At 41.0% G+C, this 57,671-nt stretch carries 59 protein-coding genes (2 of these 59 only partly in view); 13 read left to right on the top strand and 46 right to left on the bottom strand.

Annotated features, from left to right (window positions below; genetic code table 11):
- A protein-coding gene (locus CVT07_RS02325) for a dehypoxanthine futalosine cyclase (protein ID WP_107936921.1) crosses the window boundary here: on the bottom strand, positions 1-188 show its 5' end (the start). It extends 859 nt beyond the left edge of the window; only the first 188 of its 1,047 coding nucleotides appear in the window; it begins with the start codon at positions 186-188; the stop codon falls past the left edge of the window.
- Positions 189-320: 132 nt separating this feature from the next.
- Here CVT07_RS02325 and CVT07_RS02320 point away from each other — a divergent pair, with 132 nt between their 5' ends.
- Positions 321-533 carry a hypothetical protein gene (locus CVT07_RS02320; RefSeq protein WP_103617023.1) on the top strand — a complete coding sequence of 71 codons (213 nt, stop codon included), beginning with the start codon at positions 321-323 and terminating at the stop codon, positions 531-533.
- Positions 534-553: 20 nt separating this feature from the next.
- Here the strand turns inward: CVT07_RS02320 and CVT07_RS02315 are convergent, their stop codons facing one another.
- On the bottom strand, positions 554-946 hold the full coding sequence (locus CVT07_RS02315; protein WP_107936919.1) for an NfeD family protein: 393 nt from the start codon (positions 944-946) through the stop codon (positions 554-556).
- Positions 943-1,857, bottom strand: a complete 915-nt coding sequence (locus CVT07_RS02310; protein WP_021089647.1) for an SPFH domain-containing protein — start codon at positions 1,855-1,857, stop codon at positions 943-945. Before CVT07_RS02310 ends, CVT07_RS02315 begins: the two co-directional genes overlap by 4 nt.
- An 80-nt stretch (positions 1,858-1,937) precedes the next feature.
- Between CVT07_RS02310 and CVT07_RS02305 the strand changes: the two genes are divergently transcribed.
- Genes CVT07_RS02305 through CVT07_RS02295 form a run of 3 tightly spaced genes read left to right on the top strand, consistent with a single transcriptional unit; the run spans position 1,938 to position 4,818 of the window.
- Positions 1,938-2,366: a copper resistance protein NlpE gene (locus tag CVT07_RS02305; protein WP_087582655.1), complete on the top strand. Its 429-nt coding sequence runs from the start codon at positions 1,938-1,940 to the stop codon at positions 2,364-2,366.
- Positions 2,367-2,414: 48 nt separating this feature from the next.
- Positions 2,415-3,620: a copper resistance protein NlpE gene (locus tag CVT07_RS02300; RefSeq protein WP_107936916.1), complete on the top strand. Its 1,206-nt coding sequence runs from the start codon at positions 2,415-2,417 to the stop codon at positions 3,618-3,620.
- A 1-nt stretch (position 3,621) separates the two neighbouring features.
- Entirely contained in the window at positions 3,622-4,818 is a 1,197-nt protein-coding gene (locus CVT07_RS02295) for an MFS transporter (protein WP_107936915.1), read from the top strand.
- A gap of 7 nt (positions 4,819-4,825) precedes the next feature.
- Here CVT07_RS02295 and CVT07_RS02290 read toward each other — a convergent pair whose 3' ends face one another.
- The 24 genes from CVT07_RS02290 to CVT07_RS02175 form a co-directional block, all read right to left on the bottom strand.
- Entirely contained in the window at positions 4,826-6,094 is a 1,269-nt protein-coding gene (locus tag CVT07_RS02290) for a WG repeat-containing protein (protein ID WP_107936914.1), read from the bottom strand.
- Positions 6,095-6,197: 103 nt separating this feature from the next.
- Positions 6,198-7,049, bottom strand: a complete 852-nt coding sequence (locus tag CVT07_RS02285) for a universal stress protein (RefSeq protein ID WP_012140217.1) — start codon at positions 7,047-7,049, stop codon at positions 6,198-6,200.
- An 18-nt stretch (positions 7,050-7,067) separates the two neighbouring features.
- Positions 7,068-9,266, bottom strand: a complete 2,199-nt coding sequence (locus tag CVT07_RS02280) for a polyribonucleotide nucleotidyltransferase (protein ID WP_107936909.1) — start codon at positions 9,264-9,266, stop codon at positions 7,068-7,070.
- The gene (locus CVT07_RS02275) at positions 9,256-9,954 is read right to left on the bottom strand and encodes a sodium:proton antiporter (protein ID WP_002941705.1); all 699 of its coding nucleotides are present in this window, start codon (positions 9,952-9,954) and stop codon (positions 9,256-9,258) included. The genes CVT07_RS02280 and CVT07_RS02275 overlap by 11 nt, the downstream gene beginning before the upstream one ends.
- 12 nt (positions 9,955-9,966) lie before the next feature.
- On the bottom strand, positions 9,967-12,129 hold the full coding sequence (locus CVT07_RS02270) for an LPS-assembly protein LptD (RefSeq protein ID WP_107936907.1): 2,163 nt from the start codon (positions 12,127-12,129) through the stop codon (positions 9,967-9,969).
- On the bottom strand, positions 12,122-12,571 hold the full coding sequence (locus tag CVT07_RS02265) for an RDD family protein (protein WP_002941696.1): 450 nt from the start codon (positions 12,569-12,571) through the stop codon (positions 12,122-12,124). The genes CVT07_RS02270 and CVT07_RS02265 overlap by 8 nt, the downstream gene beginning before the upstream one ends.
- Entirely contained in the window at positions 12,568-13,812 is a 1,245-nt protein-coding gene (purD, locus tag CVT07_RS02260) for a phosphoribosylamine--glycine ligase (protein ID WP_107936905.1), read from the bottom strand. The genes CVT07_RS02265 and purD overlap by 4 nt, the downstream gene beginning before the upstream one ends.
- A 232-nt stretch (positions 13,813-14,044) precedes the next feature.
- A complete protein-coding gene (locus tag CVT07_RS02255) occupies positions 14,045-14,683 on the bottom strand; it encodes a uroporphyrinogen-III synthase (protein WP_107936903.1) in 639 nt (212 codons plus the stop codon).
- Positions 14,676-15,836 carry a multidrug effflux MFS transporter gene (locus CVT07_RS02250; protein ID WP_107936901.1) on the bottom strand — a complete coding sequence of 387 codons (1,161 nt, stop codon included), beginning with the start codon at positions 15,834-15,836 and terminating at the stop codon, positions 14,676-14,678. Before CVT07_RS02250 ends, CVT07_RS02255 begins: the two co-directional genes overlap by 8 nt.
- A gap of 111 nt (positions 15,837-15,947) precedes the next feature.
- Positions 15,948-16,592 (bottom strand): cupin domain-containing protein, encoded by a 645-nt coding sequence (locus CVT07_RS02245; RefSeq protein ID WP_107936899.1) that lies wholly within the window; start codon positions 16,590-16,592, stop codon positions 15,948-15,950.
- 73 nt (positions 16,593-16,665) lie between these two features.
- On the bottom strand, positions 16,666-18,531 hold the full coding sequence (gene mnmC, locus CVT07_RS02240; RefSeq protein WP_107936897.1) for a bifunctional tRNA (5-methylaminomethyl-2-thiouridine)(34)-methyltransferase MnmD/FAD-dependent 5-carboxymethylaminomethyl-2-thiouridine(34) oxidoreductase MnmC: 1,866 nt from the start codon (positions 18,529-18,531) through the stop codon (positions 16,666-16,668).
- Complete coding sequence (locus tag CVT07_RS02235) at positions 18,528-19,973, bottom strand: N-acetylmuramoyl-L-alanine amidase family protein (protein WP_107936895.1); 1,446 nt, start codon at positions 19,971-19,973, stop codon at positions 18,528-18,530. Before CVT07_RS02235 ends, mnmC begins: the two co-directional genes overlap by 4 nt.
- Positions 19,970-21,061 carry a nitronate monooxygenase gene (locus CVT07_RS02230; RefSeq protein WP_004317256.1) on the bottom strand — a complete coding sequence of 364 codons (1,092 nt, stop codon included), beginning with the start codon at positions 21,059-21,061 and terminating at the stop codon, positions 19,970-19,972. The genes CVT07_RS02235 and CVT07_RS02230 overlap by 4 nt, the downstream gene beginning before the upstream one ends.
- Entirely contained in the window at positions 21,062-22,270 is a 1,209-nt protein-coding gene (gene tyrS, locus CVT07_RS02225) for a tyrosine--tRNA ligase (RefSeq protein ID WP_012140228.1), read from the bottom strand.
- A gap of 9 nt (positions 22,271-22,279) precedes the next feature.
- Positions 22,280-24,469 carry a RelA/SpoT family protein gene (locus tag CVT07_RS02220; protein ID WP_107936893.1) on the bottom strand — a complete coding sequence of 730 codons (2,190 nt, stop codon included), beginning with the start codon at positions 24,467-24,469 and terminating at the stop codon, positions 22,280-22,282.
- Positions 24,456-24,671, bottom strand: coding sequence for a DNA-directed RNA polymerase subunit omega (locus CVT07_RS02215; protein ID WP_004317259.1), 216 nt, complete (start codon positions 24,669-24,671; stop codon positions 24,456-24,458). Before CVT07_RS02215 ends, CVT07_RS02220 begins: the two co-directional genes overlap by 14 nt.
- Before the next feature lie 18 nt (positions 24,672-24,689).
- Complete coding sequence (gene pyrH / locus CVT07_RS02210) at positions 24,690-25,406, bottom strand: UMP kinase (protein WP_009294284.1); 717 nt, start codon at positions 25,404-25,406, stop codon at positions 24,690-24,692.
- A gap of 73 nt (positions 25,407-25,479) precedes the next feature.
- A complete protein-coding gene (locus CVT07_RS02205) occupies positions 25,480-26,697 on the bottom strand; it encodes a murein hydrolase activator EnvC family protein (protein ID WP_103571596.1) in 1,218 nt (405 codons plus the stop codon).
- Entirely contained in the window at positions 26,694-27,509 is an 816-nt protein-coding gene (locus CVT07_RS02200; RefSeq protein ID WP_004317184.1) for a cell division protein FtsX, read from the bottom strand. Before CVT07_RS02200 ends, CVT07_RS02205 begins: the two co-directional genes overlap by 4 nt.
- Entirely contained in the window at positions 27,496-28,167 is a 672-nt protein-coding gene (locus CVT07_RS02195) for a cell division ATP-binding protein FtsE (RefSeq protein ID WP_004317228.1), read from the bottom strand. Before CVT07_RS02195 ends, CVT07_RS02200 begins: the two co-directional genes overlap by 14 nt.
- Positions 28,151-29,338, bottom strand: coding sequence for a tRNA (guanosine(46)-N7)-methyltransferase TrmB (trmB, locus tag CVT07_RS02190; RefSeq protein WP_107936891.1), 1,188 nt, complete (start codon positions 29,336-29,338; stop codon positions 28,151-28,153). The genes CVT07_RS02195 and trmB overlap by 17 nt, the downstream gene beginning before the upstream one ends.
- Positions 29,338-29,751, bottom strand: a complete 414-nt coding sequence (locus CVT07_RS02185; protein ID WP_004317176.1) for a hypothetical protein — start codon at positions 29,749-29,751, stop codon at positions 29,338-29,340. Before CVT07_RS02185 ends, trmB begins: the two co-directional genes overlap by 1 nt.
- Positions 29,752-29,869: 118 nt before the next feature.
- The gene (locus CVT07_RS02180) at positions 29,870-30,544 is read right to left on the bottom strand and encodes a fibronectin type III domain-containing protein (RefSeq protein WP_180997159.1); all 675 of its coding nucleotides are present in this window, start codon (positions 30,542-30,544) and stop codon (positions 29,870-29,872) included.
- Positions 30,477-31,448 (bottom strand): RluA family pseudouridine synthase, encoded by a 972-nt coding sequence (locus tag CVT07_RS02175; RefSeq protein ID WP_107936970.1) that lies wholly within the window; start codon positions 31,446-31,448, stop codon positions 30,477-30,479. The genes CVT07_RS02180 and CVT07_RS02175 overlap by 68 nt, the downstream gene beginning before the upstream one ends.
- 52 nt (positions 31,449-31,500) lie before the next feature.
- On the opposite strand from CVT07_RS02175, the gene CVT07_RS02170 reads away from it, so the two are divergent.
- Complete coding sequence (locus CVT07_RS02170; RefSeq protein ID WP_107936888.1) at positions 31,501-32,607, top strand: FtsW/RodA/SpoVE family cell cycle protein; 1,107 nt, start codon at positions 31,501-31,503, stop codon at positions 32,605-32,607.
- Between the two features lie 501 nt (positions 32,608-33,108).
- Here the strand turns inward: CVT07_RS02170 and thiE are convergent.
- The 3 genes from thiE to CVT07_RS02155 are packed head-to-tail and all read right to left on the bottom strand — an operon-like array spanning position 33,109 to position 35,789.
- Positions 33,109-33,723: a thiamine phosphate synthase gene (thiE, locus tag CVT07_RS02165; RefSeq protein ID WP_107936886.1), complete on the bottom strand. Its 615-nt coding sequence runs from the start codon at positions 33,721-33,723 to the stop codon at positions 33,109-33,111.
- The gene (gene thiD / locus CVT07_RS02160; protein ID WP_107936884.1) at positions 33,716-34,468 is read right to left on the bottom strand and encodes a bifunctional hydroxymethylpyrimidine kinase/phosphomethylpyrimidine kinase; all 753 of its coding nucleotides are present in this window, start codon (positions 34,466-34,468) and stop codon (positions 33,716-33,718) included. The genes thiE and thiD overlap by 8 nt, the downstream gene beginning before the upstream one ends.
- Entirely contained in the window at positions 34,461-35,789 is a 1,329-nt protein-coding gene (locus CVT07_RS02155) for an aminotransferase class V-fold PLP-dependent enzyme (RefSeq protein WP_107936968.1), read from the bottom strand. The genes thiD and CVT07_RS02155 overlap by 8 nt, the downstream gene beginning before the upstream one ends.
- 110 nt (positions 35,790-35,899) lie before the next feature.
- On the opposite strand from CVT07_RS02155, the gene CVT07_RS02150 reads away from it, so the two are divergent.
- The 6 genes from CVT07_RS02150 to CVT07_RS02125 all read left to right on the top strand — a co-directional run bounded on the left by CVT07_RS02150 (position 35,900) and on the right by CVT07_RS02125 (position 40,159).
- Positions 35,900-36,733 carry a DUF234 domain-containing protein gene (locus tag CVT07_RS02150; RefSeq protein ID WP_107936882.1) on the top strand — a complete coding sequence of 278 codons (834 nt, stop codon included), beginning with the start codon at positions 35,900-35,902 and terminating at the stop codon, positions 36,731-36,733.
- Positions 36,730-37,716: a sensor histidine kinase gene (locus CVT07_RS02145; protein WP_107936880.1), complete on the top strand. Its 987-nt coding sequence runs from the start codon at positions 36,730-36,732 to the stop codon at positions 37,714-37,716. The genes CVT07_RS02150 and CVT07_RS02145 overlap by 4 nt, the downstream gene beginning before the upstream one ends.
- A complete protein-coding gene (locus tag CVT07_RS02140) occupies positions 37,716-38,372 on the top strand; it encodes a cysteine hydrolase family protein (protein ID WP_107936878.1) in 657 nt (218 codons plus the stop codon). The genes CVT07_RS02145 and CVT07_RS02140 overlap by 1 nt, the downstream gene beginning before the upstream one ends.
- A 219-nt stretch (positions 38,373-38,591) precedes the next feature.
- Positions 38,592-39,020 carry a TonB-system energizer ExbB gene (gene exbB, locus CVT07_RS02135; RefSeq protein WP_035142272.1) on the top strand — a complete coding sequence of 143 codons (429 nt, stop codon included), beginning with the start codon at positions 38,592-38,594 and terminating at the stop codon, positions 39,018-39,020.
- Positions 39,007-39,390, top strand: coding sequence for a TonB system transport protein ExbD (exbD, locus tag CVT07_RS02130; protein WP_002939576.1), 384 nt, complete (start codon positions 39,007-39,009; stop codon positions 39,388-39,390). The genes exbB and exbD overlap by 14 nt, the downstream gene beginning before the upstream one ends.
- Before the next feature lie 61 nt (positions 39,391-39,451).
- A complete protein-coding gene (locus CVT07_RS02125; protein WP_230855729.1) occupies positions 39,452-40,159 on the top strand; it encodes an energy transducer TonB in 708 nt (235 codons plus the stop codon).
- Between the two features lie 34 nt (positions 40,160-40,193).
- Here the strand turns inward: CVT07_RS02125 and CVT07_RS02120 are convergent, their stop codons facing one another.
- From CVT07_RS02120 to gap, 8 genes are all read right to left on the bottom strand, one after another.
- The gene (locus CVT07_RS02120; RefSeq protein ID WP_430748110.1) at positions 40,194-40,907 is read right to left on the bottom strand and encodes a DUF4272 domain-containing protein; all 714 of its coding nucleotides are present in this window, start codon (positions 40,905-40,907) and stop codon (positions 40,194-40,196) included.
- Positions 40,908-40,910: 3 nt separating this feature from the next.
- A complete protein-coding gene (locus CVT07_RS02115; protein ID WP_107936874.1) occupies positions 40,911-42,257 on the bottom strand; it encodes an FAD-dependent oxidoreductase in 1,347 nt (448 codons plus the stop codon).
- Positions 42,258-42,387: 130 nt separating this feature from the next.
- Positions 42,388-43,410 carry an NADH:flavin oxidoreductase/NADH oxidase gene (locus CVT07_RS02110; RefSeq protein ID WP_107936872.1) on the bottom strand — a complete coding sequence of 341 codons (1,023 nt, stop codon included), beginning with the start codon at positions 43,408-43,410 and terminating at the stop codon, positions 42,388-42,390.
- Positions 43,411-44,191: 781 nt separating this feature from the next.
- Positions 44,192-44,860: a DUF2625 family protein gene (locus CVT07_RS02105; RefSeq protein WP_107936870.1), complete on the bottom strand. Its 669-nt coding sequence runs from the start codon at positions 44,858-44,860 to the stop codon at positions 44,192-44,194.
- A 78-nt stretch (positions 44,861-44,938) separates the two neighbouring features.
- The gene (gene fabI, locus CVT07_RS02100) at positions 44,939-45,757 is read right to left on the bottom strand and encodes an enoyl-ACP reductase FabI (RefSeq protein ID WP_012140237.1); all 819 of its coding nucleotides are present in this window, start codon (positions 45,755-45,757) and stop codon (positions 44,939-44,941) included.
- A gap of 168 nt (positions 45,758-45,925) precedes the next feature.
- Positions 45,926-46,606, bottom strand: coding sequence for a triose-phosphate isomerase (locus CVT07_RS02095; protein WP_107936868.1), 681 nt, complete (start codon positions 46,604-46,606; stop codon positions 45,926-45,928).
- A 3-nt stretch (positions 46,607-46,609) separates the two neighbouring features.
- Positions 46,610-47,809, bottom strand: a complete 1,200-nt coding sequence (locus CVT07_RS02090; protein WP_002941208.1) for a phosphoglycerate kinase — start codon at positions 47,807-47,809, stop codon at positions 46,610-46,612.
- A 16-nt stretch (positions 47,810-47,825) separates the two neighbouring features.
- Positions 47,826-48,824: a type I glyceraldehyde-3-phosphate dehydrogenase gene (gap, locus tag CVT07_RS02085; RefSeq protein ID WP_103595849.1), complete on the bottom strand. Its 999-nt coding sequence runs from the start codon at positions 48,822-48,824 to the stop codon at positions 47,826-47,828.
- 79 nt (positions 48,825-48,903) lie between these two features.
- On the opposite strand from gap, the gene nadD reads away from it, so the two are divergent.
- A complete protein-coding gene (gene nadD, locus CVT07_RS02080; RefSeq protein ID WP_107936866.1) occupies positions 48,904-49,785 on the top strand; it encodes a nicotinate (nicotinamide) nucleotide adenylyltransferase in 882 nt (293 codons plus the stop codon).
- On the opposite strand, the gene CVT07_RS02075 is transcribed toward nadD, so the two are convergent.
- Positions 49,769-50,752 (bottom strand): YeiH family protein, encoded by a 984-nt coding sequence (locus tag CVT07_RS02075; RefSeq protein WP_107936864.1) that lies wholly within the window; start codon positions 50,750-50,752, stop codon positions 49,769-49,771. The genes nadD and CVT07_RS02075 overlap by 17 nt on opposite strands.
- A gap of 103 nt (positions 50,753-50,855) precedes the next feature.
- On the opposite strand from CVT07_RS02075, the gene CVT07_RS02070 reads away from it, so the two are divergent.
- Entirely contained in the window at positions 50,856-51,785 is a 930-nt protein-coding gene (locus CVT07_RS02070; RefSeq protein WP_107936862.1) for a sugar transferase, read from the top strand.
- A gap of 46 nt (positions 51,786-51,831) precedes the next feature.
- Here CVT07_RS02070 and argS read toward each other — a convergent pair whose 3' ends face one another.
- The 7 genes from argS to tsf all read right to left on the bottom strand — a co-directional run.
- Entirely contained in the window at positions 51,832-53,415 is a 1,584-nt protein-coding gene (argS, locus tag CVT07_RS02065; protein ID WP_107936860.1) for an arginine--tRNA ligase, read from the bottom strand.
- Between the two features lie 9 nt (positions 53,416-53,424).
- Positions 53,425-53,646: a twin-arginine translocase TatA/TatE family subunit gene (gene tatA / locus CVT07_RS02060; RefSeq protein ID WP_107936858.1), complete on the bottom strand. Its 222-nt coding sequence runs from the start codon at positions 53,644-53,646 to the stop codon at positions 53,425-53,427.
- Positions 53,647-53,697: 51 nt separating this feature from the next.
- Positions 53,698-54,309 (bottom strand): guanylate kinase, encoded by a 612-nt coding sequence (gene gmk, locus CVT07_RS02055; protein ID WP_107936856.1) that lies wholly within the window; start codon positions 54,307-54,309, stop codon positions 53,698-53,700.
- Positions 54,310-55,857 (bottom strand): Highly acidic protein, encoded by a 1,548-nt coding sequence (locus tag CVT07_RS02050; protein ID WP_107936854.1) that lies wholly within the window; start codon positions 55,855-55,857, stop codon positions 54,310-54,312.
- A 56-nt stretch (positions 55,858-55,913) separates the two neighbouring features.
- Positions 55,914-56,675, bottom strand: coding sequence for a flagellar biosynthetic protein FliR (gene fliR, locus CVT07_RS02045; RefSeq protein ID WP_103601838.1), 762 nt, complete (start codon positions 56,673-56,675; stop codon positions 55,914-55,916).
- A gap of 90 nt (positions 56,676-56,765) precedes the next feature.
- Positions 56,766-57,410, bottom strand: coding sequence for an ABC transporter ATP-binding protein (locus tag CVT07_RS02040; protein WP_002941236.1), 645 nt, complete (start codon positions 57,408-57,410; stop codon positions 56,766-56,768).
- Positions 57,410-57,671: the 3' end of a translation elongation factor Ts gene (tsf, locus tag CVT07_RS02035; protein WP_002941206.1), read on the bottom strand. The gene runs 803 nt beyond the window's last position; 262 of the gene's 1,065 nt are visible here — the last part of the coding sequence; its start codon lies off the right edge, out of view; its stop codon occupies positions 57,410-57,412. The genes CVT07_RS02040 and tsf overlap by 1 nt, the downstream gene beginning before the upstream one ends.

Raw genomic sequence — 57,671 nt, 5'->3', positions numbered from 1 at the left:
CGGTAAAATGCGCAAAATTTACAATCCACCCAGCAGACGTTTGTATAGTTGATGTTGCGATCTACAATGAAGGTCGTGATGCCCTCTGGATGAAGCTCTTTTTTTCTAGCTAGCGCCATCTTGCCAAGCTCGTGAAGCGGTGCATTTTCTATAAGATCGGTGGCCTCTTTTACACTAAGTCTTTTCAAATTTAACCTTTTATTTTGCTTATTTTTGGGCGAAAGTTTAGCCAAAAATGCTTTTAAATATGATAAATCAGGCGTTATGAAAAATTAATTTTTAAAGGCTAAAATGTGAGAAATTCTTTAAAGGAGAGAGTTATGAAAAAGGTGATATTTGCCGTTATCTGCGGATTATTTTTGGTTGGTTGTGCTAAAAACGAGCCAAAGCCAGCTGAGCCACAAGGTGCAAGTTGCGGATGTGCTCATCATCAAAAAATGATGCAAGAAAATATGCCAAGCTGCCCTCATCACGGCATGCAAGGGGCGATGCATGGGCAAATGCCAGCAGGCTGCCCAGCCCACGCAAAATAGGTAAAGTGCCAAATGGCACTTTATTTTAATATAACTTTGTCGCCTTTAGTGCCTAAAACTTGCACTTTTTCGCCATTTTTTAGCGCTCCGTCATACTTCCAAAGAGTGCCTTTAAAATAGACCATATTTTCTCTGATCTCGCCAACGCCGGCTTCATCTAAAAATTCCTCATTAAAGCTCTCTTTTCTAGCCATAAATTTGCTCTTTAGCGGCGCTTTTAAAAGTGCCAGCAAGACAATCGCAAGTGCTGCAACGCCTAAAATTTGATATGGCCACTCAAAGGCAATGCCAAAATTTACCGCTCCGACGATGATAAAAGCTAAGCCAAAAAATAGCAGATAAAACGAAAATAGCGTAAATTCAAGGGCGAATAAAACTGCGCCAATGGCTAACATTATATAAGGGCTGATCACGCCTTATCCTTAGCTAAGAAATTCTTTAAGACACTAAGCGAGCCGATGAGCTCAGCCGCCTCATAAGGGACTAAAATTTTATCTTTTGAGCTATTTTTAGCTAGCTCGCTAAATGCCCCGACCCTGTCGCGCGCAAGCAGAAATTCAGCCGCATTTGCATTTTTGCTCATGCTATCATTTATCATATCCATAGCCTCTTTTTGAGCAGTTGCGATGGCGATTTGCTCGTATTTTTTCGCATCAGCCATACGCTCGATCGCCTCTGCTTGAAGCACTTTTTCTTGTTTTAGCGCCTCTGCATTGCGGATTAAAGCCTCTTTTTCAGCCAAAGCTTTTAGCTCGATCGCGCGCTTTTCACGCTCAGCCTTCATCTGCATATTCATCGCCTCTTCGATGCCAAGTGGGACAGAAATTTCAGAAATTTCAACTCTCATGATCTTTACGCCCCAGTTGCCAGCTGCATCGCCAAGAGCCACTTGAAGTGCGGCATTTAGGCGGTCACGTGAGCTTAGTGTATCATCAAGGTTCATCGCTCCTATCTCGCCACGAAGCGTTGTCATTGCTAAATTTGCAATGGCGCGTTTGTAGTTATCTACGTTATAAACCGCCATTTTTGCGTCAAATACCTTTAAAAAGACGATGCCATCGACGCTTATATTAACATTATCTTTTGTGATGACTTGCTGTTTTGTGATATCAACAAGCTGCTCTTTTATAGTTATGATCGCCCTTATCTGATCGACAAATGGGATGATAATGTGAAATCCCCCGTCAAGCACCTTGTGAAATTTACCAAGTCGCTCGATCAGCAAGTTATCTGCTTGCGATACGATCTTGATGCCAGCTTTTAAAAACAAAAATGCAAAAATGACCAAAACAACGACTAAAACGCCAAATGTCTCAACTTGCATCTTCTCTCCTTTAATTTATAATTTGTTATTTTCTTAAGTATTATAATACATTTTAAATTTTATTTTCAAAAAGGATCAGCATGAAAAATTTTATCTTTGCACTAAGTGCGGCTCTACTTTTAGCAGGTTGCGCTACGTCAAACCAAAGCGCGAGCGTCCCACAAGGCAAATGTGAAGTAAAAGGTAGCTGCATGGCTCCAGTAAGCAGCATCGAAGGCACTTACAAGGCATTTTTACCTTGCGCTAGCTGCATGGGCATAGACTCAACCCTTACACTTAAAAAAGACGGCACATTTGAAAGTGTGATGAACTACAAGTCAAAAGACAACTACAAAGCCGTTAGCAAGGGCAAATACTCAGTCAAAAACGGCGTTATCACAACAGTTGATGAGTATAAAGAGAAGAGCTTTTATAAGATCGAGGGTGAGAGCCTAAAGATGCTTGACATGGATCAAAAAGAGGTCACTGGCGAGCTAAAAGACAAATACATCTTTAAACGCGTAAAATAAATTTTAAAGGCAAAATGATATAATTTTGCAATTTTTAAGGAGTTGCAAATGAAATATCTTTTTGCCATACTTATCTCATTTTTCATCATCGGCTGCGCGAAAAATGAAAATTTAAAGCCACAAAATCAAGAACAAACACAAAAATCAAAAGAAGAAAAGCCCCTAGTTAGAGACGAAAAACCCAAAAAACCAGAAAAACTAATACTTTCAAACTCTATCTACACGAGCTACTACACGACCTTGCCATGCTCAAACTGCGAAGGCATAAAGACCATCCTAACTCTAAATAAAGACAAAACCTACACAAAAACTATGCTTACGATGGATAAGGCTGCTACTTTGGTAGAAAAAGGTGGCACATTTGATGTCGATGAGAGCGCTATCGTGCTAAAAGATGAAAGCGGCGCACTTAGCTACTTTGTGCCAAATAAAAACTCGCTTCTTCAGCTTGATGATAAGAAAAATAAACGAGTTGGCGTGCTAGCTCAAATTTATAACTACGAGCCGGTAAATAGGGCTTATAAAGAGAGTTTTTTTGCTAGATTTTCTAAATTTAAAGACAAAAATGGCTTTTTAGAGCTTGTGCTTGTGCCTAGTAAAAATGGCGCAAAGATAAGCTTTTACTCATCGCTAAAAGATGGCTCACCACTTTGTAAATTTAACTCAGAGCTGCTTTATGACAAGGGCATTTTTTATCTTTTGGATGAAAAAGGCGTGGCTTTAAGCGTGCATAAAACCGCTAACGACATCTTCATAATCGCAAACGATAAAATTTGCAAAAATGCTCACATAAGCGGACACTACAAAAGAGAAAAAGGTAGATCTAGCCTCTTTGGCAAGGGCTTCTTTGCGAAACTTACAAACGAGTCAGCAAATGCTGATGTGATGAAATTTTATGGCGCAAAAAACATAAAAAGAGACAATACTAAAAAAGAAAATAGCTACATCGTCACAAGCAAAAACGAGAGAATTTTTAAATACACCTTGCTAAATGGCATCATCACAAGCATCGAAATTTACTCAAATGAGTTTAAAACTCCTGAAAATATCAGCCTAAAATCAAATTTCAAAGATATAAAAAACAACCTTGTTATCTCTAAATTTCAAAGCGATGCAAACAATATCTATCTAAAAATAGACAGCCACGACATGCTTATAAAGCTTAAAAATCCGCTTGCACAAGAGATAACAAATTTAAGCCAGATCCCAGACGAGGCACAAATAGAGCAGATAACTCTGATGTGGAACCAGTAGTTTGAAAGAGTATCTTAAGCTTTTAAAGGACGAGAGAAATTTCCGCCTTTTAAGCACCATCCAGCTCATGTGCTACTTTGGTGTGTGGTTCTCGCACACTGGCATTTTCACACTGCTTATCTCGCTTGACGCTCCTGTATGGGCACTTACACTAAGTGCGGCGATGGCATTTATCCCAGGCGTTGTCATCGCTCCATTTAGCGGCATTTTGGTTGATAAATTTAGCCCAAAACCTATGCTTGTGATCATGATGGCGGTTGAGACCATAAGCGTTTTTATGCTGCTTTTTATAAATTCGCTTGATTATCTATGGCTACTTTTGCTTATCATTTTTATTAGAAACGGCGTTGGCGGGATGTATTTTCAAGTAGAGATGAGCGTGCTGCCAAAAATTTTAAGCAAAGAGAGCCTAAAGCTTGCAAACGAGATCCACTCGATCATCTGGGCGGTCTCATACACCGCTGGCATGGGGCTTGCTGGCGTTTATATACACTTTTTTGGCATCAAAAGCGCCTTTTTGCTTGACGGAGCTCTTTATCTTTGCAGTTTTGGCTTTTTATATCTTTTAAAGCTAGACGAGCTAAAGCCAGAATTTATAGAAAAACCTCTAAAAATGCTCAAAAATGGGCTTAAATACCTAAAAGAAAATAGGCTCATCGTGCATCTTATATTTTTGCATGCCTTTGTTGGCATCACCGCTTATGACGCATTGATCGCGCTTTTGGCTGACTATAGATACGCAAATTTACTCTCAACCTCGCTAGTTATTGGCCTATTAAATGCCTCAAGATCGATCTCGCTTATGTTTGCACCAGCCATGCTTAGTAAATTTATGAATAAAAAAACGCTCATCTACATCTACATCGGTCAAGGGCTTGGCATCATCATCTGGGCGCTCTCTTTGCGAAATTTTTATCTCTCGCTAATTGGCATCATCTTTGCTGGATTTTGCACGTCAAGCCTTTGGAGTTACACCTACACGCTGCTTCAGCAAAACTGCCAAAAAGAGTTTTACGGCAGAGTGATCGCGTATAATGATATGGTTTTTCTTGGATTTAGCGCGCTTATCTCATTTGCGATCGGCTTTTTATATGAGCTTGGACTAAGCGTGGAGATGATCGCAGCCTTCATGGGAAGCCTCTTTTTTATTGGAGCCTTTTACTACCACGTAGTTTCAAAAAGATATGAGATAAGGTAAAATTGATCTATCTTTTAAAGAAACTAACTAATAAAATTATAACTATAAAGATAACTACTGAAGACAAAAGCTCATGTTCAGAAGACTCTTCCTTCTTACCCTCACTCTTTTTCTCCTTTTCCTCAAACCAATCTCTAACATTGTGCTTAACAGAACCCTTTTTTAAACTCCCACTACTACTAGCTTGTGATAAATTTTCTTTTTTATATGCTTCATTGGCTGCGGTAGTATTGCGATCTTTTAAAATTTCCTCTTTCTTGCTCTTGTCATCTTTTACTATAGTATCCTCATCTTTTAAAGGTACTACTTTGATATCATTTTGACCAAATTTTTCCTCGCCGTCTATTTCTTGCCATTTGCCATTTATATTAATCATATTTTTAACGACAGTTGAGCTCTCTTTAGAGGCTTTCATATCACTTGGATTTAGAGGAATTTCTACTTTGTTGTTGCCATCAATGATTACAGCGTTGCCATCCTTTGAAATTTCTATTTTATTATCTCCATCATGGATCACAAATGTGCCATCTTTTGATGGAATGATCTTATTGTTGTCTTTATCAAAAAACTCACTCTTTCCATTGACACTAACCTTGGTCCACTCTTGAACCTCGCCATTAGATAGCATATCTTTAAGAGCGTCAGGTCTTGCAAAATTTATTGGGATTTCTATTTTATTGTTATTTTCATCAACTATTACAAAATTTCCATCTTTTGAAATTTCTATTTTACCTTCGCTTTTAGTTGCACCTACCTCATGCCATTTTCCATCTATCTCAACCATATTTTTAACCATAGTTGAGCTTTTAATATCATCAATTTTTATTGACTTTTCTACTTTGTTATTATCACTAATAACTACATCGTCTTTTGAAATTTCCGCTTTATTTTCAGATTCATCTTTTTTAAGCTTGATAACATCAACATTGCTAATCTCTGTTTGAATTTCTTCGCTACTCTCACTGACATTAGGATCTTTTCCGCTACTATCTATCTCAAGCCATTTGCCATTTACTTTAACCTTTGCATAGCCATTGCAAAAATCGTTTGCATCATCAAATTTACATTCAATTACCTGAATACCATTCTTATCTATAAAGCCAAATTTGCCAAATTTTTTAACCCTGGCCAGCCCTTCACAAAAGTCGCTTGCATCACTAAAATTGCACGCAATGACCTGTTCTCCTGCTTCATTTATAAAACCATAGTTGCCAAATTTCTTGATCCTAGCTAAACCTTCTTTAAATTCGCCAACTATCTCAAAAGTCTGCTTCATCCTTCACCACCTTTTTTTGTGACTATTTTATTTATATTTTTTTAAAAAGATACTAAATTTAATATTTTAAAAAGAGAGTGCAAGAGCATAAGCCCTTGCAATTTTATAGATAAACTGGGATATTTGTATGTTCTAAGAAAAATCTTGATGTTCCGCCAAGGACCATCTCCATAAGCCCGTTTTCGCCGTATCTGCTGGCTACGATAAGGTCCGCATTTCTATCATTTGCGGCTTTTAAAAGTGCCTCGCCAGGTATCGTTGTAGTTGCTATAACTTCAAAACTAGCACTGATATTATGAACCTTAAAATACTCTTCAAGTTTTTTAAGATTTAGCTCGGCGTTATCGCCAAGGCTTGCTTTTGAAGTGATGCACTGAACCTTTTTAGCGCTCTTTAAAAGATCGATCGCTCCAGTTAGAGCTCTTGAGCTTTGAGTTGTTCCTGTCCAGCTTACAAGGATGTTATCAGCCCTAAATTCACGCATCTTTCTAGGGATAACGATCGCATTTTTTCCGCTTTTTAAAACAGCTGACTCAAATGTGCCAGTGATCTTGCCATCAAGTGGCACTGCAGCTACGACTAGATCGCAAAATTTACTCTCTTGCTCAACTATGGCGCTTCTTTTTCCATTATGGATCGTGAAATTTGCAGTGCAGACATCTTCGATGACCTCGTCGCTCACCTTTATGCCTAGCTCAGCACAAATTTTATTAAAAAGCTTTTCGTTCTCTTCGTGCTCAACCGCAAGCTCTGATTTGGCTGATTTTAAAAATTCCTCAAAAAGCACTCCACCACGAAGCGTCATTTTCATATTATAAACCACGCTTGGATCTAGTTGGCAAGTGAGGATCTCCATGTGAGCTTTAAACCATTGTGCAACCTTTAAAGCACCGTAAATTCTTGGCTCGATATCGTCCCCTGCTCCTATTGGAAAAAGCAACTTTTTGTATTTCATCATCTATCCTTTAAAAATTTATTCAACCAAAGAGAGCGAAATTTTATTTCCTTTTTGCTCGCTCACACACACTTTTACCTGATCGCCTACGTTTAATGGGCTCTTTATCTTTGAGATGTGAAGCAGACCATCAACACCGTCTTTTAGCTCGATAAATACTCCAAAATCAACCACGCTTTTTACGCTTCCTGTAAATTCATCGCCTATGTTAAATGTCGGTTTTACACGGTCTTTGTCGTGTTTAAACGGCTTTTTGCCAAACGAGCGAGAGTTCTCTTTTGAAGTGATAGAGATGATGTAGTCTTTTGCTGCATCGACGTTTTTCTTAGCGCCGCCTGCGATTTTAACCTCGCCTTTTTCTCTATCAAGGTCGATCGAAACCTCAAATTTCTCGATGATCTCTTTTATAGTCTTGCCAGCTTGACCGATGATATCTACGATCTTGCTTGGATCGACGTTAAATAGCTCAAGTTTTGGCAATACATCCTCGTTTATCTCTATATTTTTATCAGCCTGTGTCATTAGAGCAAGGATGTGCTCTCTGCCGCGTTTTGCTTGATATAGCGCCTCTTTTAGCACTTCTAGGCTGATGCCTCCAAGCTTGATGTCCATCTGAAGCGCTGTGATGCCATCACTTGTGCCAGCAACTTTAAAGTCCATATCGCCGTCGTGGTCTTCAAGACCCATGATATCGGTTAAAACAGCGTGCTTATCGCCTTCAAATATAAGACCCATCGCAACACCAGCGACAAGTTTTTGGGTATTGACCCCAGCAGCTCTAAGTGCGAGCGAACCACCGCAAACGCTAGCCATAGAGCTTGAGCCGTTGCTCTCTAAAATTTCTGAAACGACCCTTATCGTATATGGAGAAGCTAGATCGATGCTTGGTGCAAGGGCACGTTTGGCTAAATTTCCATGTCCAAGCTCACGTCTACCAGGAGCTTTAAGTGGGCTTGCCTCGCCGACGCTAAAGCCTGGGAAGTTGTAGTTAAACATAAATTTCTCAACCAAAGGAGCTTTTTCAGTTAGGATGTCATACATCTGAGCATCGCTATCTGTGCCAAGAGTAGCGACAACTAGCGCCTGAGTTTGACCTCTTGTAAAGAGGCATGAGCCGTGAGCATTTGGAAGGACATTTGTCTCGATGCTAATAGGTCTAACCTCTTCAAGCCCACGTCCGTCGGCTCTAACGCCCTCGTTTATGATCTGCTCTCTTACTATTTTCTTTTTATATTTACCAAGGACATTTGAGATGATAGCCTCGTCCCAGCCCTCTTTTTGAGCTACCTCATCGCTTGAAATTTGTTTAGCGATCTTGCCAAGCTCGCTTGCACGCTCACTCTTTGCCATTTGATTGATCGCGTTTTTAACCTCTGCTTTATAAAATTTATCGATGTAAATAGCGATATTTTCGTTTTCTATCTCTGGCTTTAGCTCAAGTGCGGCATCCTCTTTTTTGTGCTCTTTAAACGCCTCTTCGTAAGCGCTGCTAGCTCTTAGTATAGCCTTGCCAGCAAAGTCGATCGCCTCAACCATCTTATCTTCACTAAATTCATTCATCACTTGCTTTTGCGCCATGCTATCGCTTAGGCTAGGATCTATCATTGGCTCGATCGCTACCATCGGTATGAGTTGCGTAGTTTGCTGAGGCAAGCTTCTCATCTCGATCATCAAAAGCTCATCTTTTGTGCCAGCAACATATAGGTCGATCGCGCTTTGTTTTAGCTCAGAGTTGCTTGGATTTATAACAAATTTTTCATCTATATAGCCAACTCTTACACCACAAACTGGGCGATTTACAGGGATGTCGCTAAGGTAAAGTGCAACTGAAGCCGCATTTAGGCTCACAACTTGTAAATCAACCTCAGGATCAGCTGAAAGTACCATGACAACGATCTGTGTTGGGTATGCGTAGCCTTTTGGGAAAAGTGGGCGAAGCGATCTATCTATGATGCGAGCTGTTAGTGTCTCAAAGTCTCCTGGCTTGGTCTCGCGCTTGACGTAACCACCTGGTATTTTGCCAGCTGCGTAAGCTTTTTCGATGTATTGCACCGTTAGAGGCAAAAAGTCCTCTTCAACTTGCACATCTTCTCTTGCCACAGTTGCTAAAACTACGGTGTTTTTTACCCTTAAAAGCACTGCTCCGCTAGCTTGTTTAGCTACTTTATTAAGGTCAAAAATTTCGACCTGATTATTGACTTCTATACTATATTGCATTATTTTTATCTCCTTGTTGTTTTTGTAACGGTAAATAGTGAGGGCTCTCTTCTAATATCGACATAATGCGTTCGCTCGTAGCCTCGATCTTTTTCTCGTAATACGAATCCACATCGATAAAATCAACGATCTTATTTATCGTATAAATTTCATCGACCATATCATTTAAATTTGCAAAGACATCAGTGGCTATCATCGGCGTTGCGTATGAGATGGATTTTACCTTCACATCAAGCAGCGTCTTTATGCAGATGAGTGCCGTCATGCCAGTCTCACACCCCTCATCGATCAGTAAAATATTCTTGCCCTTTAGCTCTCCTATCAAATTTCCTTTTCTGTATTTATAGACATTTTTTAAAATTTTCTCTTCATATTTTCTATGCGCTTCGCCGTAGATGTAGTCATAGCTTATGTTAAAAGCTTTTATGAGAGGATCGTTTAGCACGATATCTTCTGTTTCACTAACTATCGCTACGTCGCATTCGCTGTTGTTTGGCGCAGGGATTGGCTCGCTAAAGAGCATCTCATAGCTCAAATTTAGCCCCCTGCAAACCACATCAGTCAGGATAACTGACTCAAGCGACATGCAAAGAACTATCGTCTTAGCGTCATTTAGCTCTTTTTTTGGCAAGATCTCGATGAGCTTGTTAGCTGCATCTAGTTGATCTTTAAATTTAACGCTTGCCATTATCTAGCCATCTTATTTGCTACTTGATGAAGTGGTGCTGCTTTGTGAAAAGTCATAGTGTAAGCCGCCCATCGGATAGAAATTTATAGTAAAGTAGATGCCGCTTTTCTTAGTTGAAGCTGAACCATTTGTCGTTGTTGTCGGCTCGACATCGTGTTGATAAATTAGCCCGTAGTTCCAGCACTTTCTTTGATGAAGCACGCCAACTCTCCAGCTCTTTGTGTAGCTTCTCTCAAGGTCGTATTGCCAGCCACCGATTAAGCTATATTGATGAGGGAGCTTTACGCCAGCGCTGCTTGTAAAGTAGCTATCTTTTGTTGCACTATTTTTAGCAAGGCTGTCGCTCTTTTTCATCGTGTGGAGCATATTTATCCAAAATAGATCGTGCGTATAGTAAAGTCCGTTTTGCACCTTTTTAAGCTCTCTATCTTTGTGTGAGTATTCAAGCTTGTTATAAACGCTAAAATTCTCGAACGGATATAGATAGATGGCATTTTTTAAATTCGAATACTCATCATCTTTTGTGTAGTAACCTTGTGAGATGCTGTGTTTTACGACTTTTCTGCCACTGCCGTTAAAGAAATACTGCGTCAAATAGCCAGAAACCTCTTCTTTGCTCTGATCTTGAGCTAAGAAATTTTCATACTCATTTAGATCTTTATCGTAGATAAACTCGTCGTCTAAATTTCCTTTTCTATATCCTGGCAGCAAGTACTCAGCACCAAAATTTAAAGTGTGATAAAAGCTCTCATACGCTTTTGCAAGGTCTGTGTGAAGGGCAAATTTATGATAGTTATTTACAAAATTTGCGTGTTTATCTTCTCTTTTGTCATCAAATGAATTTATCTTGTTTTCGTAGTTTATCCTTGAAGCGTAAAGGTACTCGTAAAATGAAAACGTTAAGCTATCATCAAACAGTGGCACATGCACTGAAGCTGGCAGCGTAAATTCATACTGAGTTGCTCTAACGCCTATCTTTCTATCATATCTATGTGATTGAAGATCGATTGAATATAAGATATTTGGCAAGACTATATCGTCTGTAAATTTATGATACTGAAGCGATGGAAGCTCTTGAAGCGTATCTTTGTTTTCATTCTTTGAGCCGATCTTTTCGGTGTCTATGTAGTATTTCGCATAGGCGCCAAAGTAGTGATCGTCATTTGCTATGAAGTAGTTAAATTTAGAGGTCACAAGCGAGTCATAGTCATCATCTCTGCCCTTTAAATTTAGATAGTCTATGTCATTTAGTTTGGTTGCATCTATCCACATGCCCTCTTGCAGATCAGCCTCGCTAAGGTATTTTATGAGTTTATCTCTTTCATATTTTAGCCCGACACCTTTGTGAGTTTTGTTTTTTAGCTCAGCTCTGTTTGAAGTCTCGCTTTTTTGCTTGGCTCGGTAGCTGTTTTTATCAGTAAATGAACCAAAACTGATCTCACCTCTTGAATCAGGTGAATCAGTAAATCTAAAAGCACCGTAAATTCCAGCACCCCTGTTTGTTCTTATCTGCGGATCAAATTCCAGATCCCACTCATTATAAGGTGCAAAATAGACTGGTTGTTTGTAGTAAAAGCCCTCTGACTTGCCATATCCAAGCTCTGGCGGCAAGAGTCCTGTCCTTCTTGTAGTATCAGTTGAGAAGCCAAAGTATGGCAGGTAAAAGACTGGCACGTTTGCTATGCGAAAGACCGGGTTAAAAAGATGCAGAAATTTACTCTGTTTGTTTAGCATGGCTGAGCTTGAGGTGATGCTCCAGTCAGGGTCTTGGACGTTGCAGCTTGAAACCATCGCCTTTCTTACTCTATAGTACTCGCTATCAGAGCTGCTCTCATCGCTTCTCATCCACACTTCCATGTCTTTGTTCATCATAAAGAGCGACTCAAAGGCAGCGTTGTTGTTTTTTAAATTTAGCTTAGCGTAGTTTGAGCGAGAGACCTCATCTTTGCCTTTCATCATATTGACATTGCCAAAGAGCTCAATGACTGAGTTATTTTGATCATAAACAGCACAATCAGCCGTCACAAGATACTCTTGCGAATATACAACGACGTTTTTGTTTGCCGTTACGATGCCTTTATCTTGCTTCACATCATCAGCCAATAGCTGCACATCTTGCACTGCTGCACTTAAACTAAAAACACAAACCGGAATTAAAAATAAAATTTTACGCATTTATCACCACTGTTTTTGCTATTTTGTCTTGCCACGTCTGCCTTGCAGGGTTTGAAAGTGCCCACGCAAAGCCAAGATAAAAACAAGCTTCACTAACTATCCTAAATATCGCCCTAACAAGACTTTGAGTTAAATTTGGCTTATCTAAAATTTCTACATTTATACACATCGTCTTTGTTATCATCTGCCCGAGGCTTGCGCCATAATACCAAACAAAAAATGTGTGATAGATGACTTTTAAAGCGACCACTTGCCAAAATAAATTTAATACTAAATTTCTAGCGTCATCATAGTTGGTGCTAGTAGAAAGAGGCTCCCAATAGATGATCATAAAAAGAAACGAAACTATGATCTCATCGATAGAAAACGCCATGATCCTCTTAGCAAAAGGAGCAAGTGAAATTTCTTCGTTTTGAAGCTTCTCTTCTATCTGCATACTCATTTTAGAGCCTGCCACGCGATATCTTTTCTAAAGTGTGCTCCGTCAAATTTGACATTTTCGCAAAGCTCATAGGCCTTATCACGTGCCTCTTTTATGCTCTTTGCGGTCGCCACGCAGACTAGCACTCTGCCGCCATCTGCGTAAATTTCATCACCCTCTTTGCTCACGCCTGCGTAAGCTATATGGGCATCTTTTACATCATTTAAAACTGAAATTTTAGCCTTTGGGCTACTTTTATAAGGATAATTTTTGCTAGACATCACGACGCCAACTGCAAATTCATCTTTTAAGCTGATAGGCTTTAGCTCGCCTTTTGCAGCATTTAGTAAAATTTCACTCAAATTTCCGTCGATTAATGGCATCAAGACCTCGCACTCAGGATCGCCAAATCTCACGTTAAACTCAAGCACATAAGGCTCATTTTTCACGATCATCAGCCCCACAAAAAGCACTCCACAAAACGGACTGCCCTCGTTTTTCATCCCTTTTAACGTAGGTTTTACAACCTCTTCTTCGACCCTTTTTATAAGCTCTTTTGAAGCAAGCGGACTTGGAGCGTAAGCGCCCATACCGCCAGTATTTGGACCCTCGTCGTTGTCAAGCAGGCGTTTGTGGTCTTGCGCCACTGGCAAGCTTACAAAATTTTCGCCGTCACAAATGGCAAAAAAGCTTAACTCAAAGCCGTCCAAAAACTCTTCAACTACCACAAATTTGCCAGCATCACCAAAGCTAGCTCCACTTAGCATGTCGCTAACTGCCTCTTTGGCTTCTTCTTTGGAATTTGCGATGATCACGCCTTTTCCAGCGCAAAGTCCGTCAGCTTTTACAACCATTGGCACGCTTAGGGTATCAATAAATTTAAATGCTTTTTCTTTGTCGTCTGTGTTTAAATATTTTGCAGTTTTTATGTTATTTCTAGCCAAAAAGTCCTTCATATAGGCCTTGCTGGCCTCAAGTCTAGCTGCTGCCTTGCTTGGTCCAAAGATGAGCAAACCCTCTTTTTTAAATATATCCACTACGCCTTCGCTAAGAGGCGCTTCAGGTCCCACGATAGTTAGCTCGATACTATTTTCTTTGGCAAAATTTGCTAGCTCATGAAAGTCTTTTATGTTTAAATTCTCACCAAGGCGTGAGGTCGCACCATTTCCAGGTGCAAAGTATAAATTTATATTTTTTTCGCTTTTTAGTTTTAGAGCAATGGCGTATTCGCGGCCGCCACTTCCTATTATGAGAATGTTCATATTATCTCCGTAAATTTAAAAACCCAAGTGGGCGTCGCATAGAAGAGTGGCCCATAAACAAAGCCAATCTTGCAAATAGATGGATACCAAAAGGTTGCAACTTCTCGCTGTTTAAGGCTCAAACGAAGCCACATCGCAAGGCACCCATACCTTTTCGCTAACAAAAAAGTGTTGGACCCCGTAAAATGCTGACTCGCTTCACTCAGGTAATAAAATTATATAAATTCTTTGCTTAAAGTAACGTTTTGGCAAGTGCGATACAAGCGTTTATATCTTGACTTTGACTAACAAGTGGCGTGCTAAATTTTAGCTCTTTTGCGGTGACCTTTCCGATGCTTATCGTCTGATAGCTCTCGTCCCAGCCAAAATTAGTAAGAAAATTTCTCACATTTATCGGAGATGCGAAGATTAAAATGCTATTTTTTGGCGGTTTTAGCTCCATTTTGCAAGGATTTAAGACATTTTCATAAGAGATGACCGCCTTTATATTTACGCCACCGCTTAGTAAAATTTCTAAGAAATTTGAAGCGCTATCTTTGCCTTTTAGATAAAGAACCTTTTTGCCATTTAAAAGTGGCAAAATTTCTCTTGCAAAGTCATCTCCATGTGCGTTTTGCCCAGTGTAAATTTCACTAAAACCAAACTCTCTTGCAGCTGCTGCGCAACTATTTGCGATAGCAAAGACTGGCAAATTTATAGGCAAAATGCCATTAAATTTTAAAGCCTTAAAAGCATTTTTGGAGGTTGCCACAAGCGCGTCATATTCGCTTAAATTTATCTCAAATTTCAAAAACTCTATCTTACTAACGCTTAAATTTACAACGCTCTCATCAGCCGTCTTTGTGTTTGAGACAAGATAAATTTTACGCAACTCTTTTTAGCCCTAAAAATGAGATAAAGGCAAGCACGCTGCAAGCAAAAATGGCTATTGAAGTAGAGTAAAAAATGTCACCAAGCCCAACTAGTGGCGAGATGACTCCGCCCAAGAAAAATGGGCAAAATCCAAGCACTGCTGAGGCCGAGCCAGCGTACTCTCTGCCCTCATTCATCGCAAGTGATGAGGCCGTTGGCAAGATAAAGCCAGTAAAGAGCAAAAGCAAGAAAAATGCGATGATAACGCCGATCACTTCAAATTTAAAGCAAAGCATAAACACTATAAAAATGCTAGCAAACAAGGTGCCAAAAAGCCCAGTTTTTAGTGCTTTTCGTTCATTTAGCAAGCTTGCAAGCCTAGCACCTATGACGATGGCTAGGCCATTTGCCGCAAAGCAAAAGCTGTAACTTACTGGGCTTAGCAAGTAAAACTCTTGTAAGATAAAAGACGATGCCGCGATATAGGCAAACATCGCGGCCATCGTAAATGTCTGGATCGCAATAAATAGCATAAATTTCTTTTTTCTTAAAATTTTGCCAAAGACGCTGTAGGTCTGAAACAAAGGCACTTTTAGGCGGTTAGCAGGGCTTAGGCTCTCTTTGAAGTAAAAATTTGCAATAAATAGCAAAATGCCGATGATCGTTAGCGCCATAAAGATGCCGCGCCAGTCGGTAAATTTAAGTAGCAAGCTGCCGCCTATTGGTGAAAATATCGGAGCAAGACCATTTACAACCATCATAAGACTAAAAAATTTGGTCATCTCGTGACCCTTATAAAGGTCGCTCACAACGGCTCTTGAGATAACCAGACTGCCCGCACTTGCAAGCCCTTGGATGATGCGCATAAAGATAAAAAACTGGATATTTTGCGCAAAAAATATAAAAATCGTGCTAATCGTGTATATGATGAGCGAGATGGTAAGTGGTGTTTTTCGCCCAAATTTATCGCTGATTGGACCAACTATTAGCTGGCCTATCGCAAGGCCTGCCATCGAGGTCGTAAGAGTTAGCTGGGTTGCTGAAACGCTTGTGCCAAACCACTCAGTTATGGCTGGAAGTGCTGGCAGGTAAAGGTCTGTGACAAATGGGCCAAATGCCGAAAGCGCGCCCAAAAATAGCAGTAAAAATAGTTTGGAATTTTCTTTTTTCATAGCTCTTCTTTAAATTTTAAAGGGATTATATTATGACTTTGCTTTTTGGGTTATTAAGGGTAAATTTAATGTGATTTATAAAAGAGAAAAGCCCTAAAATAGGGCTTATTTTTACATTTTGTCTTTTGTGACGATTAGAAGCATTTTGAATTTGTCTTTCACTTTTAGGCCGTGTGGGATCTTGCCTGGAAGCACGATACTATCGCCCTTTACTAGATGAAAGCTCTCATCAGCTATCTTTAAATCAAGCTCGCCATCAAGCGCGATAAGTAGCGCATCTCCAGGGGCAGCGTGGGTTGAGAGCTCTTGGTCTTTGTCAAAACTAAGTAGCGACATCGAGCCATTTTCGTTTTTGACAAGCGTCTTGCTAACTATCTTGCCACTCTCGTAGTTAACGGCATCTGCGAGGCTAAAGACACTCGCTTTGTCTAAATGATCTATCATAACATTCTCCTTAAAATCTATTAGTAAATATTTTGTCTTCTTTGTAAATTTGAGCTTTCGCCAGGTTTTTGCCTCGATAAGGTAGGCCTCATCACGCCCAAGCCTCATCTGCTTTTCGCCGTATTCAAGCTGTGCTTCGCCGTCAATGACGAAGGCAAGGCTATCTATAAAAAGCATCTCGTGATCAAGCTCCTCACCCTCATCAAATGCGTATATATCTACACTTGCGTTTTTGTTTTGAAAGAGCCTTTTGCTAACGACGCTTTTTTCAACTATTTTTGTGTCTTTGTCAAGATTATAAATTTTGCTCAAGTTGTATCCTTTTTTGCGAAGGATTATAATGCAAGTTTTGATAATAGTTCTTAACATATGTTAAGGAATTTGACTATTTTAGTCCTTTTTTTAGCTTTCTTATCAAAAATCTAGCAGGGTGTAGCTCAAAAAATAGCGACCTTTCTATGCAAAGTGGGCGAGCAAGCACAAGATCCGTTATCAAATTTGCTCCAAGTATCGCTGTGCCAAGACCACGTGAGCCGTGAGCGAAATTTACAAAGAGATTTCTTTCGTAGCTTGCTTTTTGGTTACTATCTTTATTTTTACTCCAAAATAGCCCCTTGTAGTTTTGCTTGTAAAACTCCTCATCGTGCAGGGCGCCAATTATCGGAAACCTATCTCCGCTATAACTTCTATATCCCACACGTGAACCGATGATGGTGGCTTTTGTGGCGTCAAAAAACTCACTCACATCGCTTAAATTTTTAGCGTTATCCTCATCTTTAGGCGTGTCGCAAATTTCATTTCTAGCGTAGGTTGCGCCGATTACTTGCACCCCTTTTACAGCTGGGCAGATGTAGCCTTTTGCGCTTAGTGGCATGGTGTTTTTTAGCACTGGTTTTAGGTGCGTGACTTGGCCGCGGACGCTACTTATTTGCATGTCATAGTCTTTAAAAATTTCACTACTCTTGCTGCCAGTACAAAAGACCAAGATATCAGCCTCCAAGCTTTTTTTATTTTTAAATTTAACGCTTATCTTGCCATTTTGCAGGTGCGTCCTGCTCTCGTACTCGTGGTTAAATAAAATTTCAAAACCGCCTGATAGAAATTTACAAATTTCTCTTGGTCTAGCGTATGCCGCCTCTTTTATAAATATCCCAGGATATGGCTTTAAACTCTCATCAAATTTAAAAATATCCTCCGCGTTTTGACCCTGCCACGAGGCGTACCTTTTAACTAGCTCATCATCAAACGCATAGTCGATACAGCCATTAAATTTGATAAGGCTTTTTGGCAAATTTGCCTTGTAAAATCTCATTGCTTGCAAAAACGCATTTATATGCATGCGGCCTAAATTTACCCCGGGCTTCGTAACTAGTGGCATCAAGGCGCCGCAGTGGTTGCCTGAGCCATTTGTCGCGACCTCACTCTTTGCCTCGGCGATCACCACTTTAAAGCCATTTTTGGCTAGCTCTCCAGCGGTGGCAAGCCCAGCCACACCAGCTCCTATAACAAGCGCTATTTTGCCTTTTACGCTGGCGACTGGCTCACACCTCGCAAACCAAGCGTCCTTTAAATTTTCATCCTTTTTCTCTAGCACGGCGCTACTCATCTGGCGTTTTCTAGCGTAGCCCTCTTTTAGGCTCAGTAAAAAGCCAGCATTTTTTAGCCCCTCTTTCACCATTTTTGCGCACGAGTAGGTTCTAACTATGGTGCCAACCCTGCTTAGCCTTGCGATCTGCTTAAAGACGCCCTCGCTCCAGATCGAGCCATTTTTGCTTGGGGCAAAGCCGTCTAAAAACCAGATATCAGCGCTAAAATCAAGCTCAGGCAAAATTTGATCTGCCTCGCCGTAGCAAAGATCAAGGGTGATATTTGGCGCGAAATTTATTCGGTGTATGCCAGAAATTAGCGGCGGATAGAGCGAAACTAGCTTTTTAGCATAGGCTTTAAAAATGCCTAAATTTTCATAAATTTTTAAAAGATCTTCTTTTTTTATAGGGCTTTTTTCGATGCTAACGAAGTGAAGTTTTTTAGAGCTATTTTTAAATTTCTTGCAAAGTGTGAAGAAATTTAACCCAGCACCAAAGCCAGTCTCAGCGACTATAAAGCTACCTTTGCTCTGCCAAATTTCATCAAGTGCGCTTGCAAAGACAAATTCGCTCTCAAGCCATGGCTTGTCGGTGTTAAAGTAGATATCACCAAACTCTTCGTTAAATGGAATTTGCCCTTTAAAGCTTAAATTTGCATTTTTCATCTATTTTTTGCGAAATATCCATCTATGCCGTTTGCGATGCCGTTTGCAAGGGCTTTTTGATAGGCCTCGTCAAAGAGTTTTTCGCCCTCGACTGGATGTGTGATATAGCCGATCTCGACTAGAACCGCTGGCATAAGAGCGCCCACGAGCACCCAAAATGGCGCCTCTCGCACGCTGCCGTCGCTGGCTGCATAGACCTTTCTAGCACTTGCTAAAATTTCTTTTTGGATGTCGATACCAAGCTTGTTTGAGGCGATGATCTTCTCGCGGTTTAGCACGTTTAGAAACGTTTGCTGCGAAAAGTAGTTCATCTCTTCGATGTCTGATTTGTTTTCAAGTGCGGCTGCGTTTTTGCTGCGCTCGCTCCTTGCAGGCGATAAGAAAAAGGTTTCGATGCCGTGCATGCTCTTTGCTTTAGTAGCGTTTGGAGCGGCGTTTGCGTGGATAGAGACAAAGAGGTCAGCCATCTTGTCGTTTGCAAATTTCGTTCTTGATCTTAAATTTATAAAAACGTCAGTTGATCTGGTGAAATAGACCTTGTATCCACGAGATTTTAGTATCTCGCCAAGCTTTTTAGCTACACCTAAAACGGCTGTTTTTTCTTTTAAACTGCCATTTACAGCACCAGGGTCTGTGCCGCCATGCCCTGGATCGATGACGATCGTTTTGTTGCGTGAAAATTTACCCGCAGCAACTGGAGGCAAAGGCTCTTCTACTGGCTCACTCTGTGCTGGCTCAGACTTTAAATTTGGCTCTACTGCGCTTTGTGCTGGCTTTTCGTTTTTATTTTTAAGCTTATGAAGTGGTGCTCTTACGTTTTCATTTGAGATGAAATTTTGAGCGCTGATTATTAGCAAGTCCCCAGTCGCATTTGCCTTTATCGTCTTTTGCACCTTGTCAGAAAAGATGATCCTGACGGTGTTTTTGTCGTACTGCGAGATGTGGATGTAGTCTGAGATGAAATTTTTATAAGTTAGTGGGTTGCCATTTAGCCTGCCATCGATGTCCATGATATTTTTGTAGGCATTTTGTTGTTTGGCAAACGATGTTTTTAGCCTTGCAGTATCTAGCTTTGTGTTAAATTTAAGCACCAAGGTGTCATTTACCTTTGTGGCACTTAGTAGCGTTAAAGCTGGCGAAACCGCTTGCGCACTGGCACCTTTTACGCCATTTATCGCATTTAGGTCTCTTATATATGCGCTTGAGTCAAAGCCAAGCGCCTTTGAGCTTGTTATTAGCCTAGTAAGTGCCTGTTTTTTCGTATTTTTATCATTTTTAATGATCGCATCAACGTAGATATTTTTTATATCATTATGAAGCTTAATCTTAGCACTTCTATTTAGAGCCATAAAATTTCTATCAAATTTGGCAAAAGTCTCTGAATTTGTCGCCGCAAAAAGAAAGCTAAATGCTAGAAAAAGAGAGATTAGAACCCGTTTCATTCACCATGTACCAGCTTATGCATTAGCTCTTTTACGCTTATTAGCTCTTTTAGTTTGTAGCCGTTCGCTCCTGTGAAAAATAGCCCGCTCTCCTTTTTGCCGCTATATGCGTCAAATAGCCTATCCGCGATGCAATACCCAACCTGCTTTGCCTCTTTGCCTCTTTGGCAAGGGCTTACGCAGTTGCTTATGCACTGGATCTTTGGACCCATTCTTTTATCGACTAAATTTATCAAATTTGTTCTTATCCCGCGAGCTGGATAGCCAACTGGGCTCTTTATAAGCTCGATGTCTTTCTCTTCAGCTGCAAGCAAGACCTCTTTAAAGCCAATGTCTGCGTCACACTCGTGTGTGCCGATGAAGCGTGTGCCCATCTGAACGCCATTTGCTCCAAGCGATATCGCCTTTTCGATGTCGTTTTTATCCCAAATTCCACCAGCTGCGATGAGCGGAAAGTCGCCCCACTCTTTGATCTCAGCTTTTACCTGCGGGATGAGGTTAAATAGTGAAAACTCAGGATCAAGGCACTGCTCATATGTAAAGCCCTGATGGCCGCCACTTAGCGGTCCTTCAAGCACGACAGCATCTGGCAAGCGCTCATATCTTTGAAGCCAGCGCTTACAGATGATCTTTAGTGCTTTTGCGCTTGAGACGATCGGCACTAGTGCTATCTCTTTAAAATTTTGTGTAAATTCAGGTAAATTTGTAGGCAAGCCTGCACCTGAGACTATGATATTTATGCCAGCCTCGCAGGCATCTTTAACCACCCTTGCGTAGTCGTTTGCAGCATACATTATATTTACGCCAAGTGGCAAGTCGCCACAAATTTTACGTGCGTTTTCTATGACAGCTCGAAGGCCTCTTGTAGAGTAGAAATTTTCGCTTCCAAAAGGCTTTGCATTTAGCTCTTTATCTATAAATTTGCGGTTTTCATAGTAGCCTGTGCCAACTGAGCTAATTATGCCAAGACCGCCTTCTAAGCTCACATTGCCAGCTAGTTTGTCCCAGCTGATGCCAAGCCCCATACCGCCTTGAAATATCGGGTATTTTATCTCGTATTTACCTATTTTTAACGGCTTTAACTCCATTTATTCAACCTTTATCTTCGCAAATTTACGCTTACCAACCTGCAAGATATACTCGCCTGCTCCTAATTTTAACTGCTCATCGCTAATTTTTTCTTGATTGACGCTAACTGCATTTGCTTTTATATCTCGCCTTGCTTGAGAATTTGACTCACTTAGCCCGCACTGAGATAAGGCCTCTACTATCCAAATCGGCGCTTTTAAGCTAAATTCTTTCATATCTGTTGGGAGCTGATTTTGAGAGTGAACGCTGTTAAATTCAGCCATAGCAGCCTTAGCAGCCTCCTCGCCATGATACCTCGCTGTTATCTCATAAGCAAGATCCTCTTTCGCCTTTTTTGGATGATATTTGCCACTATTTACGTCATTCATCAGCTCTTCTATCTCGCCAAGTGTTTTTGTGCTTAGTAGCTCGTACCAGCGCCACATAAGCTCGTCACTTATGCTAAGCGTTTTTGCAAACATATCATTTGCATTTTCAGTAACGCCGATGTAGTTGCCAAGGCTCTTGCTCATCTTATTTACGCCATCAAGCCCCTCAAGAAGTGGCATCATGATGACAGCTTGCTCTTTGCCGATATTATATGTTCGCTGTAAGGTTCTACCCATTAGAAGGTTAAATTTCTGATCTGTGCCACCCATCTCGATGTCGCACTTCATAGCAACGCTATCATAGCCTTGAAGAAGCGGATACATAAACTCTGAGATTGATATAGGATTGCCCGCTTTTATCCTCTTTTCAAAGTCATCTCGCTCTAGCATTCTAGCTACTGAAAATGTGCTAGTTAGCTCGATCATCCCAGCAGCTCCTAGCTCATTTGACCATTTTGAGTTAAACATGATCACCGTTTTTTTAGGATCTAAAATTTTAAAAACTTGCTCTTCATAAGTTTTAGCATTTTTTAAAACGGTCTCTTGATCTAGCTTTTTTCTAGTGGCTGACTTGCCTGTTGGATCGCCTATTTGAGCGGTAAAATCACCTATCAAAAACTGCACTATCGCGCCATGCTTTTGGAGCAAAGCCATCTTGTTTAAAACGACTGTGTGACCTAGGTGAAGGTCTGGAGCTGTTGGGTCAAAGCCTGCTTTTACGTAGAAATTTTCGCCTTTTTCATAATAATTTTTAACCAAATTTTCAACTCTCTCAGCATCGATCATCTCAGCAACGCCGCGGTTTATCTCTTGTAAAATATCGTCTATATCTTGAACCATTTTTCTCTCCTAATTATGATATGGGTCACTTTGCGAAACAAAATCAATAATCTTATATCTATCCTTAATCTTCTCTTTGATCTCGTTTGCATCGATGTTTTCTGCTATTTCGACGCTTATTTCAAACGTATCTCCGCTAAGATCATTTGCTTCGTTTAGCGAGATTGTAGCTAAATTTATATCAAGTCTAGCAAGATATGTTAAAAATTCAGCCAACGCACCTTTTCTGTTTTCTAAATTTAATAAAATTTTATACCTATGCGGGGCATTTCTCGTCCATTTGACAAAGATGATCTCGTCGCCTTTATCCATTAGCTTGCCAGCACGCTCGCAAAGCTTGTGATGCACTGTCACGGTGTGACCATTTTTAAAGCCCACTATGCTATCGCCTCTTTTTGGATTGCAACAATAATCAAACTCGACATTTGAAATTTTGTGATTTGAGTAGATCACTATATTTTCAAATTTCTGCTTTTTTATCTGGTATTTGTCGCCCAAAGAGATCATAAAAGGGCGCTCTTTTCTGATGTATTTTTTAAGCATATTTGCCACTTCTTGCAGATACTCGCTATCAGTTGCTGCACGAAATACCTTTTTGCCTAAATTTTCACTCTCTACCCACTCTAAAATTCTATCTTTTGAGACGTTAAATACTGATTTTAAGATATCTATCGCCATTTTGTAGTTTATATCTCTTATCTTTTGCTTACAAAATGACCTTATCGTCGCCTTTGCCTTGCCTGTTCGCACGCTATTTATCCATGAACAGCGAAATTTAGCCTCTTCGCCAGTTACTATCCTAACGATGTCGCCATTTTTTAGCTCTGTTAGAAGTGGCATCCTAACGCGGTTTATATAAGCTTCTTTTGCGTAAAGTCCGATCTCTGAGTGAATCTCATAAGCATAATCAAGCGCCGTAGCACCACGTGGCAATGTAAAGACCTCTCCCTTTGGAGAATAAACTGCGATATCTTCGATATAAAGGCTATCTTTTGCGTATTCATAGAGCTCTTCAACGTTGCCCTCGTTCTCGCTATTTTGCATGCTGATGTCATTTAGCCAGTCAAGCTTTGGATTTAAGAGGCTGCCCTCGCCGTTTTTATATTTCCAATGAGCGGCGACACCGTATTCAGCGGTTTTATGCATATCATAAGTGCGAACTTGCGCCTCAAAGATGCTTTTGTTATCAAAAATGGTTGTGTGTATCGTTTGATAGCCATTTTGCTTTGGAAGCGCGATATAGTCTTTAAATCTCGATATCAAAGGGTTAAAGTTTATATGTAAATTTCCAAGTGCCAGGTAGCAATCAAGCGGCTTTTGCACGATGATCCTAATGGCAAGCAAGTCAAGCACCTCTTCGATAGAAATGCCCTTTCTTTGCATCTTTAGATAGATCGAGTAGTAGTGCTTTATGCGTTTTTGTATCTCAAAAGTGCCCTCGATAAAGCCATTTTCAAGCAAAATTTGACTTACTTTTTCGTGAAAAGCATTTAGTTTTAAGCTAAGCTGCTGCTTGTTTTTGTTTAGGTAGCTATCGATTTTAGCGTACTCTTCTGGCATCGCATACTTAAAGCTTAGATCTTCAAGCATGTTTTTGATCGATGAAATTCCCAGCCTATGAGCGATCGGAGCATAGACCATAAGCGTCTCTTCGGCTATGCGTTTTTGCTTTTCAGGCCTTAGCGCTTCAAGAGTTAGCATGTTGTGAAGTCTGTCGCAAAGCTTTACGACAAGGACTCTCACGTCTTCTATGGAGATTAAGAGCATCTTTCTAAAAGTTAGCGCCGAGCTTGCAAGTTTTTCGTTGCTGTCTGAGCTTGCGAGCTTGTTTTCTCTAATGGCAACTATCTTTGTAAGCCCTTCAACCAGCTTTGCCACCTCATCGCCAAATTCAGCCTGAAGCTCACCTAGCGTTACATCGGTATCTTCGACCACGTCATGAAGAAGTGCAGCTATAACCATGCTCTCATCGCCGCCCATATTTGCTACGATAGAGGCTACTAAGATGGGGTGAATGGCGTATGGTTCGCCACTTTTGCGGTATTGTCCAGCGTGAGATGTGACGCAGCTATCTACAGCTTTGTCTAAAATTTCACTTCTCTCACAAAGAGAAAAGAGCAGTTTTATCGCTTCAGAAACGTTTTTACAAGCTAAAATTTGCTCTATCAACTGCTCTAAAAAAAGACTATTTTCCTTCAACTATTGCCTCTAAGCCTATTTTGCCCTCAGCCACTTCAAGTAGTGCGATGTCGGCAAATTTCATCTTTGAAGTATCAGCATCGACTAAAGCTATTGCACCATTTGCTAGCGCTTCTGCGCGCTTTGCAACGATAAGTGAAAGCTTATATCTGTCATCTCCTACTTGTTTTAGTGCTCTTGCTGTGATTTGTTCTGTTCTCATTTTTATCCTTTTTGAAATTTATTTTACAACTGAGTATAGGGCTGCTTCTTCTTCATTTATTATTTTTAATAAATTTCCAGCCTTAAACATATTACAAACTAAGATCGGCAGTGCGTTATCTTTTGCTAAAGCTATGGCAGTATCGTCCATAACCTTGATATCATCGCTCATCGCCTTTTCGTAGTTTAGTGATTTTAGAAGTTTTGCATCTTTGAATTTTTTAGGATCTTTGTCATAAACGCCATCAACTTTTGTCGCTTTTATGATCATATCTGAGCCGATCTCGATAGCTCTTAGCGTAGCTGCTGTATCTGTTGTGAAGAAGGGATTGCCCGTACCTGCAGCAAAGATAACAACTCTGCCCTTTTCTAAATGGCGCTGCGCACGTCCCACGATGAAAGTCTCACAGATCGCTTCCATCTTGATCGCACTTTGCACTCTTACTTCAAGCCCGCTTCGCTCTAAAGCTTCACGCATCGCGATCGAGTTGATGACAGTTGCTAGCATACCCATGTGATCGCCACTTGTTCGCTTGATGATACCGTCTTTTGCAGCGCTCACACCGCGCACTATATTACCACCGCCTATTACGATGCCAACTTCGATATCATTTTCTATAAGCTCTTTTATCTCGCTTGCTATAAATTTAAGCACAGCTGTGTCTATACCAAAACCATTTTCTCCTGCCAAGGCCTCGCCTGAAAATTTGACCAATACGCGTTTTCTCTTACTCATTGTCATGCTCCTTGAAATTCACGCATTTTAGCCAAAAAGGCTTTAAATTTAGCTAATAACGCTTACAAAGTGACTATTTTGAGATCATTTCAAGCGGGTCGATATGGTAGTTTCTTTGCGTTACTTCAAAGGTTAGATCGTTCCTTACCCTACCTATAACATAGCCTTTTTGCACGACTGAGCCGACCTTTACAGTTGGCGCGATCTGGCTTAGGTGGGCGTAGATCGTGTGGATGCCGTTTTCGTTTTCGATGATGACGACATTTTCAAGCATCGGAGTTGCTTTTGCAAAGACGACCTTGCCATTTAGCACGCTTTTAACCTTCGCATCTGGCGTGCTTGAGCGAAGTATGACTGATTCGTTGAAAATTTTGATGTTATATATCGGATCTACGTAGTTGCCAAATTTTTGCTTTACAGAGTAGCTATCAAGCGGAGCGATCGTCCTTGCACCTGAGTATCTTTTAACCGAGCTTGTCTGATAGCCCCCACCCATTGGCTGGCTCTTTTCGCCCTTTTTGCCACCTTTACTAGCTGCTCTTTCTTGTTTTTCTCTGGCAGCTCTAGCTGCTTCATCCTCTTGCTTTTGCATGATAGCAAGCTGCTCAAGTGTCTTTCTTAGCTCGTCTTGCTGAGCTTGAAGCTTGGCTAGCTTTTTGCTGTAAATTTCTTTATCACGTTTTAGCCCGTTTATTGTATTTTTCTGCGTGCTCTCTAGGCTTTGTAGATCATTTTGCTTGCGCCTATAGTTTTTTATGCTTGAGTTTATCTCATTTATCTTGCTTGATTTATTTTTTATCTTTTCTATCGTATCTTCGTAGTTTTCGCTAAGCCTTTTAAAGTCCTCTTTAGCTATGGCGTTTAGCTTGGTTAAAATTTGCGATGAGATGATGCTCTCTTCGCTTTGTTTGCCCTCGCTTGCTGACATCATCAGATCAAATGAGAGATCTTCTGCGATGATCCTTATCATGTTTTGCTCTAGCTCTTTTTGGGTGCGTTCTAACTCTTTGTTTTGCTTTGTTAGATCATCAAGCTCAAGAAGCGCTTTTGAAGCATTTGTCTCAAGAACTGAAATTTGACCTTTTAAATTTGTGATATCGCCGCTTATGCCGCGCAGTTTTTTCTCGCCAGTTACGATATCACCAGCCAAGTCATCAAGCTTTTTACTAAGCTGCTCACTCATGGCCTGCGTCGATCTTAGCGAGTTTTTGGAGTCTTTTATCTTCTCTTTAGTATTTGATGCAAAAGCTAGACTAAAAGCTAGCAAAAGTGTAAAAATTCCTTTTTTCATATCGTGCTTTTTCTGGCCTTACTCATCACTAAACTAACAGCAAAAATGCTTAAAACCACAGCCACGCCAAATAAGATAAAAATATCTCTTGAAAGATCAAGGCTAGGCAAGACTACATCGATGCTTGCAGCATTTTCTCTAAAAATTTCAATGCTAGGCAAGAAAAAGAAAAACGCACCAACAACAATGGTCGCAACTATGCTATCAACCATGGCTGATTTATAGAGCATGGCTGATTTTAGCCAAAATGGCGCGCCAAAAAGCGTCATGATCTCGATGCGCTCTCTGTGCTCAAATAGCCAAATTTTAGTCTGCTTAAGCATAAGCATAAGCCCAACGACACAAAGTATCGCCATAAATGCATAAGATATGCTTTTGGCTAAATTTAGCATCTTAAAGACCTTGTCATGGGTCTTTGAAAATGTCTCGACCTTGCTTATACCATCAAATTTCAAAAGCTTTTGCTTTATCTCCTCCATATATTCTGGCGATGGAAATTCGCTAAGCCTTAGCGAGTAAAATTTAGGCAAGGCATTTTGAAGGATGGATAAATTTTTAGCTGAGATGTCGTTTGATAGGCGGTCGATGATCTTTTGCGGGCTTAGTGGCTCGACACTTGCTAGCGTGCTAACCACTGGCTTTAGCACTGGCTCGCTTAGCTCTTTGTTTGAGACCACCACGATGTTGTAGTCATTTCCCATAAGCCTCTCATACTCTCTTACGATCTTGTCTGCGGTGAGGCTAAACTGCACTGAAAATAAAAGCGCGATTAACGGCAGGATAAATCCAAGGTGGTTTTTAAGCGATCTCATGCACGCCTCCATTTTCTATGACGAAGTGGCGGTATGGGATGCGAAGCGTTGATGGGATGTGATGCGTCACCACGACAACGCTTGTGCCTAGAAATTCTCTGGCTGATTTTAGAAGCGACCAGATGACGTCGCTTGAGTATTCGTCTAAATTTCCCGTTGGCTCGTCGCATAAAAGCAAATTTGGATTGTGCGCGAGCGCTCTTGCCATGGCAACTCTTTGCTGCTCGCCGCCGCTTAGCTCGCGAGGGTATTTATCGGCTTTGTGAAGCATATTTACATGTTTTAAAAGTTTAGCCACCTGCTTTTTGCTCACATTTTGATTGACGCCTTTGATGATGAGTGGCAGCATGACGTTTTTTTCGACATTCCACTCATTTATCAAGCGGTAGTTTTGAAATATAATGCCAACTCGCTGCCTAAGCTCGCAAAGTCTTTTGTCATCGATATCGTCCATTTGCGTCATGCAGACATTTAGCTCGCCAGCAAGGGGCGAAATTTCTCCGTAAAATGACTTTAAAAGCGTGCTTTTTCCGCTTCCACTCTTGCCTGTGATAAAGACAAAGTCATTTGCGTAGATGTCTAAATTTACGCTATTGATCACAACCTCGTTGCGCTCATAAGCTAGGCTTAAATTTCTTGCGCTAATTATCTCTTGCATCAGCCAAATACTCCTTCAAAAGCTCGTGTGCTGCTAAATTTTCACGTATTAAGATCGGTTTTTTTATAAAATATTCGCTTTTCTCATCGCTTATTTTGATGAAACATTGCTCTGGTTTGTTAAACGCTCCAAAGGCGACTTTTAGCAAAATTTCACCCTCGTTTATGGTATAAATTTCTTCAAAATGTAAAAAATAATCCTCTTTTTTTATGATGAAATTTTTGAAATTTTTAATAATATTTTTTACGCTTGTCTTTTCTTTGAAGCTAAAATCCCCAGCCAAAACGCTCTCGCCACTTTCAACCTCACAAGTATAAATAACATCGTAAATGTCCTTATCTTGGCGTCTCCAGCGATCTTCATACTTGCTAGTTACTTCTAAATTTCTATTTTTAAAAGCCTCTATCTTTGAGTTTGTGGGCTCTAAAAATTTACTCAAACTAAAGTCGCAATACTCCTTGCTATCAGTCCTTAGCTCAAATTTACCACCAACTTTTAGTATCCTCTCGCACTCAAGCGCAAACGCCGATGAGACCACGCGTCTATGCTCAGCCTTATCCCACGGCACTGGGAAATGTAAAAATACTCTATCAACTAAATTTGATCCAACAAGTGAGAGCAAGAGCCTTGCGTCGGTATTTATTAGACGCACGTTTTCTAGGGCATTTGCCCTAGCTAGCTTGGCTACTTGCTCGATGCTTGGTTTATAGACCTCTATGCCGATGACTAGGGCATTTGGGTTGTTTTTAGCCTGATAGAGCAAGTGTCTGCCAGAGCCAAAGCCGATCTCGATAAAAATCTCTTTAAATTTATCTTTTAGCTCGCAAAATGCTGGCACAAATTCTTCAAGGCTTAAAATTTCACTAACTTTTTTGGTTAAATTTGTCTTTTTCACAGCAAATGCTTGGCTGATGATGCCATTGCAACTTTGCTCCTTAAAAAGCTCCAGTGCTTCTTGTAAAAGGCCAACTTTAGCAGGCTTTGTAAGCTTTTCTCCCTTTACGACGACGCCATTTTTGCCTGGCTTTACGACTAGAAAAAAGCCTTCATCTTCATTTTTTGTGTAGATGAGCCTCTCATTTCGGCCATTTGCCTGCCAAAGAAATTTGATCTTGTCGTTACCAAATGGAAATGAGAGCTCTTTTAAGGATGAAGCGATGAAATTTGGCATTATTTTATGCTAACTTCTGCTTTTGATGACTTATCAGAGGCGATGCCATACTCATCGACTGCTACGACGCTGTAAGAGTAGCTAGCTCCTTTTTGGACGCTGTCATCTCTAAGCCCAGTATCACTTATACCGCTAAAGACTTTCTCGCTAGCACCGCTTCTATAAACTGTATATGAGCTAGCTCTATCAACTGCACTCCAGCTTACATTTACACCGCTGCCATCGTAGCTAGCGCTTATGCTTGGAGTTTTTGGTGCGCCAAGTGTGCTACCAACGATCGGCTCTTCTTGTTTTAAGCTCTCAAGACCGTCTTTATCGACAGCTGTGACTCTATAATACCTTGTCGCTGCGTTTGTATTTATAAGATCCTCATAGGTGTTGCTAGTCGTTTTTGCTAGGTATGTGTAAGGCAAAATTTTACTTGTCGTTCTATAAACCTTAAAATAAGCAAAATCCTCAGCCGGCGCGTAATCCCACGTTAAGATGATCTTTTTTGGCGCATTTTTGGTCGCTTGGACGTTCGTTACTGATTTAGGGTAACTCCTTTGTTGTGGCGCTTATGTTTTGGCTTGGTTTTGAGATGACGCCAGAAGAAGTTTTAACTAAGATCCTATACTCATAAGACCTACCAGGTTTTACCTCAGTGTCGATATACTCGGCATTTAGTCTGCCATTTACCTCTGCGATTTGGCTAAATTTATTAGCTCCTGCATCGCTTCTTTGGATGATGTAGCTTGCTACTGTGCTATCAGGATGTGGTCTCCAGATCACTTTTACACGGCCTGGAAGCCCAGTGATAGCTTGCGCAAATGGTACAGAGTCAAGTAGTGGCTTAGTTGTCGCAGTTGCGATTGCACCTGGTTGAGAGATGGCGTTGCTTGAGTAGGTTCTCATCTGATACGAGTAAGTGGTCTCTGGAGCTAGGTCGCGATCCACATAGTGCGTAGCAAAGCGGTCTTTTATGTTTGCAACTAGTTGCATTTTTGAGTTTGCATCGTTTGGATTTGAGCGGTAAAGGTAGTAGCCAACGACGCTCTCGTCGCTCACTGGGTTCCATTCAAAGCCAACTTCTGTCATGTCTGAAATAGTTTTTAAGCTTGTAATAGTTGGTAGTGACGTGCTTTGCTGAGTCGGTACGCTAGAGCCGCATCCCGCTAAGAAAGCTACTAAAAATGGTGTCAATATGCGTAGGGCAAATTTTTTCATCAAAAATCTCCTTGGGAATTTTTTTGTAAATTATTTGGTTAAAGTCATCATACGTTTTTGCGGTAAATTCTACCCTTTTGCCAGTTCGCGGATGGATAAAATAGAGCATATAAGCGTGAAGCATAACCCTGCTTATTTTATCGCCTTGGCTCTTAAATCCGTATAAATCATCGCCTAAAATGTGGCGATTTATGCTAGCAAGATGCACTCTTATCTGGTGCGTCCTGCCTGTAAAAAGCTTTGCCGCTATCAAATTTACTCCGCCTTCGCTTAGCAAATTTACGAAGGCACTTTTTGCAAATTTAGCGTCCGCGACGATCGCTTTTTTTAGGCGGTTGTTTGGATTTCTGCCGATTGGCTTATCAATGATGACGTCCTCTTTTAGAGGCAGGTCAGTGAGCGCTAGATAAATTCGTCCCATGCTCTTATTGCTTAGTTGCTCGCTTAGTTTTGCGTGGGCAAAGTTGTTTTTAGCAACGACGATAGCGCCGCTCGTGCCCTTGTCTAGGCGGTGGACGATGCCAGCTCTTACGTCGCCGTTTAAATTTGAGAGCATAAAGCCCTTTTTGTTTAGCCACTCAACCAGTGTCGCCTCTTTGACGCTTGGGGCTTGGTGGACGACGATTTGCGGGGGCTTATTTAGCACTATTAGATCGTCGTCTTCATAGATGATAGGGATCTCAAAATTTACTTCGTACTCGTTTTGCACCTCTTTTTTTGGGGCAAAATTTACGGAAATTTCATCGTTTTCGTTTAAGATAAAGCTTGGTTTTGATACTGGTTTTAAATTTACGCTTACAAGAGAGTCTTTTATCAAATTTAAAGCTTGATTGCGTGAAATTTGAAGCTCCTGCGCCACTGCAACGTCGAGTCTAGAGCTATTTAAAACATTAAATTTAACCAAAATCAAAGCCTTGTTTGTGATATAATCTAGCCCAAAAAACAAGGTTTGCTTCTTGATAAAACTAGATCGGCGTATTTTAACACATTTTGATTTTATTCAGCCGTTTTTAATAATCCCAATCATAGCCATCTCATACATCCTAGTTTCCGAAGCAAACGACATTTTAGCAAACAAACAGCTTGTGTATTTTGGCATAGGATTTGTCTCATTTTTCATAGCATTTTTGCTGCCCATTAGGCGCATAGACTGGATCATACCGATGTTTTACTGGGTCTGCATCGTGCTGCTTTTAAGCGTTGATATCTTTGGTGTTAGCAAGCTAGGAGCTAGGCGGTGGCTGGAAATTCCCTTCGTTCACTTCACGCTTCAGCCCTCAGAGCTCATGAAGCCAGCCTTTTTGCTGATGCTAGCCTATCTCGTTAAGCAACGCCCTCCAGAGGCCGATGGATACGGGCTAAAAGACTTTTTAAGGCTTAGTTTTTACATACTTTTGCCTTTTGCTCTTATAATGAAAGAGCCTGATCTTGGCACCGCGCTCATACTTTTGATAGTTGGCTACACCATCCTTTTTGTAATCGGCGTAAATAAGAAAATTTGGATCTGCATCATCTTTGCCATAGGCTTTTCGGCGCCAGTTTTGTATGAAAATTTACATGATTACCAAAAAAAGAGGATCCACGACTTCATCGCCGAAGAGCCAAGCTATCACGTCAAGCAAAGCATTATCGCCATAGGTAGCGGCGGGCTAAAGGGCAAGCCAAAGGACGAGGCAACGCAAACGCACTTTAAATTTTTACCAATCGCCACTAGCGACTTCATATTCGCCTACAATATCGAGCGTTTTGGCTTTTATGGGGCGCTTCTTTTGCTGGGGCTTTATGGAGCGCTTATAATGCACTTACTTAGCCTAAACTACGGGCTTAAGAATGATTATTTCACGCAGGTGACCGCCACTGGCATAGCCGCGCTCATCTTTGTCTATGTGGGGGTAAATGTCTCGATGACGATCGGTTTTGCACCGGTTGTGGGCGTGCCGCTGCCGTTTTTTAGCTACGGCGGAAGCAGCTTTGTCACCTTCATGGTACTTTTTGGGATACTACAAAATCTGCTAACGTTTAGGTTTGATCAGACCTACCGCTCGGTGAAATTTAAATTTTAAAATTTGTAAATTTATTTTGTCAAATCAGACAAACGTCAAGTAAATTTTAAAATTTCATAAACGAGTAATTTCGGCTCTAAAATTTGTGCTAAGCGATGAGCAAAGCCAAATTTTAATAGTCAATTCTTAGGGGTGAATGGAATTTTAAAATTTGCAGAATAGTTTTTTAAAAATTTAAAGTTTTGTTTCTTTGTTAAGGGGGAAGAGGCTTGAATTACGAAGTCGCTCTCTTCCCCCTTAACGATCCCCTAACTCCGACGACGTTAGAAGTGCATGCAATGGTGCTGACGCACTGCATGCGTTTAAATATCTAGCGAGTGTCAAGTAAATTTTAAAATTTCATGAACGAGTAATTTCGGCTCTAAAATTTGAGCTAAGCTGTAAGCGAAGCCAAATTTTAGTAGTCAATTCTTAGGGGGTGAATGAAAGTTTTAAAATTTGCTGAAAATATATACTTTTCACTAAAATTCAAAAACAAAGTTTTGCAAAAAAAGCTTAAGTTTAGAAATTTAACTCAATTATTCTTTGTAAATTTTTGATGTTTTCTTTGATGTTGCCATTTTTATATATTGCTGAGATGACGGCGATGAGATCGGGTTTGGCATGAGATAGCGAGCCGATATTTGTCTCATTTATGCCACCTATCACGCAAACAGGTAGGTTTAAAATTTGCTTTGCCTCTTTAACTACTTCAAGCCCACATTTTGGGGCATTTGGCTTTGTGGGGCTTGTAAAAACGGAGCCAAAAGCAGCGTAGCTAGCACCATTTTTAGCGGCATTTATGGCTAAATTTATATCATTATAGCAGCTAACACCCACGTATGCGTCTTTGCCTAAAATCTCAAACGCCTCTTTTATATTTTCATCGTCTTTGCCTAGATGAACGGCCTTTGCGCCTATCTTTTTAGCAAATTTGGCATCGTCATTTACGATAAATTTAGCGCCAAATTTCTCGCATAAATTTAAAATTTCACTTGCAAGCTTTTCATTTTTGGCCGCTTTTTTTGACCTAAACTGAAAAAATTTAACCCCGCACTCCAAAATTTCTCTAGTGTAACGCAAAGCCAAATTTTCAGGCATTAAAATATCATCGCTAATAGCGTAAATTTCAGCCATTAAGCCCCGCTTTATGATCTATAAGCCGTGCGCCAAATTTACTTTTATGAGCATTTTTTATCCCATTTGCCACAAATTTTTTAGTCATTTTTATGGCGCTTACTAGATCACTTTGCTGCGCTAAAATGGCAGCTAGCGAGCTTGAGAAGCTACAACCAGCCCCGTGCATCACTCTAGGCTCAAAAAGCTCCTCGCTAAATTTCACCACTTCACCACCTTTTAGATAGAGCGTATCCTCGCAAATTTCATCAACCTTCGTTCGCTTTAGCACCATATCGCAAGGCAAATTTGCAAAGTCAATACCCAAAATCCTAGCCTCATCTACATTTGGCGTGGCAACACTTGCGAGCTTTAGTAGCTCTTTTAGCGCTTCGATCGCCCCATCTTCTAGCAGTTTTGCCCCTGACTTTGCCACGCAAACTGGGTCTATCACAACTGGCACATTTTTAGCCATAAATTCCTTTAAAAACGCGCTTACAACGGCTATTATCTCCTCGTTAAAGAGCATGCCAACCTTTACAGCGTCTATATCAAGCTCGGCTAGCACCATCTCAAACTGAGCTTTCACTATACTTGCTGGCATCGCAAGCACGCTGCTAACGCCATTTGTATTTTGCGCGGTCACGGCTGTGATGACGCTTGCGCTAAAGCAGCCAAATGCCTCACAACTTTTTATATCCGCCTGCACTCCTGCACCACCGATGCTGTCGCTTCCAGCAACTATCAAAACATTTTTTTTATTCACCTACACACCCACTTATCTCTTTTACGTCAAAAGGGTCTTTGACCTGCCATGAAAGTGCGTATTTCTCGATACTTTTTTTGATCGCACTCACCAAATAATCAATATCCTCAAAGGTATGCGTATAGTGAAGGCTAACCCTCACCCAGCCTGGCTTGTGGGTGAAATTTGGATCCTCTTTTAGCCCCAAAAGGTCGTGTCCGTACGAGCCTGCGCACGAGCAGCCAGCACGTGTTTGTATGCCATACTCTTTGCTTAAAATTTTTGAAAGCTCGTATGGAGCTACGTTTTTTACATTAAATGAAAATATCGCAAGGCGCTTTAAATTTGCCGGGCAGTAGCTAACTAGCTCTGGAATTTCTCTTAGTCTTTGGCAAAAGTATTCGCTAAGCTCGCTCTCATTTTCATAAATGGTAGCAAGCCCTATCTCTTCTCTTAGTCTGTAAGCTAAATTTGCCCTTATAAGCCCCAAAATAGGCGGTGTGCCAGCCTCTTCAAGTGCCTCTTGATCCTTTAAAAATATATGGTAGTTTTTACTCACATAGCTTACCGTGCCACCACCTGCAAAGCTTGGCACATCGTCATTTGCTAGCACTTTTTTGATTGCCAGTAGCCCACAGCTGCCAACTCCGCCAAGAAGCTTGTGCGGAGAGATAAAGAGCGCGTCAAAGTAGTCGCAGTCTAAATTTGCATAGGCACTAAGGCTCGCCACGTCAAATGCCACGATGCCGCCAAATTTCTTAACCATCGTGTAAATTTGCTTGTAGTCGCTTATGACGCCTGTGACGTTTGAGGCTGCGCTAAAGCTAGCGATGATCTCACGCCCTTGATTTATCTTTAAAATTTGCTCCAAGTGAGATAGGTCGATGCTGCCGTCTTTTGCAAGCCTAATGCGCTCAACCTCGCAAAGCGCCTCTTTAAAGCTGATCTCGTTTGAGTGGTGCTCATAAGGTCCAAGCACAACTAGCGGCGAGCTATCATCAACCTTTAGGTTATATCTTCTTTTAGCAGCTGGAGGCACGTAAAGCCCCAAAAGCTCTTGAAATTTCTTGATCGCACCAGTGGCGCCATATCCAGTAGCTATGAGATAAAACCTATCATCAAGCCCAAGTGCGCGCTTTAGCTCGCTTCTAGCGCTATCATACAAAAGCTGCGTTTTATAGGCGTTTGAGGATGTTAGCGAGTGGGTGTTGGCGTAGGTTTTTAAGATATCAGCGACCTCGTCCTCGATAGGCTTATACGCAAGTCCTGAGGCGGTGTAGTCGAAATAATGTATCCCTTTTTTTAAAATAATATCTCTTCTAATGTGCTCTAAATTTACCAACTTTAGCCTTTTAGTTTTTGCGTGATTATAATTAAAATTTTCTAAAAATATGCTACAATCCGCCACACAAAGGATACGAAATTTTAGCCATAAAATCGACATTTGAGCGGATGAAGCACCTTGGTATTGCTGAAGTTATAAAATTTCATCTTGTTTTTGATGACTTTTTATTAAAGGGCTCATACTACGATGTTTTTGAGGCGATCAGGGCTGAAATTTTAGATGATTATAAAAATTTGATGGCTAGGTTTTACTTTGACGAGGATAGCGACGAGGCCATCAAAATGGCTCTCATTAAGCTTGCTAGAAGCGACAGAAAGAAATTTAGCGTAAATAAAATTTTGCCCCAAAGCATGACAAATAGGGTCTATGCAAAGCTTTTTAGCAAGGATTTTTTAGTGCTTGAAAAGAGCCAAGAAAAGCCGCGAGTAAAAAACAAACGCCAAATTTTAAAAAAAAGCGAGCGAGCTTATAAAATAGAGGATAAAATTCACTTCAATAGCCATTTTTCAAGGTTTTGGTTTAGATTTATCGAGCCAAATTTAAGCCTTTTAAAAGAGGGTAGGAGTGAGGAAATTTTAGAGCTTATAAAAAGAGAATTTGACGAGTATGCAAGCCTTGGATTTGAGCTTTTAAGCGGCGAGCTAATGGCTAAAAAGCTTGGGCTTGATGGCATTTTGCTAAGTTCATTTTGGAGTAAAAATATAGAGTTAGACATGCTTTTTAGCATAAATGGCAAGATAATAGTCGGCGAAGCAAAGTATAAAGAGCGAAAAATTTGCAAAAATGTCTTAAATTTGGTCCTTCACAAGTGCGAAAGACTTGGCATAAAGCCTGATATCGTAGCGCTTTTTTCAAAAAGTGGCTTTAGCAACGAGCTTTTGGGCTTAAAAGATGAGCGGCTTAGGCTTTATGAGATAAAAGATTATGAGGAGTTGCTGTGAGTGATATCGATATACAAAATGGCCTAAAAAGCCTGATAGAGCAGACCTATCTGATAGAGCGTGAGTATAAAAATTTGACCGCTTCTTATATGGGCTTGCAAGGTTTTATAAAAGATATCGTGGAAATTTTGCCAAATGCCATTTGGGTGCTTGATGAAAATGATGAAATTTTCTTGCAAAACTCAGAGGCGCAAAAGCTTGGCAAAGCGCTAAATTTCATCCCAAAAGATGAGGGCGAGCTAAACTTTGGCTCACAAATTTATCTAGTAAAAAAGGTGGTCAAAGATGATAAAAAGATCATCTCAGCTACCGACATAACGCAGGAAAAACGCACCGAGCGCCTAGCTTCGATGGGTCAAGTAGCAGCGCACCTAGCTCACGAGATAAGAAACCCCATAGGCTCTATCTCGCTTCTAAACTCCACACTTTTAAAAAGGGCTGAGCCAAAAATTTTGCCTATCGTCGAGCAGATACAAAAGGGTATTTGGCGAGTTGAGCGCATCATCAAAGCGACGCTTCTTTTTACAAAAGGGCTTAGCATCACGCCAAAGGAATTTAACTTTTTAGATATCAAAAGCGAGTGCGAAGAGGCGCTTAAATTTTACGAGTATTCAAAAGATATAACTTTTGAGCTAAATTTCCCTGACGCCCTTTATTGTGGCGACTTTGACCTCATCGCGATGGTCTTTCAAAACATTTTATTTAACGCGATCGATGCTATAGAAGAGGACGAAAACGACGAAGGCGTGGTGAGACTAAGCTACGAAAAGACGCCAAATGAACATAAATTTATCGTCTATGACAGCGGTGTCTCTATAAAAAATGAAAATATCGTCTTTGAGCCGTTTAAGACGAGCAAGCTAAAGGGCAACGGCCTGGGACTGCACCTTTGCTTGCAGATCATCGAGGCGCACAAGGGCAGCATAGAGATAACCCTTGAGCCAAAGACATTTTGTATAAATTTACCTATAAAGGAGAAGTGATGAGTGAAATTTTAGATGAGCTAAATGCGTGGCAAAATGGCCTAAAAGCACTTAAATTTAGTGAGATTTTTAAAAATGGCAGCGAAAAAGTGGTCTTTATAAGCGTTGATATGATAAATGGCTTTTGTTGTGAGGGCGCACTAGCTAGCAAGCGTGTGGGTGAGCTAGCAAGCCTTATAGCAGATACTTTTAAGATCGCAAGGGAGAAATTTGACCTTAAAAACTACATCCTCATCCAAGATGCTCACGAGCCAAATTCAGCTGAGTTTGCGAGCTTTCCAGCGCATGCTTTAAAGGGTGATACGCAGGCAGAGGCAGTTGATGAGCTACGGAATTTAGACTTTTTTAGCGAGATGAAGACCTTTTATAAAAACTCACTTAGCATCGCTTATTCGCAGGAGTTTAATAAATTTATAAGTAAATTTGAAAGCTTTGTCATCATGGGCGACTGCACCGATATGTGCATCTATCAGCTTGTCTCTCACCTAAGACTTAGCGCAAATGAGCAAAATTTAAAAAGAGAGATCATCGTGCCTGCAAATTTAGTCCAAACCTACGACGCACCAGGGCATAGTGGTGATTTTTATCAAAACGTATTTTTACACCACATGCAAATGGCACTAAATGCACATGTGGTAAAAGAGCTAGAAATTTAGCCATATATTTATATTAAAAACAATTATCAAGTTATAAAATTTAGCGCTTATCTATCGTATTTATATAATTAATAACGCAGATTTGCGCTAATATTTAGATCTGTCCTCTTTAAATTTCTTTTCTTATAAAATATTTTTAGGTTACATTTTTACAATATATTTGACATTAACTATCAATATAGTTATAATCACGCTCAAATTTTAAAACTAAGAGGCATTATGGAACTTTTAAAACACAACATTGACTATATAATCATCGGTATTTTGGGCGTTATGAGCTTTTTTGTGCTTTGGTATACGATCGAGCGTATCATTTTTTACTCACGTGTTGATATAAATGGCTACAAAAACATCGAAAAGCTCGATGAGGCGCTGACAAAAAATTTAACCACACTTTACATCATCTACTCAAATGCCCCATATATCGGGCTTCTTGGCACAGTTGCTGGCATCATGATCACATTTTACGACATGGGCATGGCTGGCGGCATCGATACAAAAAGCATAATGATCGGCCTATCTTTGGCGCTAAAAGCGACCGCATTTGGCCTACTTGTGGCGATCCCGACGCTTATGATCTACAACGGCTTTGTTAGAAAAGTCGATGTCATGATAAACAGATACAAGGCCGAAAATGCGTCTAAATAAAAAAGATGGGCTAAATATCGTCCCATTTATCGATATCATGCTCGTTTTGCTAGCCATTGTGCTAAGCATCTCGACCTTCATCGCCCAGGGCAAGATCGCGGTCGATCTACCAAGCGCCAAAAGCGCACAGCAGGATAAAGAGGATGAGAAAAAAGTGAGTGTCGTTATCGATAAAGATAATAAATTTTTCATAGATGATGCAGAAATTTCAGAAGATGAGCTAAAAGATAAGCTAAATGCTGTGGATATAAAAACCTTAATCGAACTAAAAAGCGACAAAAACGCTAAATTTGACAGCTTTGTCAAAGTAATTGATATCTTAAAAGAAAAAGGTCACGAAAACTTTGCAATCCAAACAATCTCTGAGTAAAATTTCAAACTATAGTGGCCTAGCGGTATCAGCAATAGTGCACGTGGCAGCGGCTTATTTCTTGCTTTCACATAATTTTAGTGAGATAAAGATAGGCGAGCAAAAACCTATAAAAATAGCTCTAAATTCTTTTACTCCAGTGCCGCAAACTTCAGCTCCGCAGATAAGCGAACAAGTGATGATCCCAGAGCCAACACCTCCAGCTCCACCGCCACCGCCCCAGCCACCAAAACCAGAACCTAAGCCAGAGCCTAAACCTGAGCCAAAGCCACTACCAAAACCAGAGCCAAAAAAGGTGGAGAAAAAGCCACTGCCAAAGCCTGAGCCTCGCCCTGAGCCTAAAATCGAGCCAAAGGTGGAGCCAAAACCTGAGCCAACGCCTGCTATCACTGCGCCAGCACCTGCTGTAAATTCAAATTTACCAGCAAATAACAAATCTATCGCCGCAGCTCCAGCTCAGAAAGTAGCCCAAGAGTTAAATTTATCAAACGCACAAAGCGATGAGGACTTTAGCAAGGTCATAGCGGCTGTGAAAAAGTATAAAAGCTACCCAAATAACGCTAGAAGGATGAAGCATCAAGGCGTTGTTGAAGTTAGATTTTTGCTTAAAGCGGACGGCAGCATAGATGAGCTAAAGGTTACTAAGAGTTCAGGCTTTGAGTCGCTTGATAAAGGGGCGATAGAAAATATCTTAAAAGCAAGCTCTGAGTTTCCAAAGCCAAAAGAAGCACGCTATCTTCGCTTTCCTATAGCATTTACATTAAGATAAATTTTAAGCTCATTTGAGCTTAAAATTTCTTAGATCAAGTGTTTAGATCAGGATAGTCCCAGCAGTTAAACTCAGCGCTCAAATCGTCATTTTCTTGCCCTTTGCAGCATAGCCACTCAAGCCCTGCACGCCTCTCCATAACGACCTCTTCATCAAGTCCAGCCGCCTTTGTGCCATTTACCCTTGCATTTACGCACGCCCAGTGGTAGCGATAAACTAGATCGAGCTTGCTTAAAATTTCATCCATGCTGCGAAGCTTTGAGCGGCTTTTTAGGCCGCCCTCTTTAAAGACATTCATCACAAACTCGCAGTCGCAAATTTTATCCATCTGACCGATATCTTCGGCTATACCAAGCGCCCAAAGCAAGATCCAAAGTGACTCATATTTCCAGCCCATATTCACAGCCGTGTCCATATCGGCTCTGTCTTCAACGACCTCTTTTTCTTTTACGCTAAGTCCCTCGTAGGCATCACCCAAAAAGCTCTTTGCCCACGCCATATTTTCTTCGCCCAAAGAGCCCTCATCACGGATCGTGCAAGCGCACATGATCGCTGTAAATGAGCAAACTGTGCGCTTTACTATCTCGTCAATGTCTCTTGGCGTAACCTCACTATTTTCATAGCGAAGCGGCAAGCTCTCAAGCACCGCCACGCCCTCTTGCTTTAAAATTTTTATGTTCTCATCTTTTCTTTGTTGTGCTGTTTTTGGCATATCCACACCTCTTTTAAAAATATCAAACACTCCCATTTCCTACCCAAAAAACTCGGCGTTAAATTTCTCTTCGTCGAAATTTTTGCCCAAGAATTTGCAAATTTCCTCCATATCAGCCCTCGCCGTTTCAAAACAGCTAGTAGCCCCTGGGCTTGGTGTCATGTTAAAGCTTATACCCTCGCCTGTGCTGATCTTGCCCTCGCCAAGCTCTAGCCTTTTTTTATTGCGGTCGATCACCTGCGGCCTTACGCCACCAAAATTTACAGCGTAGCTTAGGTCGTTTTCGCTTAGACTTGGCACGATCTTTCTGGCGTCTTTAACAAATTCTTTTTTGTTAATAAATGGCACTTCAAACAAGAAATTTCTTAGTATATATGACCTGATGTCCCCATCTTTTAGTAAATTTGTAAAGACTTCAAGGACGTTTTTGTCAAATTTTAAGCACTTTAAAAAGTCAAAAAAGCTAGAACTTCCGTGAAATCTCTCAAGCTTTGGTATGACAAGGGCAGTTGGGCCAAAGCGAGTGTTGCCATTAGCTAGGATATCTGGGTCGCCGTGAAGTGCGGCAAATGGTAGCTTGTCGTTTTGCACCATATAGACTTTGCCGTTTAGTAGGCGCTTGTTAGCAAAGTAAAAGCTTCCAGCAACTGGCAGCGTGCTAAGATGTAGCCCATAACCCATCTTGTGAGCTAGAAATAGCGAGTGCGCTCCAGCATCGACTACGACGTAGTTTGCTGTGATCACCTCGCCGTCATTTATCTTGATGTGAAAGGTATCGCCCACCTTTTTCATATCAGTCACTTCTGAGCTTAGGCTGATCTCATAGCCATCTCCGCCCAAATTTAGCGCATTTTGCACGAGCGAATTTGCCACGCCACCAAAGTCCATCGTCGTATACTGGCCATTTTGCGTGCCTATTGCGATGATATTTTCTGGGCGCTCATTGCCATTTGCGTCAAAAACGACGTTTGGCTCGATCTGCTTTAACTTCTCTTTGTCATAAATTTCAAGATAAGCAAATAGCTCTTTAAAGCTCTCGTATCGCTCCTTGATGCGCTCTACTTCGGCATCTCCGATGGCTAGCGTCATCTTTTGATGAGCAAACATATATTTGCCCTCTAAGTTGTATTTTAGGGCGTATTTTACTGGCATATTTGCCACTTGTGAGACCTTTTTTGCCTTTTCTAGCGTGTAGTTTGTCTCGATATCGCCGCAGTGAATGGTCTGTGAGTTGCCCTTGCCGCTTGAATTTAGCGTCGCTACGCCGTCATATTTTTCTAAAAGCGCGACCTTTTTTATATCGCTAAATGCAGCCAACTCATAAAAGAGTGCCGTCCCGCTAATGCCCGCTCCAACAATTGCCACTTCAAAGTGCTTTTGCCTCATTTTCTCCCCTGAAAGTTTAGTTGCACAAATGATACTATATTAAATTTAAATCAAACAGCAAAAAGCAAGGCGTGAAAAATAGGCTGTGTAAAAGTGAAATTTGGCAAGGCTTTCACCTTGCCGAGAAAATTTAGTAAGCCCTTTTGTAGGCGTTTTCTATTTTGTCATTTTCGCCAAATTCTTTCATGGCGTTAAAAGCAAAATATGGGTTGCGCAGTAGCTCTCTGCCAAGCGCCACGCCGTCGCAAACATCACCAAGTAGCAGCGCCTCGCACTCGCTTGCCTTTGTGATGAGCCCAACTGCAAAGACTGGGATATTAACTGCATTTTTCACCGCTTTTGCGTAGCCAGCCTGATAAAGAGGCGTAAATTTAGGCGCGCTATCAACTTTTGCATAGACTCCGCCAGCTGAGACGTGGATGAAGTCAGCCCCATTTTTCTCTAGCTCACGCGCTAGCTTTACGCTCTCCTCTACGTCCCAGTCGCCCTTAAGCCAGCTACTTGCACTTATCCTCACGCCAACTGCGATATTAGCGCCAGCCTTGATCTCGCTTAAAATTTCAAGCAGCAGCCTTATGCGGTTTTCAAATGTGCCGCCGTATTCGTCGCCTCGCTTGTTCGTGCCAGCGCATAAAAATTGATTTATCAAATATCCATGTGCCGCGTGAATCTCCACAGCCTCGTATCCTGCGCTCTTTGCTCTAATGGCAGCATCCACAAAGCTTTGCTTAAGGCTTTCGATATCCCCGGCACTCATCTCTTGCGGTGTGGCATAGTCTTCACTAAATTTGATAGCACTTGGAGCGATGATGCCCTCACAAGTGCCCTTTCTACCAGCATGAGCAAGCTGGACGGCCATTTTGGCGCCATATTTGCTGCAGCCTTTTACCAGCTCTGCGTGAGCTTCGATCTGCTCGTCACTCCAAAGCCCAAGATCTTTTTTAGTGATCCTGCCGCGCGCCTCCACAGCCGTCGCCTCAACGATGATCATGCCGACACCGCCGATCGCCCTTGTAGCGTAGTGAAGCTTATGAAAGCACCTTGGACGGCCATCCTCTTTTTTGACCTCGTACATACACATCGGAGCCATGATAATGCGGTTTTTGATCTCGATGCCGCCTATCTTAAGCGGCGTAAAAAGCTTATTTTGCATGAAATTTCCTTTAAATTTTTTGGTTATTTTAGGATATTTGTTTAAATTCTTGGATTTGTAGGAATTTGTCTCTTGCAACTTAGAAAGTTCAGGTAAATTTTAAAATTAGTGCGAGCACATCACGGCTCTAAATTTAGTGGTGAGCTTTGCGAGACCTAAATTTAGTAGTCCGCTAAGTCGAGTGAGTAAGATTTTAAAATTTGAAAAATTGCTTCATCTGATATTGCAAATATCAAACAAATTTTAAAATTTCATGAGCGAGTAATTTCGGCTCTAAAATTTGAGCTAAGCGATAAGCGAAGCCAAATTTTAGTAGTCAATTCTTGCGAGTGAGTGAAAGTTTTAAAATTTGCAAAAATAGCTTTATTAAATTTGTAAATTTATTTTTATCCAAAAGGGAGACAAAGGGACTTGAATTTTGCTTCGCAGGCTCGCAACTGCAGGGTAGACACGAAGCCGTCCCCTTATCCCCCCCCTTTTTTTTAATCCCCTAAGCCCCTCGCACGTTAGAGGTGCATGCAACGGTGCTGACGCACTGCATGCGTTTAAATATCTAGCGAGTGTCAAGTAAATTTTAAAATTTCATAAACGAGTAATTTCGGCTCTAAAATTTGAGCTAAGCGGCAAGCGAAGCCAAATTTTAGTAGTCAATTCTTGCGAGTGAATGGAATTTTAAAATTTGTAAAATAGTTTTTTAGAAATTTAAAGTTTTGTTTCTTTGTTAAGTTGCTAAGGCGAGTGAGTGAAAGTTTTAAAATTTGCAAAGACTACTAAAATTTATCTATTTCCCGCCCTTAAACAAAGAGGCAAAATGCTCATCGATATTAACGCCATCTTTTTTCATATCTTTTAGCCTTAGCCTTACGTCGGCGTCTTGCCAAAGAAGTGGTGGTAGCGCAAACATCACCTTATCAAGGCTAAAATTTCTCACATCCTCGCGCCAGCCATCCCAGCGGTAAAGCTCGTAAAATTTAGATATATCCCAACAAAGCGCCCAGTATAAAAACTGAGAGTAGCCAAGCTGTGTATCTTCCCATTTGCCACTATCTGGTGCGTAGTAAAAGACGTTGCCAGCTTTGCCACCAAAGGCGCCGCCATTTACCGCGAAAAATCCGCCCAAAACATCATCCGCCACGAGCAAATAGCTAGGCATCTGCCCTGCTTCGCTAAAGCTTTTGCCAAGGTTAAAGCTGTAAATTCCGTGCTTCATCTGCTCGCATCCTGAGCCAAGCAGGCGCAGCCAACCGCCATCTATCACTATGCCGCCGCACCCATAAACAAGCGCTCCCATCGGCGAGCGAGTGGTGACCTGAAGCCCTAAAAGCTCGCTTTGCGCCCTGCTCTCATCGCGAGGCAAAATTTCATAGTCGTTTTTGGCCTCTTTTAGCCACTCTTCGACCAGCGCCCAGCCTGGCTCATTTGTATCTATAAGCTCGTCTAAAGTCCTCATTTTCTGTCCTTGCGATAAATTTGGTGAAATTTAAAAGAAGAATTTGGCGAGCTGCCCCGCCAAATTTATATCAGTAGATTATTTTGCGTCCCAAGCTAGGATCGTGTTGCCCTCGGCGTCGGTAGCCACGTCGCCCATACCCATGATGTTGTAGCCGCAGTCTACGTAGTGAACCTCGCCTGTTACGCCGCTAGCTAGGTCGCTAAGTAGGTACATAGCGCTGTTGCCGACGTCTTCAGTGGTGACGTTGCGTTTTAGCGGGCTATTTACTTCGTTGTAGCGTAAAATCATCCTAAAATCGCCTATTCCGCTTGCGGCAAGCGTTTTAATTGGACCTGCGCTGATCGCATTTACGCGGATATTTTTAGCGCCAAGGTCGTGTGCTAGGTAGCGAACTGAGCTTTCAAGCGCTGCTTTTGCAACGCCCATGACGTTGTAGTGTGGCACAAATTTTGGTCCGCCAAGGTATGTAAGAGTAAGCACCGAGCCGCCCTCTTTTAGCACCGGTAGAACCGCGCGAGTAAGGCTTAGTAGCGAATAAACACTAGTGCCCATCGCTATGTCAAATGCCTCTTTTGTGGTATTTACAAACTCGCCCTCAAGCGCCTCTTTTGGCGCATACGCCACAGCGTGCACGACAAAGTCGATCTCGCCAAGGTCTTTTTTGATCCTATCAGCTAGGCCGTCTAGGTGAGCTTGGTTATTTACGTCAAGCTCGTAGACAAATTTGCTACCAAACTCCTCAGCGATCGGCTCTACACGCTTTTTAAGAGCGTCATTTAGGTATGTAAATGCCATCTGCGCACCTTGATCGTGACAAGCTTTTGCGATGCCGTAAGCTATTGATTTAGCATTAGCGACGCCTACGATTAGACCTTTTTTACCTTTTAGTATCATCATTTCTCCTTTTTATTTTGTTTGGCTTTTAAGCGATTTTTAAATTTTAAACCAAATTTAATAGCGGCAGTATCGTGAGATGAATTTTAATGTTGTGTAGAAATTTTAGGTCAAGACTAGGCAAATAGCCTGTCGCAGACTTAAAATTTCGAACTCATTAAAAGGCGCTCACGAGACAACGCGTATCAAATTTAAAAAATTATTCGCATCCCAGCTGGCTGTACCTACTAAAACCCCATCGCAGCTTTTGATACCTGCTATATCAGCGATGTTTGCTGCATTGACGCTTCCGCCGTAAAGTAGTTGCACGTTTGCCTTTGTCTTTAAAAAACTTAGCACCTCATCTATCTGCTCTATGTTAGCGCTTTTGCCCGTTCCTATCGCCCAGATCGGCTCGTAGGCGATGATCAAATTTTTATAGCCAAGGTCGATGTTTTCAAGCTGGCGGCTTAAAAATTCTTTGGTCGCTCCGCTTTCATTTGTGCTTAAATTTTCGCCGATGCAGTAGATCACGTTCCAGCCATTTTTTGCGGCAAAGTCAAATTTTGCTCGCAAAAGCTCCTCGCTCTCTTTTAAAATTTCACGCCTTTCAGAGTGACCGATCAGCACGTCTTTTATGCCAAATTCATCAAGCATCGCCTTGCCGATCTCGCCAGTAAATGCTCCACTCTCGCATGGGTAGAAATTCTGCGCCCCAAGCCTAAAAAGATGCCTTTTTTCATCAAAAGCACTAGCTGGAGCAAATACGCTCACGTCGTCGTTTGCGCTTAAATTTTCGTCTAAAATTTTCGCGTACTCTCTAAAGCTCTCTCTTGTGTGGTTACACTTTAAATTCGCTAGAAATTTCAAGACCTACTCCTCTTTTCTAAGCGGCTTTATGCCAGGCAGCTCTTTGCCCTCTATTAGCTCCAAGCTAGCACCACCGCCAGTCGAGATAAATGTCATCTCATCAGCGTCGCCTGCGCGCTCGACCACGTCAGCCGTATCACCACCGCCAACGACGGTTGTCGCGTGAGTGTCGATGATAGCGTGGCTCATTTTGATGCTGCCTTTGCTAAATTTATCCATCTCAAAAACGCCCATAGGTCCGTTCCACCAGATGGTTTGCGCATCGGCGATGACCTCTTTAAATAGCCTAATCGATGCTGGTCCGATGTCAAGTCCCATCCAGCCATTTGGGATCTCTTGGGCAGGGACGTATTTTACGGCACTTTCAGCTGAAAATGTCTGAGCAGCGACGACATCTACTGGCAGGTAGATTTTCACTCCTAGCTCTTTGCCTTTTTGTAAAATTTGCCTTGCATCTTCGATGAGCTCTTCTTCAAGGAGTGAATTTCCGATGTTTTCGCCAAGTGATTTTAAAAATGTAAATGCCATACCGCCGCCAATTATGAGCTTATCGACGCGTGGCAGAAGGTTATGCAAGGCTTGAAGCTTACCACTTACCTTTGAGCCACCCACGACAGCGACAAATGGGCGAGATGGATGTTTTATCAAATTTTGAGCGAAATTTATCTCTTTTTGTAGTAAAAATCCCGCTGCTTTGTGCTTCTCATCGTAAAATTTAGTGATCGCCTCGACCGATGCGTGAGCCCTGTGGCAAACACCAAATGCGTCATTGATGTAAAATTCGCCAAATCCTGAAAGCTCTTTTGCCAAAGCCTCGTCGTTTTTAGTTTCGCCCTTTTCAAAGCGTAAATTTTCTATCATTAAAATTTCGCCTGGCTTTAGAGCCGCAGCCTTTGTTTTAGCGTCATTTCCGATCACATCTTCAGCAAATATCACCTCTCTATCAAGCAGTCTTGATAGCCTCTTAGCCACGCCTTGAAGTGAAAATTTCTCTTCATAGCCATTTTTTGGACGTCCTAAGTGACTAGCCAAAACCACGCTGCAGCCATTATCCAAGCAGTAGCGAATAGTTGGTATCGCTGAGCGGATCCTGCGGTCATCAGTGATGTTTAAAAACTCGTCCATAGGCACGTTAAAATCGCACCTTATAAAGACTTTTGCACCATTAAGCTCAAGGTCGTTGATCGATAAAATATCACTCATTTTTCACCCTTTAAATTTACTTTGTAGCCACGATCTTAGCAAGATCAACAAGCCTTGTTGAGTAGCCCCACTCGTTGTCGTACCACGCAAAGACCTTCACCATATCATCAGCGATAACCTGCGTGGTGTCGCTAGCTACGATGCTGCTAAAGGTGCTTGTGCAAAAGTCGCTGCTAACTCTGTAGTCGTCATCGACGAATAAAATTTCCTTTAAATTTGACTCTGCAGCCGCCCTAAATGCCTCGTTTATCTCATCTTTGCTAGCTGGTCTTTTTAAAACCGCAGTTAGATCGACCATCGAGACGTTTGCCACTGGCACGCGCACTGCTTGGCCGTGCAGCTTGCCGCTTAGCTCTGGAAGCACTTTAGCGATCGCTTTTGCAGCTCCAGTTGTCGTAGGTCCGATATTTAGCGCTGCAGCGCGTGAGCGACGGAAATCTTTAGCCTTTACATCAACTAGGCTCTGACCATTTGTATATGCGTGGATCGTAGTCATCAGCCCTTTTACGATGCCAAATTTATCGTTTAGCACCTTTGCCACTGGAGCTAGGCCGTTTGTGGTGCAGCTTGCGTTTGAGACGATCGCTTCGCCTGCGTATTTATCGTCATTTACGCCAACTACAAATGTCGCCGTGTCATCTTTTGCTGGAGCGCTCATGACTACTTTTTTGACGCCGCGAGCAAGATATGGCTCACATTTTTCAGTGGTTAAAAACTTGCCAGTGCACTCTAAAACCACGTCTACGCCGTAGTCTGCGTAGCTAAGCTCGTTTAGATCTCTTGTAGAAAAAACTCTTATCTTTTTGCCATTTACTTCTATAAAATCGTCGCTTATCACCTTAACGTCTTGCTTAAATTCGCCATGAACGCTGTCGTATTTGAGCAAATACCTCGTCATATCCCTTGTTGCGGTGTCGTTAATAGCGACAAGCTCAACATCATCACGCTCTAAAATAATACGAGCAGCACACCTACCGATACGCCCAAAGCCGTTTATTGCTACTTTAACTGACATCTTAGCTCCTTTTGATATAATTACGCCTAATTCTACAAAAAAGAATTTTAAAACAAATATAAACAAGGCACTTTAATAGATGAAGTTAGCACTTTTTGGCGGGAGCTTTGATCCGGTTCATTTAGGACACGATAGCATTGTGAAAATGGCACTAAGCGGCCTTGATATCGACAAGCTCATCATCATGCCAACTTTTATAAGTCCCTTTAAGAGCGAATTTTCAGCTCCGCCAGAGCTTCGCCTAAAGTGGATAAGAGAAATTTGGGGCGGCCTAGAGAAGGTCGAGATCTCAGATTATGAGATAAATTTAGCTCGCCCGGTGCCTACCATAGAGACGGTTAAGTATTTGTATGAGAAATTCAAGATAGAGAAATTTTATCTCATAATAGGCGCGGACCACCTAGCCACGCTTGATAAGTGGCATGGATATGAGGAGCTAAAAAATTTAGTGCAGTTTGTGATCGCTAAGCGCAATCACATAGAAATTCCGCGAAATTTACAAAAAATGGACGTGCACGTGGATGTTAGCTCGTCGCAGATCAGGCATCAAAAGGGGCTTGATGAGCTGCCTAGCAAGATAAAAGATGAAATTATAAATTTTTACCAAGGATTAAAGATGCAAGAGAGATCGATGCAAGAGCGCACCGAAAGTATAGTTAAGGTTTTAGACGCAAAAAAGGCTGAAGAGATACAAGTGTTTGATATGAGTGGGGATGATTATTTCGTAAAGGCCGTAGTTATCGCTACTACGCTTGGTGAGAGGCACGCTTACTCGCTGGCTGAGGATCTAAAGGAGGAGCTTAAGCCTCTTGGGGAGAAATTTATAGGCACTGAGAGCTCGCCTGATTGGATCGTGATGGACCTTGGCGACATTTTGATACACCTTTTAAGCCCAGCTTACAGAGCAAAATACAACATCGAAGAGTTTTTGCAAAAGCTAAAAACTAGCAAAGAGTCTTAACAAAAACAAGCGATGAGCAAATAAGCCATAAAAATATAAAAAATGCTAGCAAAAATGGCTTTTTGCCCGTCGCTTTAAAAATGCTTCTATCTATCCCAAATCCCAAAGCACACATCGCGATGCAAAGGCAAATGCTAGCGGCTAGCTTTAAAATTTGCACCAAATTTTCAGGAAAAAATGGCAAGGATCTAACGCAGATCGCTACTAAGAAAAATAGTGCAAACCATGGTATGCTCTTTAGCTTTGAGCCACCGCTATTTTGGCTTAAATTTAAGAAATTTAGCAAAAACAAAAATGGCACAAGCATGATGACGCGAAGCATTTTTATGATGACGGCGGTGCTGCTTGTTGCGCTGTCAAATGCTGCTGAAGCTGCTACTACGTGGGCTACTTCGTGAAGTGAGCCACCGATAAAAAAGCCAGTTTGGTGTGGTGTGAGAGCTAGAAATTTAGCGATAAATGGGTAGATAAACATGCCAATCGTCCCAAAGAGCACAACCGTGCAAATGGCGATAGCAAGCTTGTTTGCGTCTGCTTTTATCTCATTTTGAGTAGCCATAACAGCAGCTGCGCCGCATATACTTGCCCCTGAGCCAATGAGCACAGCACTATCCTTGCTAAGTCCCAAGGCTTTGGCTACAAAAAGCGCAAAGCAAAAGGTCGCAAATACCATAAAAGCCGCATATGTCACGCCTAGAGTGCCGACACTTGCGATCTCGCCAAGGCTTATGTAAAAGCCAAAAAGTATGATGCCTAGCCTTAAAATTTGCTTCCCAGCGATCGCTACAACGCCACTACTTTTTAAAATTTGAGTCTGTTTGGTGAAAAGATTTGCAAAAATGGCACCTAAAATGATAGAGATGATGAGTGGGCTGGTGTGAAATTTAGCCAAAAGTGTGTTTGAGAGCGTAAAAGAAACGCCGCATATGAGCGCTAAAACAAGCACAGCAAGAAATTTATGAGACATATTTTAACCTTAACTCTTTTTTTAAAAATGCAATTAGCACGTTTGGGTATAATTAGATGAATTTTATAATGCAAATTTAAAATAAAGATAAAGGGATAGGCCTATGATCATCCTTGGCGAAAAATACGCTTTCACCAAACTCGAGCTAGAGAAGCTTAGGAAGAAATTTGGCCAGGTGAATTTTTTATCCCCTGAAAATAGCGACGCAAAAGCTTTGCGAAGTGCGCTAGAAAATCTCATAAAATCAGGCAATCAAAGGCTAATAGTGCTAAATACCCAAAAGCCTGTTGATAACAAATTGGTGAGATTTCTCACGCTTTTGCAGTTTAAGACTAAGTATAAAAAGATCAAATTTCTAAATGTGGAGAGCTTTTTAGAAATTTACTTGCAAAAGTGCTACATCCCAGAAAATGGCGAAAATTTAAACTTTTTAAACGATATTAAGCCTTATAATGCCTTTGAATACGCCTTAAAACGCATGATCGACTATGTAAGCTGCTCGCTGCTTCTTGTGATACTTTTTGTGCTTAAATTTTACGTAAAGAAAAAGATAGACGAGCAGTCCCCTGGCAGCCTTTACTTCTTGCAAAATAGGGTTGGGCTGGATACTAAAATATTTAAGTGCTATAAATTTAGAACGATGCATGAAAACTCAGAACACAACCCATACACGCAAAAAAACGACACAAGAGTATTTAAATTTGGCGAATTTATGCGCAAGACTAGAATGGATGAAATACCTCAATGTATCAATGTATTTCGAGGTGATATGCACCTAATTGGACCACGTACAGAATGGGACATATTAGTTCATGACTACGAAAAAAAGATCCCTTACTACAATGAACGTCACATCGTCCGCCCAGGCATCACTGGCTGGGCACAGGTAAATTACCCTTACGGCGCAAACACGCACGATGCAAAGCAGAAACTCATGTATGATCTTTACTACATCAAGCACTGGTCACTTTGGCTGGAGATAAAGATCATAGCAAAAACTATTGCAATTATATTTGAAAAAAGGGGCATTTAGTCAAACCCGCATATCCCTTTTTGACTAATGTCTGGCGGCTATAAAGTTACATCCTATCTTTAGCTGTGATTCCCATTATGTTAAATGCTGTTTTTATCGAGACAGCAACGACTGCAAAGACTTTTAGTAAGCTATCTTCGTTTTCATTTCCAACCACACGGTTTTCATTATAAAATTTATGAAAGCTAGCAGCTAGCGACTTTAGATAGTCTGGTATCTTTTGAAGCTGCCTTGAGATAAAAGCATCTTCTAAAATTTCAGGCAAGATAAGCGCTTCAAAAAGTAAATTTTTGGCATTTTCATCTAGGCACTCAAAGTCTGCATTTATCACGTCACTAACGCTTTTTCCAGCCTTTGCAAAAATTTGATTTATCCTGGCGTGAGCGTAATTTATATAAAAGATAGGGTTTGAGCTATCCTCTTTTTTAAGCTCATCCACGTCAAATTCCAAACTACTCGTATTTGCCTTGCTTATAAAGATAAATCTAAGCGCCTCAGCACCGATCTCACTCGCGATATCGCTCATCAGCACCGCATTGCCAGCACGCTTGCTCATTTTATATGGCTTGCCCTCTTTTAGTAAGCTAACCATCTGCATAAGTATCACTTCAAGCCTATTTTCGTCGTATCCAAGGAAATTTATCGCAGCCTTTAGCCTTGCGATATATCCGTGGTGATCCGCGCCCCAAATGTTTATATAGTGGTCAAAATTTTTCTCAAATTTAGCGTTATGATAGATGATGTCGCCAGCTAGATATGTCGGTCTGCCGTCATTTCTAACCACAACCCTATCGTTGTCATCACCAAGTGTAGTCGAAGCTATATAGGTTGCACCCTCTTTTTCATACATTTGATTTGAGCGTTTTAGCTTTTCTATTGTTGGCACAAGATGGTCATAAAGAGCTTTTTCACTAGCCCAGCTCTCTATAAATATCCCAACATCAGCCAAGTCTTTTTTGATGATTTCAAGCACGATATCTTTGCCAAATTCGGCAAGCTCAAGGTTTCTACTCTCGTCATAAAAAATTTCCTTGCCAAATTTTTCATTTGCAAGCTTAGCGATATCTAAAATATAATCCCCACGGTAGTATTTCTCTGGATAAACGACACTTTCGTTAAAAAGCTGCTCTTTGGCCGCGAGAGATATCGAAGTGCCAAGCAGATCTATTTGATTACCTGCATCATTTATGTAGTATTCTGTTGAGATAGCGTAGCCAAGTCTTTTGCCAAGTCTTGCCAAAGTATCACCATAAACTGCGCCTCTAACGTGTCCGATGTGAAGCGGCCCAGTCGGATTTGCGCTGATGTATTCTATTAAATAGCTATCTTTTTTCGCATCTTCTTTTGCAAAATTTTCGCCATCTAGCAAAATTTGCTTTGAAATTTCATCTAAAAATTCGCTCCTAAGCTTGAAATTTAAGTAGCCATTTACCGCGCTAGCCTCAACTATCTTGCTACCACTAAATTTATCAGCAAATTCGCTAGCTATCATAGCTGGAGACTTTTTTAGCTCTTTTGCGAGGCTAAAAAGCGGCGTCGCATAGTGGGCTAAATTTCTATCCTTTGGCTTTTCAAGCACAAATTCTCGCTCTAAAACCTTTGAAATTTCAGCTTTTACTTTATCTTTCAACTCTAAAACCTACGCGTTTTTTGTTGTTTCTTCTATCTTTTGACTAGCTGCACTATCTTCTTTATGCTCGACTTTTTCGCTTTTTTCAGGGGTTGTGTCCTCCATCTCAGCTTTAAAAGTCTTTATGCCTTTGCCTAGTCCTTTCGCAAGCTCTGGGATCTTCTTTGCTCCAAAAAGTAATACAATGATCGCTAAAACAATCAACCAGTGGCCAATACTAAAAGAACCCATCTTTTCTCCTTATCAAATTTTCTCAAAATATTATCATAAATTCCTGAATTTCTAACAATCTATCCACTCGTCGATGACGTTTCTTAAGTTTATCTTAGCACTTTTTAACCTCATCGCTCGAAGGATTGATTTTAGTCCTTTATAGCTCTTTTCTATATCATCATTTACTAAAAAATAATCATACTCTAAAATATGCTCCATCTCCCCAACTGCGTTCATTAAGCGGTTTTCTATCGTTTCGTCACTATCTGTTCCGCGGTTTTTCAAGCGTCTTTTTAGCTCTTTTTTATTCGCAGTTGTTATAAAAACTGAAGTGATGTAGCTTTTAAATTTTTCAAGTGCGATGTGAAAGCCCTGCACATCGATGTCAAATATAACTATCTTTCCAGCTTCAAGTGCTGATAAAACTGGCTTTAAGCTCGTGCCATAGTAGTTTTTATGCACCTGTGCCCACTCTAAAAACTCGCCTTTTTCTATGCCACTTTTAAATTCATCTTCTTTTATAAAATAATAATCCACCCCATCAACTTCGCCATCCCTTTTTGCTCTAGTCGTGCTTGAGATAGAAAAATATAGGTCTTTCTCTTCCTTTAAAAGACGGCCCAAAAGCGTGCTTTTACCGCTTCCACTAGGTCCCGAAACTACTAAAATTTGTCCTTGCAACTACTTTTCCTCGAAACTTATATTTATCTTAATGTTCATATCTTTTAGCACATCTCTTAGCGAGCTCTCATTTAGCGACTCGTGGACGTGTTTTGTGATCTTTTTAGTTAGCTCTTCTTTGTAGTCCTCTTTTGCATCATTTTTTGAGCTTGTTTGAGGTATATCTTTTAGTCCAAATGCCGCCAACATCGTGTTTTCATCTATATCATCTATCGATGCCACGTCAAAATTTAACTCACTTGATGCCGCGTCTTTACTATCATCTTGTGCATTTTCTTCTTCGAAAGTTTCATCCGCAAGGCCTAGATCTTCTTTAGCTTCTGGCTCGCTAATATCAATATCTTCTAGCTCTTCTACTGGCATCTCACTAGAAGCGTTTTCGCTCTCGCTAGGCTCTAAATTTTCTAGCTCCTCACTTGAAATTTTATCCAAAGCCTCTACTTCTATATCCTCTTCTGCCTTTTCATCATCTACTTGAATTTGCTCTTCATCAGCCTCAGAGCTCTCATCTAAATTCTCATCATCTTTAGGCTCATCTTCTAAATTTAACTCATTTTCAAGGTTATCTTTATCATCAAATTTAGCTAGCTCGTCTATATTTAGCTCTTCTTGCTCTAAATTTTGAACATCTAGCTCAGTGTCATCTAAATTTTTATTTTCTTCGTCAGCCTCTTCACTATTTAGCTCTTCATCAAGCGAATCGATCTCACTAAGCTCAAATTTACTCTGATCTATCTCATCAAGCTCGCTACCAGCGTTCTCTTCATCAACCAAGCCTGCAACGTCATTTTGGCTAATAATATCATCTAAATTTTTATTTAGCTCTTCATCTGCTTCAGACTCTTCTGGCATATTTTCTATCTCATCGACAAGCGCACTAAGCTCTGCTAAATCACCGTCTTTGCTCTCTTCGCTCTCATTTGCATCACTTATCGCTTCGCTAGTCTCTTCATCCACGCTCTCATCAACAAGGTCTTCGCTAGCAAGCTCTTGTAGGTCTTCAAGCTCTTCTAAAGACTCCATATCGCTAGCTTCATTTTCCTCTTGTAAGTCGCTCTGGCTAATCTCCTCGCTTGGGCTATCTATGCCACTTTCTAAAAGCTCTTTGTCAAGATCTGCAAAATTTTCTAAATTTGTATCGATATCAGGCAGTTTAAACCCAGACATCTCGTCAAAATTTATAGCCTCGTCGCTAAAATCACCAAAGTCACTTTCACCCTGCTCACTCTCGCCATGCTCGGCAACTGGCTCATCTTTTGGGATATTTTGCTCAAAAACACTTATAAATTCAGTCGGTAAAAATGGTTTTTCAAGCATCAAAGTAGCAAATTCTGGTTTGCTCTCGCCACGACTTGCTAGATACATCACCTTTTTATCTGTAGCTAGCTCGCTACTATCCACGTCACTGTCGATTATGATAAAGTCAAACTGAGCATCGTCAAATCCATTTAGATCCTCAAATTCGCTATATTCGGTGCCGATTTTATTCAGACTTAAAGTTATCAGACGTGAAACTGCTGGATTTTTATTTATAAGAGCAACTTTCATCATCCCTCCTTGTAATAGTAAAAGCCTATTCTATGATAAATTTCATTGCTATTTTCTTAAAAAAACAGAGCTGGCAGATCATTTATCACTTTTAAAAGTAGGTCGCTCATGATCTTCATAATGCCTGCTAAAATGGCTATCAAAACAGAAAATCCGATCGTCACTTTGATAGGATAGCCGATGACTAGTAGGTTAAACTGCGGCATCGTCTTCATCAGCATGCCAAAGATAGAGTCTGAGAGCAAAGATAGGGCGATGATGGGAAATGACATGATAAAGCCAAACATAAACAAATTTGTAAATAAATTTATCGCATAGCTCATGATGCCAGGGCGTGGATAAAAGTCGCCAAGTGGCACCACAGCAAGTGAGCTAGCGTAAAACTGAAGGAGTAAGTGATGTCCATCAAATGCCAAAAATGTTAGCAGTGCGATGAAATTTATAAGGTTTGCTATGACTGGAGAGTTTGTACCAGTTTGCGGATCAAGTACTGACGCCATCGAAAAGCCCATGACCATCGAGATTTGCTCGCCTGCCATTTGAAGCGTGGCAAAGATGATGGTAAGCATAAGTCCAGCACTTAGACCCAGCATAACCTCGCCTAAGATCTCGCCGATTAAGAAATTTATAGAGTTTTCATGAGCTTTTGAGATGGGAAATAGCACGACGCAAAGGACAAAAACTAAAAGCGTTTTTACGCTAAGAGGAATTTGATTGTGCGAATAAAATGGAAAAAAGACGATGAGACCGCTTAGGCGTGCAAACAAAAGCATAAAAACTATGGTCTTATCGGCTCCAAAAAATTCTACTAGTTCCATTTTGCTCTTTTAAATTTTTTGCTAATTTTACAAAATTTTACTTTGTTTTTTAAATTTAAGCGGTAGTTTTTAGAAATTTGAAGCTAAATTTTAAGAAATTTGCACAAGCTCTTTGTTCTCAAGCTTGTATGAGTTGTCACATTTAGCGGCTAGGTCGTTGTCGTGAGTGACTAGAACAAGGGCAGCGTTATTTTCATTTATGTAGTCAAACAAAACCTGCATCACTTCATTTGCCGTTTGCTTATCAAGGTTGCCCGTTGGCTCGTCTGCAAATATGATCTTTGGCTTTTTAGTAAGCACTCTAGCGATGCTGACGCGCTGCTGCTGACCGCCACTTAGCTCGCCAACTTTTTGGTTAATAACGCTTGAAATTTTAAGCGCTTCAAGATCATTTTTTTCTATATTTTCGCCAGATAAGATGCTTGCAAGCTCGATATTTTCATAAGCGCTAAAACCTTTAAAAAGATAGTGCGACTGAAAAATGATGCCAAAATGAAGCCTCCTAATGGCCAAAAGCTCGTTTTGAGAAAGCTCATAGATCGATCTATCTTGATAGATGACCTCGCCAAAATTTGGTTTTAAGAGTGTTGAAAGTATGTGTAAAAGCGTTGATTTGCCACAACCGCTAACACCGGTTATAGCAATACTTTGTTTTTGATTGAGAGTTAAATTTATATTATTAAAGAGCGTATAATCATACGCAAAGCCTAGATTAGACGCTCTTAAAATTTCCATTAGCCTATTTGAGCAGCAACTTCTGCAGCAAAGTCATCTACTTTTTTTTCTAAGCCTTCGCCAAGCTCGAAACGAACGTATTTTACGATTTCGATCTTGCCGCCAAGCTCTTTGCTCTTCTCTTCGATAACTTGTTCGATAGTCTTTTTATCGTCCATTACATAAAACTGGCCTAAAAGTGTAAGGCGTTGGTCAAGCACTGTGTTATCAGCGTAAAATCTCTCGATCTTACCAGGGATGATCTTGTCCCAAATTTTCTCA

This window comes from Campylobacter concisus, from assembly GCF_003048875.2.
Classification (GTDB): Bacteria; Campylobacterota; Campylobacteria; order Campylobacterales; family Campylobacteraceae; genus Campylobacter_A; species Campylobacter_A concisus_AU.
This window is presented reverse-complemented; position numbering and strand designations above follow the sequence as displayed.

Bases quoted from the DNA above. Each gene is read 5' to 3' on its own strand.
- CVT07_RS02320 (WP_103617023.1), top strand. From the start codon at position 321: ATGAAAAAGGTGATATTTGCCGTTATCTGCGGATTATTTTTGGTTGGT.
- CVT07_RS02310 (WP_021089647.1), bottom strand. From the start codon at position 1,857: ATGCAAGTTGAGACATTTGGCGTTTTAGTCGTTGTTTTGGTCATTTTT.
- CVT07_RS02305 (WP_087582655.1), top strand. From the start codon at position 1,938: ATGAAAAATTTTATCTTTGCACTAAGTGCGGCTCTACTTTTAGCAGGT.
- CVT07_RS02300 (WP_107936916.1), top strand. From the start codon at position 2,415: ATGAAATATCTTTTTGCCATACTTATCTCATTTTTCATCATCGGCTGC.
- CVT07_RS02290 (WP_107936914.1), bottom strand. From the start codon at position 6,094: ATGAAGCAGACTTTTGAGATAGTTGGCGAATTTAAAGAAGGTTTAGCT.
- CVT07_RS02285 (WP_012140217.1), bottom strand. From the start codon at position 7,049: ATGAAATACAAAAAGTTGCTTTTTCCAATAGGAGCAGGGGACGATATC.
- CVT07_RS02280 (WP_107936909.1), bottom strand. From the start codon at position 9,266: ATGCAATATAGTATAGAAGTCAATAATCAGGTCGAAATTTTTGACCTT.
- CVT07_RS02275 (WP_002941705.1), bottom strand. From the start codon at position 9,954: ATGGCAAGCGTTAAATTTAAAGATCAACTAGATGCAGCTAACAAGCTC.
- CVT07_RS02270 (WP_107936907.1), bottom strand. From the start codon at position 12,129: ATGCGTAAAATTTTATTTTTAATTCCGGTTTGTGTTTTTAGTTTAAGT.
- CVT07_RS02265 (WP_002941696.1), bottom strand. From the start codon at position 12,571: ATGAGTATGCAGATAGAAGAGAAGCTTCAAAACGAAGAAATTTCACTT.
- purD (WP_107936905.1), bottom strand. From the start codon at position 13,812: ATGAACATTCTCATAATAGGAAGTGGCGGCCGCGAATACGCCATTGCT.
- CVT07_RS02250 (WP_107936901.1), bottom strand. From the start codon at position 15,836: ATGAAAAAAGAAAATTCCAAACTATTTTTACTGCTATTTTTGGGCGCG.
- mnmC (WP_107936897.1), bottom strand. From the start codon at position 18,531: ATGAAAAATGCAAATTTAAGCTTTAAAGGGCAAATTCCATTTAACGAA.
- CVT07_RS02235 (WP_107936895.1), bottom strand. From the start codon at position 19,973: ATGAAACGGGTTCTAATCTCTCTTTTTCTAGCATTTAGCTTTCTTTTT.
- CVT07_RS02230 (WP_004317256.1), bottom strand. From the start codon at position 21,061: ATGGAGTTAAAGCCGTTAAAAATAGGTAAATACGAGATAAAATACCCG.
- tyrS (WP_012140228.1), bottom strand. From the start codon at position 22,270: ATGGTTCAAGATATAGACGATATTTTACAAGAGATAAACCGCGGCGTT.
- CVT07_RS02215 (WP_004317259.1), bottom strand. From the start codon at position 24,671: ATGAGAACAGAACAAATCACAGCAAGAGCACTAAAACAAGTAGGAGAT.
- pyrH (WP_009294284.1), bottom strand. From the start codon at position 25,406: ATGAGTAAGAGAAAACGCGTATTGGTCAAATTTTCAGGCGAGGCCTTG.
- CVT07_RS02205 (WP_103571596.1), bottom strand. From the start codon at position 26,697: ATGAAAAAAGGAATTTTTACACTTTTGCTAGCTTTTAGTCTAGCTTTT.
- CVT07_RS02200 (WP_004317184.1), bottom strand. From the start codon at position 27,509: ATGAGATCGCTTAAAAACCACCTTGGATTTATCCTGCCGTTAATCGCG.
- CVT07_RS02195 (WP_004317228.1), bottom strand. From the start codon at position 28,167: ATGCAAGAGATAATTAGCGCAAGAAATTTAAGCCTAGCTTATGAGCGC.
- trmB (WP_107936891.1), bottom strand. From the start codon at position 29,338: ATGCCAAATTTCATCGCTTCATCCTTAAAAGAGCTCTCATTTCCATTT.
- CVT07_RS02180 (WP_180997159.1), bottom strand. From the start codon at position 30,544: ATGAAAAAATTTGCCCTACGCATATTGACACCATTTTTAGTAGCTTTC.
- thiE (WP_107936886.1), bottom strand. From the start codon at position 33,723: ATGGCTGAAATTTACGCTATTAGCGATGATATTTTAATGCCTGAAAAT.
- CVT07_RS02150 (WP_107936882.1), top strand. From the start codon at position 35,900: ATGAAGCACCTTGGTATTGCTGAAGTTATAAAATTTCATCTTGTTTTT.
- CVT07_RS02140 (WP_107936878.1), top strand. From the start codon at position 37,716: ATGAGTGAAATTTTAGATGAGCTAAATGCGTGGCAAAATGGCCTAAAA.
- exbB (WP_035142272.1), top strand. From the start codon at position 38,592: ATGGAACTTTTAAAACACAACATTGACTATATAATCATCGGTATTTTG.
- exbD (WP_002939576.1), top strand. From the start codon at position 39,007: ATGCGTCTAAATAAAAAAGATGGGCTAAATATCGTCCCATTTATCGAT.
- CVT07_RS02120 (WP_430748110.1), bottom strand. From the start codon at position 40,907: ATGGGAGTGTTTGATATTTTTAAAAGAGGTGTGGATATGCCAAAAACA.
- CVT07_RS02115 (WP_107936874.1), bottom strand. From the start codon at position 42,257: ATGAGGCAAAAGCACTTTGAAGTGGCAATTGTTGGAGCGGGCATTAGC.
- CVT07_RS02110 (WP_107936872.1), bottom strand. From the start codon at position 43,410: ATGCAAAATAAGCTTTTTACGCCGCTTAAGATAGGCGGCATCGAGATC.
- CVT07_RS02105 (WP_107936870.1), bottom strand. From the start codon at position 44,860: ATGAGGACTTTAGACGAGCTTATAGATACAAATGAGCCAGGCTGGGCG.
- fabI (WP_012140237.1), bottom strand. From the start codon at position 45,757: ATGATACTAAAAGGTAAAAAAGGTCTAATCGTAGGCGTCGCTAATGCT.
- CVT07_RS02090 (WP_002941208.1), bottom strand. From the start codon at position 47,809: ATGAGTGATATTTTATCGATCAACGACCTTGAGCTTAATGGTGCAAAA.
- gap (WP_103595849.1), bottom strand. From the start codon at position 48,824: ATGTCAGTTAAAGTAGCAATAAACGGCTTTGGGCGTATCGGTAGGTGT.
- nadD (WP_107936866.1), top strand. From the start codon at position 48,904: ATGAAGTTAGCACTTTTTGGCGGGAGCTTTGATCCGGTTCATTTAGGA.
- CVT07_RS02075 (WP_107936864.1), bottom strand. From the start codon at position 50,752: ATGTCTCATAAATTTCTTGCTGTGCTTGTTTTAGCGCTCATATGCGGC.
- CVT07_RS02070 (WP_107936862.1), top strand. From the start codon at position 50,856: ATGATCATCCTTGGCGAAAAATACGCTTTCACCAAACTCGAGCTAGAG.
- tatA (WP_107936858.1), bottom strand. From the start codon at position 53,646: ATGGGTTCTTTTAGTATTGGCCACTGGTTGATTGTTTTAGCGATCATT.
- CVT07_RS02050 (WP_107936854.1), bottom strand. From the start codon at position 55,857: ATGAAAGTTGCTCTTATAAATAAAAATCCAGCAGTTTCACGTCTGATA.
- fliR (WP_103601838.1), bottom strand. From the start codon at position 56,675: ATGGAACTAGTAGAATTTTTTGGAGCCGATAAGACCATAGTTTTTATG.
- CVT07_RS02040 (WP_002941236.1), bottom strand. From the start codon at position 57,410: ATGGAAATTTTAAGAGCGTCTAATCTAGGCTTTGCGTATGATTATACG.